At 72.2% G+C, this 57,246-nt stretch carries 50 protein-coding genes and 1 pseudogene (2 of these 51 cut by a window edge); 22 read left to right on the forward strand and 29 right to left on the reverse strand.

The window, feature by feature from the left end; translation table 11 throughout:
- Nucleotides 1-952 carry the 3' portion of an ABC transporter substrate-binding protein gene (locus tag N912_RS56235; RefSeq protein ID WP_051581147.1) on the forward strand. Its footprint begins 47 nt before the window's first position, so the window shows 952 of its 999 coding nt (coding positions 48-999); the start codon falls outside the window, past its left edge; its stop codon occupies nt 950-952.
- Nucleotides 953-1,035: 83 nt separating this feature from the next.
- On the opposite strand, the gene N912_RS0133150 is transcribed toward N912_RS56235, so the two are convergent.
- From N912_RS0133150 to N912_RS0133160, 3 genes are read right to left on the reverse strand one after another with little or no spacing between them, the layout of a single operon-like run.
- Nucleotides 1,036-1,713, reverse strand: a complete 678-nt coding sequence (locus tag N912_RS0133150; protein ID WP_028925787.1) for a GntR family transcriptional regulator — start codon at nt 1,711-1,713, stop codon at nt 1,036-1,038.
- 45 nt (nt 1,714-1,758) lie between these two features.
- The gene (locus N912_RS0133155) at nt 1,759-2,451 is read right to left on the reverse strand and encodes a 4-carboxy-4-hydroxy-2-oxoadipate aldolase/oxaloacetate decarboxylase (protein ID WP_028925788.1); all 693 of its coding nucleotides are present in this window, start codon (nt 2,449-2,451) and stop codon (nt 1,759-1,761) included.
- Nucleotides 2,448-3,182: a PIG-L deacetylase family protein gene (locus tag N912_RS0133160; protein WP_028925789.1), complete on the reverse strand. Its 735-nt coding sequence runs from the start codon at nt 3,180-3,182 to the stop codon at nt 2,448-2,450. The genes N912_RS0133155 and N912_RS0133160 overlap by 4 nt, the downstream gene beginning before the upstream one ends.
- Nucleotides 3,183-3,320: 138 nt before the next feature.
- Between N912_RS0133160 and pyk the strand changes: the two genes are divergently transcribed.
- From pyk to N912_RS56245, 14 genes are all read left to right on the forward strand, one after another.
- On the forward strand, nt 3,321-4,745 hold the full coding sequence (pyk, locus tag N912_RS0133165) for a pyruvate kinase (protein ID WP_028925790.1): 1,425 nt from the start codon (nt 3,321-3,323) through the stop codon (nt 4,743-4,745).
- A gap of 32 nt (nt 4,746-4,777) precedes the next feature.
- Entirely contained in the window at nt 4,778-5,734 is a 957-nt protein-coding gene (locus N912_RS0133170) for an acyl-CoA thioesterase (RefSeq protein WP_084211430.1), read from the forward strand.
- Between the two features lie 78 nt (nt 5,735-5,812).
- Nucleotides 5,813-6,865 carry a rhomboid family intramembrane serine protease gene (locus N912_RS60950; protein WP_051581148.1) on the forward strand — a complete coding sequence of 351 codons (1,053 nt, stop codon included), beginning with the start codon at nt 5,813-5,815 and terminating at the stop codon, nt 6,863-6,865.
- A 19-nt stretch (nt 6,866-6,884) separates the two neighbouring features.
- Nucleotides 6,885-7,607: a dienelactone hydrolase family protein gene (locus N912_RS0133180; RefSeq protein ID WP_028925792.1), complete on the forward strand. Its 723-nt coding sequence runs from the start codon at nt 6,885-6,887 to the stop codon at nt 7,605-7,607.
- Nucleotides 7,600-8,586 (forward strand): cation diffusion facilitator family transporter, encoded by a 987-nt coding sequence (locus N912_RS0133185; protein WP_028925793.1) that lies wholly within the window; start codon nt 7,600-7,602, stop codon nt 8,584-8,586. The genes N912_RS0133180 and N912_RS0133185 overlap by 8 nt, the downstream gene beginning before the upstream one ends.
- Nucleotides 8,587-8,661: 75 nt before the next feature.
- Nucleotides 8,662-9,969 (forward strand): O-acetylhomoserine aminocarboxypropyltransferase/cysteine synthase family protein, encoded by a 1,308-nt coding sequence (locus tag N912_RS0133190; protein WP_028925794.1) that lies wholly within the window; start codon nt 8,662-8,664, stop codon nt 9,967-9,969.
- Nucleotides 9,966-10,460 carry a CoA-binding protein gene (locus N912_RS0133195; RefSeq protein ID WP_028925795.1) on the forward strand — a complete coding sequence of 165 codons (495 nt, stop codon included), beginning with the start codon at nt 9,966-9,968 and terminating at the stop codon, nt 10,458-10,460. Before N912_RS0133190 ends, N912_RS0133195 begins: the two co-directional genes overlap by 4 nt.
- A 69-nt stretch (nt 10,461-10,529) precedes the next feature.
- Nucleotides 10,530-11,648, forward strand: coding sequence for a homoserine O-acetyltransferase MetX (metX, locus tag N912_RS0133200; protein ID WP_028925796.1), 1,119 nt, complete (start codon nt 10,530-10,532; stop codon nt 11,646-11,648).
- 116 nt (nt 11,649-11,764) lie between these two features.
- On the forward strand, nt 11,765-12,781 hold the full coding sequence (locus N912_RS0133205) for a sugar ABC transporter substrate-binding protein (protein WP_245645588.1): 1,017 nt from the start codon (nt 11,765-11,767) through the stop codon (nt 12,779-12,781).
- Nucleotides 12,781-14,292 carry a sugar ABC transporter ATP-binding protein gene (locus N912_RS0133210; RefSeq protein ID WP_028925798.1) on the forward strand — a complete coding sequence of 504 codons (1,512 nt, stop codon included), beginning with the start codon at nt 12,781-12,783 and terminating at the stop codon, nt 14,290-14,292. The genes N912_RS0133205 and N912_RS0133210 overlap by 1 nt, the downstream gene beginning before the upstream one ends.
- Entirely contained in the window at nt 14,289-15,269 is a 981-nt protein-coding gene (locus N912_RS0133215; protein WP_245645590.1) for an ABC transporter permease, read from the forward strand. The genes N912_RS0133210 and N912_RS0133215 overlap by 4 nt, the downstream gene beginning before the upstream one ends.
- Nucleotides 15,270-15,372: 103 nt before the next feature.
- Nucleotides 15,373-16,632: a hydantoinase/oxoprolinase N-terminal domain-containing protein gene (locus N912_RS0133220; protein ID WP_028925800.1), complete on the forward strand. Its 1,260-nt coding sequence runs from the start codon at nt 15,373-15,375 to the stop codon at nt 16,630-16,632.
- A complete protein-coding gene (locus N912_RS0133225; protein WP_028925801.1) occupies nt 16,629-17,765 on the forward strand; it encodes a DUF917 domain-containing protein in 1,137 nt (378 codons plus the stop codon). Before N912_RS0133220 ends, N912_RS0133225 begins: the two co-directional genes overlap by 4 nt.
- Before the next feature lie 2 nt (nt 17,766-17,767).
- On the forward strand, nt 17,768-19,267 hold the full coding sequence (locus N912_RS56245; RefSeq protein WP_051581149.1) for a PucR family transcriptional regulator: 1,500 nt from the start codon (nt 17,768-17,770) through the stop codon (nt 19,265-19,267).
- 45 nt (nt 19,268-19,312) lie between these two features.
- On the opposite strand, the gene N912_RS0133235 is transcribed toward N912_RS56245, so the two are convergent.
- The 13 genes from N912_RS0133235 to N912_RS0133295 all read right to left on the reverse strand — a co-directional run bounded on the left by N912_RS0133235 (nt 19,313) and on the right by N912_RS0133295 (nt 31,863).
- Complete coding sequence (locus tag N912_RS0133235) at nt 19,313-20,176, reverse strand: prenyltransferase/squalene oxidase repeat-containing protein (RefSeq protein WP_028925802.1); 864 nt, start codon at nt 20,174-20,176, stop codon at nt 19,313-19,315.
- 11 nt (nt 20,177-20,187) lie between these two features.
- Nucleotides 20,188-20,895, reverse strand: a complete 708-nt coding sequence (locus N912_RS0133240) for a DUF6597 domain-containing transcriptional factor (RefSeq protein ID WP_028925803.1) — start codon at nt 20,893-20,895, stop codon at nt 20,188-20,190.
- Between the two features lie 28 nt (nt 20,896-20,923).
- Nucleotides 20,924-22,606 (reverse strand): hydantoinase B/oxoprolinase family protein, encoded by a 1,683-nt coding sequence (locus tag N912_RS0133245; RefSeq protein WP_028925804.1) that lies wholly within the window; start codon nt 22,604-22,606, stop codon nt 20,924-20,926.
- Nucleotides 22,603-24,645, reverse strand: coding sequence for a hydantoinase/oxoprolinase family protein (locus N912_RS0133250; protein ID WP_028925805.1), 2,043 nt, complete (start codon nt 24,643-24,645; stop codon nt 22,603-22,605). The genes N912_RS0133245 and N912_RS0133250 overlap by 4 nt, the downstream gene beginning before the upstream one ends.
- Nucleotides 24,646-24,725: 80 nt before the next feature.
- Nucleotides 24,726-26,138 (reverse strand): DUF2252 domain-containing protein, encoded by a 1,413-nt coding sequence (locus N912_RS0133255; RefSeq protein ID WP_028925806.1) that lies wholly within the window; start codon nt 26,136-26,138, stop codon nt 24,726-24,728.
- 52 nt (nt 26,139-26,190) lie between these two features.
- Nucleotides 26,191-26,673, reverse strand: a complete 483-nt coding sequence (locus N912_RS0133260; RefSeq protein ID WP_028925807.1) for a VOC family protein — start codon at nt 26,671-26,673, stop codon at nt 26,191-26,193.
- 57 nt (nt 26,674-26,730) lie between these two features.
- Complete coding sequence (locus N912_RS0133265; protein ID WP_051581150.1) at nt 26,731-27,621, reverse strand: 5-oxoprolinase subunit C family protein; 891 nt, start codon at nt 27,619-27,621, stop codon at nt 26,731-26,733.
- Nucleotides 27,618-28,268: a 5-oxoprolinase subunit B family protein gene (locus tag N912_RS0133270; RefSeq protein ID WP_051581151.1), complete on the reverse strand. Its 651-nt coding sequence runs from the start codon at nt 28,266-28,268 to the stop codon at nt 27,618-27,620. The genes N912_RS0133265 and N912_RS0133270 overlap by 4 nt, the downstream gene beginning before the upstream one ends.
- A 7-nt stretch (nt 28,269-28,275) precedes the next feature.
- Entirely contained in the window at nt 28,276-28,923 is a 648-nt protein-coding gene (locus N912_RS0133275; protein ID WP_028925810.1) for an RraA family protein, read from the reverse strand.
- On the reverse strand, nt 28,920-29,591 hold the full coding sequence (locus N912_RS0133280) for an RraA family protein (RefSeq protein ID WP_028925811.1): 672 nt from the start codon (nt 29,589-29,591) through the stop codon (nt 28,920-28,922). Before N912_RS0133280 ends, N912_RS0133275 begins: the two co-directional genes overlap by 4 nt.
- Complete coding sequence (locus N912_RS0133285) at nt 29,588-30,337, reverse strand: LamB/YcsF family protein (RefSeq protein WP_028925812.1); 750 nt, start codon at nt 30,335-30,337, stop codon at nt 29,588-29,590. Before N912_RS0133285 ends, N912_RS0133280 begins: the two co-directional genes overlap by 4 nt.
- Nucleotides 30,334-31,179: an urea carboxylase-associated family protein gene (locus tag N912_RS0133290; RefSeq protein ID WP_028925813.1), complete on the reverse strand. Its 846-nt coding sequence runs from the start codon at nt 31,177-31,179 to the stop codon at nt 30,334-30,336. Before N912_RS0133290 ends, N912_RS0133285 begins: the two co-directional genes overlap by 4 nt.
- 3 nt (nt 31,180-31,182) lie before the next feature.
- Entirely contained in the window at nt 31,183-31,863 is a 681-nt protein-coding gene (locus N912_RS0133295) for a GntR family transcriptional regulator (RefSeq protein ID WP_028925814.1), read from the reverse strand.
- A gap of 203 nt (nt 31,864-32,066) precedes the next feature.
- Here N912_RS0133295 and N912_RS56250 point away from each other — a divergent pair, with 203 nt between their 5' ends.
- Entirely contained in the window at nt 32,067-33,401 is a 1,335-nt protein-coding gene (locus N912_RS56250) for an MFS transporter (RefSeq protein WP_169747999.1), read from the forward strand.
- 7 nt (nt 33,402-33,408) lie between these two features.
- On the opposite strand, the gene N912_RS0133305 is transcribed toward N912_RS56250, so the two are convergent.
- From N912_RS0133305 to N912_RS56255, 3 genes are read right to left on the reverse strand one after another with little or no spacing between them, the layout of a single operon-like run.
- Nucleotides 33,409-34,428, reverse strand: coding sequence for a M48 family metallopeptidase (locus N912_RS0133305; RefSeq protein ID WP_245645593.1), 1,020 nt, complete (start codon nt 34,426-34,428; stop codon nt 33,409-33,411).
- A 36-nt stretch (nt 34,429-34,464) separates the two neighbouring features.
- Nucleotides 34,465-35,478 carry a M48 family metallopeptidase gene (locus N912_RS0133310; RefSeq protein WP_028925816.1) on the reverse strand — a complete coding sequence of 338 codons (1,014 nt, stop codon included), beginning with the start codon at nt 35,476-35,478 and terminating at the stop codon, nt 34,465-34,467.
- A gap of 57 nt (nt 35,479-35,535) precedes the next feature.
- Nucleotides 35,536-36,291 (reverse strand): DUF899 domain-containing protein, encoded by a 756-nt coding sequence (locus N912_RS56255; RefSeq protein WP_037067871.1) that lies wholly within the window; start codon nt 36,289-36,291, stop codon nt 35,536-35,538.
- A 32-nt stretch (nt 36,292-36,323) separates the two neighbouring features.
- Between N912_RS56255 and N912_RS61625 the strand changes: the two genes are divergently transcribed.
- Nucleotides 36,324-37,214: a LysR family transcriptional regulator gene (locus tag N912_RS61625; protein ID WP_084211432.1), complete on the forward strand. Its 891-nt coding sequence runs from the start codon at nt 36,324-36,326 to the stop codon at nt 37,212-37,214.
- Between the two features lie 62 nt (nt 37,215-37,276).
- Here N912_RS61625 and N912_RS66000 read toward each other — a convergent pair.
- From N912_RS66000 to N912_RS0133345, 6 genes and pseudogenes are all read right to left on the reverse strand, one after another.
- Nucleotides 37,277-38,533 (reverse strand): annotated as a pseudogene (locus tag N912_RS66000) (amidohydrolase family protein); the annotation flags it as partial.
- A 56-nt stretch (nt 38,534-38,589) separates the two neighbouring features.
- Entirely contained in the window at nt 38,590-39,186 is a 597-nt protein-coding gene (locus N912_RS62580; protein ID WP_084211434.1) for a YdcF family protein, read from the reverse strand.
- Between the two features lie 2 nt (nt 39,187-39,188).
- Nucleotides 39,189-40,553, reverse strand: coding sequence for a helix-turn-helix domain-containing protein (locus N912_RS62585; protein ID WP_169748000.1), 1,365 nt, complete (start codon nt 40,551-40,553; stop codon nt 39,189-39,191).
- 624 nt (nt 40,554-41,177) lie between these two features.
- Complete coding sequence (gene meaB / locus N912_RS0133335) at nt 41,178-42,146, reverse strand: methylmalonyl Co-A mutase-associated GTPase MeaB (protein WP_028925818.1); 969 nt, start codon at nt 42,144-42,146, stop codon at nt 41,178-41,180.
- Nucleotides 42,139-44,310: a methylmalonyl-CoA mutase gene (gene scpA / locus N912_RS0133340; protein WP_028925819.1), complete on the reverse strand. Its 2,172-nt coding sequence runs from the start codon at nt 44,308-44,310 to the stop codon at nt 42,139-42,141. Before scpA ends, meaB begins: the two co-directional genes overlap by 8 nt.
- The gene (locus tag N912_RS0133345) at nt 44,307-46,268 is read right to left on the reverse strand and encodes a methylmalonyl-CoA mutase family protein (RefSeq protein WP_084211436.1); all 1,962 of its coding nucleotides are present in this window, start codon (nt 46,266-46,268) and stop codon (nt 44,307-44,309) included. The genes scpA and N912_RS0133345 overlap by 4 nt, the downstream gene beginning before the upstream one ends.
- Nucleotides 46,269-46,366: 98 nt before the next feature.
- Here N912_RS0133345 and N912_RS0133350 point away from each other — a divergent pair, with 98 nt between their 5' ends.
- Together N912_RS0133350 and N912_RS0133355 are read left to right on the forward strand one after the other, a co-directional pair.
- Entirely contained in the window at nt 46,367-46,927 is a 561-nt protein-coding gene (locus N912_RS0133350) for a suppressor of fused domain protein (RefSeq protein WP_028925821.1), read from the forward strand.
- 105 nt (nt 46,928-47,032) lie between these two features.
- Nucleotides 47,033-48,202, forward strand: coding sequence for a hypothetical protein (locus N912_RS0133355; RefSeq protein WP_028925822.1), 1,170 nt, complete (start codon nt 47,033-47,035; stop codon nt 48,200-48,202).
- On the opposite strand, the gene treZ is transcribed toward N912_RS0133355, so the two are convergent.
- Nucleotides 48,199-49,944: a malto-oligosyltrehalose trehalohydrolase gene (gene treZ / locus N912_RS0133360; RefSeq protein ID WP_028925823.1), complete on the reverse strand. Its 1,746-nt coding sequence runs from the start codon at nt 49,942-49,944 to the stop codon at nt 48,199-48,201. The genes N912_RS0133355 and treZ overlap by 4 nt on opposite strands.
- Before the next feature lie 74 nt (nt 49,945-50,018).
- Between treZ and N912_RS56270 the strand changes: the two genes are divergently transcribed.
- A complete protein-coding gene (locus tag N912_RS56270; protein WP_084211437.1) occupies nt 50,019-51,605 on the forward strand; it encodes a DHA2 family efflux MFS transporter permease subunit in 1,587 nt (528 codons plus the stop codon).
- Nucleotides 51,606-51,679: 74 nt separating this feature from the next.
- Here the strand turns inward: N912_RS56270 and N912_RS0133370 are convergent, their stop codons facing one another.
- Nucleotides 51,680-52,255: a TetR/AcrR family transcriptional regulator gene (locus tag N912_RS0133370; protein ID WP_425415340.1), complete on the reverse strand. Its 576-nt coding sequence runs from the start codon at nt 52,253-52,255 to the stop codon at nt 51,680-51,682.
- Nucleotides 52,256-52,432: 177 nt separating this feature from the next.
- On the opposite strand from N912_RS0133370, the gene N912_RS56275 reads away from it, so the two are divergent.
- A complete protein-coding gene (locus N912_RS56275) occupies nt 52,433-54,028 on the forward strand; it encodes a DHA2 family efflux MFS transporter permease subunit (RefSeq protein WP_156994208.1) in 1,596 nt (531 codons plus the stop codon).
- A gap of 13 nt (nt 54,029-54,041) precedes the next feature.
- Here N912_RS56275 and N912_RS0133380 read toward each other — a convergent pair whose 3' ends face one another.
- Together N912_RS0133380 and N912_RS0133385 are read right to left on the reverse strand one after the other, a co-directional pair.
- On the reverse strand, nt 54,042-55,544 hold the full coding sequence (locus N912_RS0133380; protein ID WP_028925825.1) for an FGGY-family carbohydrate kinase: 1,503 nt from the start codon (nt 55,542-55,544) through the stop codon (nt 54,042-54,044).
- Nucleotides 55,537-56,964 (reverse strand): L-fucose/L-arabinose isomerase family protein, encoded by a 1,428-nt coding sequence (locus tag N912_RS0133385; protein WP_028925826.1) that lies wholly within the window; start codon nt 56,962-56,964, stop codon nt 55,537-55,539. The genes N912_RS0133380 and N912_RS0133385 overlap by 8 nt, the downstream gene beginning before the upstream one ends.
- A 160-nt stretch (nt 56,965-57,124) precedes the next feature.
- Between N912_RS0133385 and N912_RS0133390 the strand changes: the two genes are divergently transcribed.
- A protein-coding gene (locus N912_RS0133390; protein WP_028925827.1) for a LacI family DNA-binding transcriptional regulator crosses the window boundary here: on the forward strand, nt 57,125-57,246 show its start. 868 nt of this gene lie beyond the right edge of the window; 122 of the gene's 990 nt are visible here — the first part of the coding sequence; it begins with the start codon at nt 57,125-57,127; the stop codon falls past the right edge of the window.

Genomic DNA, 57,246 nt, shown 5'->3' on the forward strand with positions numbered 1-57,246 from the left:
GGTGCTGGCCGGCTGCGCGACCCGCTACTCGACGACCCCGCCCGGCGTGCTCAACGTCGGCCAGATCAGCGACTCGGTGGCGTTCTTCCCGCTGTTCATCGCCGAGGCGCGCGGCTACTTCGCCGCCGAGGGGCTGCGGCTCGGGGAGCGGCCGAGGCTGGGTACGGGCGCGAAGGTGGCCGCCGCGCTCAAGTCGGGCAGCATCGACCTCGGGGCCGGCGTCATCACCGACGCGTTCAACCTCGCCAAGATCGACGACGGTACGCGGGTGGTGACCAGCCTGGTCACCGAGTACTACGTGGACATCGTGGTGCCGCCGTCGTTCGTGGAGCCGGCCACGCTGGCGGAGAAGGTCGGCGCCCTGGTAGGCAGGCGGATCGGCATCACCGGCCCGGCCAGTGGCACCGAGGCGCTGGTCAACTATTTGTTCGCCAGCATCGGCCGCAACGCCGCGACCGACTCGGTGCTGGTGAACCTGGGCGGCGTCGCGACGGCCGCGATCGGGGCGCTCAAGGCCGGCCGGGTGGACGCGCTGGCGTTCTTCCAGCCGATCGCCCAGCAGGCCGCCGCCGCGAACGCCGGCACCACGTTCATCTCGCCAGCGCGCGGCGACGTGCCGGCGCTGCGGGGCGCGCTGCACGGGGTCGTGTTCAGCACCCAGAAGCTGTTGAACCGCAAGCGGGCCGAGGTCGCCGCGTTCAACCGCGCGATGACCAGGGCGCTGGCCGACATCCACGGCGACCCCGCCCAGGCGCGGACCCTGCTCGGCCAGTACCTCAAGGGCAGCGACCCGAAGGCGCTCGACGCGCTGATACCCATCCTGCGCCGCGAGGTCCCTGGCACGCCCGCGGTGCGCCGCGAGCCCTACGACGTCGCCCGCGCCTTCCACCTCGACAGCGGCCTGGCCCGCCGGCCACCCACCTACGACGAGGTGGTGGCCGACCGTGCTTAAGGGGAGCCCGCACACCCACTCCGTACGCCGCGCACCTGCTGCAACGCGTGTGCGGCGTCAAGAGGGGGTGTGCGGGCGGCCGGTCAGAGTGCGTTGAAGCGGCGGCGGGTGGGTTCGATCGCCGGCAGTGTGTCGATGACGCTGCGGAGGTGGCGGCGCATGGCCGCCTCGGCCGCGTCGGGGTCGCCGGCGCAGAGCGCCTCGATGATGTCCAGGTGTTGGGGTAGGGAGACGGCGGGGCGGCCGGGGTGCATGGCCAGTTGGAACTGGTGGCGGACGTTCTGCGCGCGCAGCCGCTCCAGGATCGTGCGCGCGGTGTCCTGCCCGGCCAGGTCGCGGATCAGGGAGTGCAGGCGGCGGTTCAGGTCCGAGTAGCCGAGCAGGTCGCTGGCGGCGACGGCGTCGCGCATGGCCGCGCCGATGGCCCGGAGCTGCTCGCGGTCGGCGTCGGTGAGCCGGGTCGCCGCCTTGGCCGCGCACAGCCCCTCCAGGGCCATCCGCACCTCGGTGATCTCGACGGCCTCGGTGAGCGAGACCGCCCGCACCCGGGCGCCCCTGTTCTGCACCCGCTCGACCAGGCCCTCGCTGGTCAGCTCGACCAGGGCGGTGCGGATGCTGGTGCGGCTGGCGCCGAACCGTTCGGACAGGTCGGCCTCCACCAGCCGCTGGTTCGGCGCGAACTCGCCCTCGGTGATGGCCGCGCGGATGGCGTCGACAACGGGGACCGCCGGATCGGCGTCGGCCCCCTCTGTCCCGGTCATGGTCGCCGAACCTCCACGCGCACATTGGCTACGAAAATGTTGTCATCAGGGTAGCGGCGGCGCGCTGACGTACTCGACGCCGAGCCGGGCGAGCGTGTCGCGCAGCCCGTAGCGGTCCAGGCCCAGCTCGCCGGCCCGGAAGGCGCGGCGGGTGGCGTCCTCCTTCTCCAGCCGGGCCTGGCCGGCGGCGCGCGCCTCGGCGACCCGCTCGCGCGGCACGCACACCACGCCGTCGTCGTCCGCCAGCACCGCGTCGCCGGGGCGCACGAGCTGCCCGCCGACGACGACCGGGACGTTGACCGACCCGGCGGTGGCCTTGACGCTGCCCTGGGCGCTGACCGCCGCCGACCAGACCGGGAAGCCCATCGCCCGCAGCTCGGCGACGTCGCGCACGCCCGTGGTCGTGACCAGGCCCCGGACCCCCCGGTGTGCCAGCGCGGTGGCCAACAGCTCGCCGAACAGTCCGTCCGTGCACGGCGAGGCGGTGGTCACGACCAGCAGGTCGCCGGGCCGGCACTGCTCCACGGCGGCGTGGATCATGAGGTTGTCCCCGGGCCAGCACAGCACGGTGACGGCGGTGCCGCCGGTGCGCGCGCCCTGTTGGATCGGCCGCAGGGTGTGGCCGAGGTAGCCGGTGCGGCCCAGCGCCTCGTGCACGGTCGCCACCCCGAAGCTCACCAGGGCGTCGACCTCGCCGAGCGCCGCGCGCGGCGGATCGGTGACGATCACATTGCTCATGCCAGCTCCCCCGTGACCTGCGGATACAGCCGGACGTAGGCCTCGGCCATGGTCGAGTGCGGCAGCCCGAGGTTGGGGCTGGCGTTGCGCTTGAGCTGCACGCCCCGGCGTTTGGCCAGGTCGGTGTAGTACTCCCACATGTGTTGCTGCGCGGGCAGGCACTCCATCGCCTTGCGCTTGGCGTCGAACACCGGGGTGATGTCCAGCAGCACGTCGGGCCGGAAGTCGCACTGCTCGGGCTGGTGCGGTTCGAAGAAGAACACCGGCGGGGCGCCCAGCGGCTCGCCTGGGGCGTCGTAGCCGATCGCCTGCGCGAGCACCCGGGCCTGCAGCGCCATCCGGGCCGCCGCCGGGTGGTCGCCGTTGTAGGGGTCGGCCAGCGTGTGGGTGAGCACCACGGTGGGGGCCAGCTCGCGGAACACGTGCACCAGCCGGTCGGTGAGCTCCGGCGACTCCACCAGCGGGTAGTCGCCCGCGTCCAGGAAGCGGATGTCCGCGCCCAGCGCCGCCGCCGCGGCCTCGGCCTCCGCGCGGCGCAGCGCCTTGATCTCCGCCAGGCCGCGGCCCTCCCGCCAGGCGCGCGCGGACTCGCCGCGCTCGCCGAAGCTCAGGCACACCACCGTGGCCCGCTCGCCGCGCCGCGCGGCGAGCGCGATCGCCCCACCGGCCCGCCAGACGAAGTCGCCCGCGTGCGCGCTGACCACCAGCAGGCTGCCGTTGCTCGGTTCCATACGGCCAGCCTGGTCAGCGGACGCAAAATTGTCAACAATTTGCGTGACTATCTTGTGGCCGGCGCGGATGGGGGCCGTAGGGTCGCTGTTCACGTTGCGGTCGTCGTTCTGCATCGAGTCAGCGCTAGGCTCTGGTGTGTGAGCCGCCGCGCAAAGATCGTCTGTACCCTCGGCCCCGCCACCGCGAGCCCGGAGCGAATCCGGGAGCTGGTGAGGGCCGGCATGGACGTGGCCCGGCTGAACTTCAGCCACGGCAACCGAGAGGACCACAAGCAGGTCTACCAGCTCGTACGGGAGGCCGCCGACGAGCAGGGGCGGGCCGTCGGGATCCTCGCCGACCTGCAGGGGCCGAAGATCCGCCTCGGCCGGTTCGCCGCCGGGCCGGTGGAGTGGCGCACCGGGGAGGAGGTGCGGATCACCGTCGAGGACGTGGCCGGCACCCACGACCGGGTGTCCACCACCTATGGCGGGCTGGCCAACGACGCGCGCCCGGACGACCGGCTGCTGGTGGACGACGGCAAGGTCGGCCTGCGGGTGCTCAAGGTCGACGGCCTCGACGTGGTGTGCAAGGTGGTCGAGGGCGGCCAGGTCAGCGACAACAAGGGCATCTCGCTGCCCGGCATGAACGTCTCGGTGCCGGCCATGAGCGAGAAGGACGTGGCGGACCTGGAGTTCGCGCTCGGCCTGCGGGTGGACTTCGTGGCGCTGTCCTTCGTGCGCAGCCCGGCGGACATCGACGCGGTGCACCAGGTGATGGACCGGGTCGGCGGCGGCCGGCTGCCGGTGATCGCCAAGCTGGAGAAGCCGGAGGCGGTGGACAACCTGGAGGCCATCGTGCTGGCCTTCGACGGGATCATGGTGGCCCGGGGCGACCTCGGCGTGGAGCTGCCGCTGGAGAACGTCCCGCTGGTGCAGAAGCGCGCCATCCAGATCGCGCGGGAGAACGCCAAGCCCGTGATCGTGGCCACCCAGATGCTGGAGTCCATGATCACCAGCCCCAGGCCCACCCGCGCCGAGACCTCCGACGTGGCCAACGCGGTGCTGGACGGCACCGACGCGGTGATGCTCTCCGGCGAGACCAGCGTCGGCCGCTACCCGATCAAGACCGTGCAGACCATGGCGCAGATCGTGGAGGCGGTGGAGGCCGGCTCGCCCGGGGTGCCGCCGCTGAACCACGTGCCCCGCACCAAGCGCGGGGTGCTCTCCTACGCGGCCCGCGACATCGGCGAGCGGCTCAACGCCCGCGCGCTGGTGGCCTTCACCCAGTCCGGGGACACGGTGCGCCGGCTGGCCCGGCTGCACAGCAAGCTGCCGCTGCTGGCGTTCACGCCGGTCCAGGCGGTGCGCAGCCAGCTCGCGCTGACCTGGGGCACCGAGACGTTCCTGGTCGACGAGGTGGAGTCCACCGACGCCATGGTCCGGCAGGTGGACGCCGCGATGCTGAGCATCGGCCGGTCCGAGCCCGGTGACCTGATGGTCGTGGTGGCCGGCTCGCCCCCGGGCACGGTGGGCTCGACCAACCTGATCCGGGTGCACCGGCTGGGCGAGGAGGATCACGGCTGAGCGGCTCCCCGGGTAGGGCAGACTGCGAGCCCATGACGCAACACGGTTCCGAGCCGGCCGATCTCGCCCCGGGCACCGCCGAGGACGTCGACGGCGAGGAGCTGGGCGTCGACGGCGTGCCGCGCGGGCAGCTCGTGCTGGACAAGCTGGTGGCGCGGCTGGACCTGGAGCGCATCGAGGTCAACCTGTTCCGGGGGGTCAGCCCGGCGCGGTCCACGCCCCGGGTGTTCGGCGGCCAGGTGGCGGGGCAGGCGCTGGTCGCGGCCGGCCGCACGGTGCCGGAGGACCGGGGCGTGCACTCGCTGCACGCCTACTTCATCCGCCCCGGCGACCCGAAGATCCCGATCGTCTACGAGGTGGAGCGGGTGCGCGACGGCCGCTCGTTCACCACCCGGCGGGTGCTGGCCATCCAGCACGGCGAGGCGATCTTCTCGCTGTCCGCGTCGTTCCAGCTCCCGCAGCCCGGCCTGGAGCACACCGAGCCGATGCCCGAAGGCGTGCCCGACCCGGAGACCCTGCCCGACATGGGCACCCGGATCACGAACATGAACCTGCCGGTCAGCCCGTTCCAACTGCTGCCGAGGCCGCTGGACATCAGGTTCGTCGGCGAGCCGGTGTTCTCCCCGGACTTCGAGCCGACCCGGGAGCCGATGCGGGTGTGGATGCGCGCGGACGGCACCCTGCCGGACGACAAGCTGCTGCACGTCTGCCTGCTCACCTACGCCTCCGACCTCACGCTGCTCAACTCGGTGCTGGCCCGCCACCGGGTCTCGCCGGACGACGAGGGCGCCGCGCGGGCCAGCCTGGACCACGCCATGTGGTTCCACCACGGCTTCCGGGCCGACGAGTGGCTGCTCTACGAGTGCTACTCGCCCGTCGCGTCCGGCGCGCGCGGGCTGGCCACCGGCCGGTTCTTCACCCGCAAGGGCCGGCTGATCGCCACCACCGTGCAGGAGGGCCTGGTCCGGGTGGCCAGAAAGCGCTCCTAGTTTCGGGAGGGGTCCCCCCGGGCGGACGGCATCCTTGTGGCCTGCGAGCTCTCCGGTGCCGTGCGAGGGTGAGAGTCCATGACCATGACTCCGATCCGGGACAAGCCGCGCGTCGAGGTCGTCACGTTCATCCTGATCGGGATCAACGTCGCCGTGTACGTGGGCGAGGTCGCCTACCCGCCGCTGGTGGGCGCGCTGGGTGGGATCGCCGAGCGGGCCGCGGCCGGGCAGTACTACCGGCTGGTCACGTCCGCGTTCCTGCACGAGCCACTGCCGCACCTCACGCACCTCATGTTCAACATGCTGGCGCTGTGGAGGTTCGGCCGGCAGGTCGAGCGGGTGCTGGGCCGTGGCCGGTATCTGGTGGTGTACGCGCTGTCCGCGGCGGGCGGCTCGGCGGTGTCGTATGCCTTCCTTCCGCCCCAGGCCAACGGGATCGGGGCGTCCGGCGCCATCTTCGGGCTGTTCGGCGCGCTGATCGTGCTCGTGCGCCGGGCCGGGCTACCGCTCGGCGAGATGCTGACCATGCTGGCGATCAACCTGGTCTTCTCGTTCCTGGCGCCGCACATCGACTGGTACGCCCACCTGGGTGGCCTGGTCGCGGGTGCGGTGGTCACCTCGGCCATGGTGCTGCCGGCCAGGGCCCGGCGCGGGACGGTCGGCGCGGTGGCGTGCCTGGCCGTCGCGTGCGCCGCCGCCGGGACGGCGGTCTACCGGTCCGCCGTGCTCGCGGGGCGGCTGCGGAACCTGCCCGGGAGCTACACGGTCACCGGAACGCTCACCGGCTGCACCGGGTTCACCCCGGCCGACTGTGCGAAGTCCGCCGCGCTCGGCTCGGCCTGGACGATCGACGACTGCGGCGAGCAACGGTGCACGATCAGCGGGCGGGAGTGGGAGGGCGCGGCGCCGCTGACGTCGGCGGACGGGCACTGGAGGGCAGCGGGGCTGACGCGCACCTTCGAACGCTCCAGCACGTGCGGGGGCGCGCCGGCCCCCACCGCCGACGCCGTCGACCTCACCCCTCGGGTCGTCGACGGCGTCGAGACCCTCTACGGCACGGTCCGCATGACGTCGACCCCGTGGGGGTGCCGACCCTCCACGCTCACGTGGCAGATCACCGGAACCCGGTGACGACGCTAAGGTCACCGGCATGCAGACCGACGTGACGTTCAGCTGCGATGACGGATTCGTCATGCCCGGCGTGCTGACCACGCCGGACGACGACGGTGGCGAGGCGGCCGGCCCGAGGCCGGGGCTGCTGCTGGTCTACGAGGCGCTCGGGATGAACCAGGAGATGGCCAGGGTGGCCAGGGACCTGGCGGCCGAGGGGTGGACGGTGCTCATCCCGGACCTGTTCGCCAGGGCGGCCAAGCCGATCTGCATCGCGCGCTGCCTGCGCACCGTCGCCACCGGCCAGGGCGAACCGCTGGACGACCTGGAGGCCGCCCGCCGCTACCTGGCCGGGCTGGACGGCGTGGACGGTGAGCGGCTGGGCGCGATCGGGTTCTGCATGGGCGGCGGGTTCGCGCTGCTGCTGGCCATGACCGGGAACTACAAGGCCAGCGCCCCGTTCTACGGCATGGCGCCCAAGCGGATGCCGAAGTCCTGCCCGGTGGTGGCCAGCTACGGCGGCAAGGACAAGATGCTGACCAAGGACCCGGCCCGGCTGACCGCCAACCTGACCGAGCTCGGCGTGGCGCACGACGTCAAGACGTACCCCGAGGCCGGGCACTCGTTCTACACGAAGGCGCCGACCCGGCCGATCCAGCTGATCGGCCCGTACACCCCGCTGCACGTCGCCTACCACGAGCCGAGCGCCAGCGACGCGCACCGGCGGGTGGTCGCGTTCTTCCGCGAACACCTGGATGCCTGAGCAACAGCAACCGGCCGGCGAGAGCCTGTTCACGGTTCTGGTCGCGCTCGGGGCCAACACCGCGATCGCGGTGGCCAAGGCCGTCGCCGGGCTGCTCACCGGCAGCGCCGCCCTGCTCTCCGAGGCGGCGCACTCGGTCGCGGACTGCGGCACCGAGGTGTTCCTGCTCACCGCCGTGCGCCGGTCGGCCCGCCCCGCCGACCGCCGCCACCCGTTCGGCTACGGCAAGGAGCGGTACTTCTGGTCGCTGCTGGCGGCGATCTCCATCTTCACCGCGGGCGCGCTGTTCTCGCTGTACCAGGGGGTGCACTCGCTCACCGGGCACCCGGAGGAGCACAAGGACGTGCTGGTCGGCTACCTGGTGCTGGCGGTGTCCGCCGTGCTGGAGTCGATCTCGCTGAGCCAGGCGATCCGGCAGGTCCGCGCCGAGCGGGCCGAGGGCGGGCTGACGCTGCGCCAGTACCTGCGCACCAGCGACGACCCGACGGTGAAGACCGTGCTCTACGAGGACAGCGCGGCGCTGGTCGGGCTGACGATCGCGTTCGCCGGGCTCGGCCTGACCCAGCTCACCGGCTCGCTGGTCTGGGACGGGATCGCCTCGCTGCTCATCGGCCTGCTGCTGGTCGTGGTGGCCTACCAACTGGGCCGCACCAACATGAACCTGCTGATCGGGCGCCAGGCCGACCTGCGGCTGGTCCGCGCGGTCCGCCAGCGGCTGGCCGACGCGCCCGAGGTCGACGCCGTGGTGGACCTGCTCACCATGCTCACCGGGACCGACCGGGTGCTGGTGTGCGCCCGGCTGGACTTCGTGGACACGGTCACCACCGCGGACCTGGAGCGCGCCTGCGTGCGGATCGACTCCGAGCTGCGCGCCGAGTTCGGCGACCTGGACGAGATCTTCCTGGAGCCGGTGCCGCGCAACGACCCGGAGATGCGGGCTCGCGTCCGAGAGCGCTACGGGCAACGAGGGAGCGAGTGATCTCACGAGACCGGCCGGAATCCGCCCCGTGTGATAGGAAAAATGAGTGACCAGCCGCCGCGGTGAGGAGAGCTGATGGCCGACCGCCAGTGGGGGTTCCGCACCCGGGCGGTGCACGCCGGGGCGGCCCCCGACCCGACCACCGGCGCCCGCGCGGTGCCGATCTACCAGTCGACGAGCTTCGTGTTCGAGGACACCACCGACGCGGCCAGCCTGTTCGCGCTGCAGAAGTACGGCACGATCTACAGCCGCATCTCCAACCCGACGGTGGCGGCGCTGGAGGAACGGCTGGCCAGCCTGGACGGCGGGCTCGGGGCGGTGGCCACCGCGAGTGGCCAGGCCGCCGAGTTCGTCACCTTCTCCACCCTGGCCGGCGCCGGTGACGAGATCGTGGCCGCCGCCGGCCTCTACGGCGGCACGGTGACGCAGATGGACGTCACGCTGCGCCGGTTCGGGGTGAACACGGTGTTCGTCGGCGGCGACACACCCGAGGACTTCGCGGCCGCGATCACGGACCGGACCAAGCTGGTGTTCGCCGAGGTGATCGCCAACCCGTCCGGGGAGATCGCGGACATCGCCGGCCTCGCCGAGGTGGCGCACGCCGCCGGCCTCCCGCTGGTCATCGACGCGACCATGGCCACCCCGTACCTGTGCCGGCCGATCGAGCACGGCGCCGACATCGTGATCCACTCGCTGACGAAGTTCCTCGGCGGGCACGGCACCACGCTGGGCGGGGTGGTGATCGAGTCCGGCCGGTTCGACTGGGGCAACGGGCGGTTCCCACAGATGACCGAGCCGATCCCGGCCTACGGCGGGCTGAGCTGGTGGGGCAACTTCCAGGAGTTCGGCTTCCTCACCAAGGTGCGTTCCGAGCAGCTGCGCGACATGGGGCCTGCGATGTCCCCGCACAGTGCGTTCCTGCTGATCCAGGGCGTGGAGACGCTGCCGCAGCGGATGGAGGCGCACGTGGCGAACGCCCGGGTGGTGGCCGAGTGGCTGGCCGCCGACCCGCGGGTGTCCTACGTCCGCTGGGCCGGCCTGCCGGACCACCCGCACCACGACCGGGCGGCGAAGTACACCCCGCTCGGGCCGGGCGCGGTGTTCTCCTTCGGGGTGCGCGGCGGCCGCGCGGCCGGGCAGAAGTTCATCGAGTCCGTCGAGCTGTGCAGCCACCTGGCGAACATCGGCGACGTCCGCACGCTGGTCATCCACCCGGGTTCGACCACCCACCAGCAGCTCTCCGACGAGCAGCTGCGCGCCGGCGGGGTGCCGCCGGACCTGGTGCGGATCAGCGTCGGGCTGGAGGACCCTGACGACATCCTCTGGGACCTGGACCAGGCGCTGGCCGCCGCCACCAAGGACGCCGCTGTGGAGGCCCGATGAGCACGAACGGCTCCGGCGAGTGGATCAACCCGTCGCCGACCGCCCGGCTGGCGCTGCTGCGGCGGACTCGGTCGGTGGCCATGGTGGGCGCGTCCGCGAACCCGGCGCGGCCCAGCAACTTCGTCGCCACCTACCTGCTGGCCAGCACGAACTACGACGTCTACTTCGTGAACCCGAACGCCACCGAGATCCTGGGCCGCCAGGTGTACCCCTCGCTGGCGGCGCTGCCGGTCGTCCCCGACCTGGTCGACGTCTTCCGCCGCCCCGCCGACCTGCCGTCCGTCCTCGACGACGCCCTCGCCGTCGGCACCAAGGCCCTCTGGCTGCAGTTCGGCCTGTGGGCACCCGAGGTGGCCCGCCGCGCCGAGTCCGCCGGCCTGACCGTCGTCATGGACCGCTGCCTGAAGATCGAGCACGCCCGGTTCCACGGCGGCCTCCACCTCGCCGGCTTCAACACGGGCGTGATCTCGTCCAGGCGAGCGACCAGGTGACCGGGCCAAGAGTCCGCGAGTCGGGGATTTTGTCAGGGTGAGTCGCGGATTTTGTCAGGTGACCTGGCGATGAGCAGTTCGGTACGGCGGGTGACCGGGGCCTGGCTGGAGGGCGACCCGGTGGGGGAGCGGCGGTTCGTCGACGCGCCCGGGATCCAGCTCGAACTGGGCGGCGCGCTGCCCGGCATCCGGTTCGCCTACGAGACCTGGGGGCGGTTGTCCCCGGCCAGGGACAACGCCGTGCTGGTGCTGCACGCGCTGACCGGCGACAGCCACGCGATCGGCGAGCCGGGCCCCGGGCACCCGACGGGCGGCTGGTGGCAGGGCGTGATCGGGCCAGGGCTGGGCCTGGACACCGACAGGTGGTTCGTGGTCTGCCCGAACGTGATCGGCGGCTGCCAGGGCAGCACCGGTCCGTCCTCGCCGGCCCCGGACGGCGCGCCGTGGGGCAGCCGGTGGCCGGCCACCACGATCCGCGACCAGGTGGTGGCCGAGTTCGGGTTCGCCGACGCGCTCGGGATCTCCCAGTGGGCCTCGGTGGTCGGCGGCTCGATGGGCGGCCAGCGGGCGCTGGAGTGGGCCCTCTGCGCCCCGGAACGGGTCCGCCGGATGATCCTGCTGGCGGCCAACGCGGAGGCCAGCGCCGACCAGATCGGCACCTGCTCGATCCAGCTGGACGCCATCCGCGCCGACCCGCGCTGGCACGGCGGCGACTACTACGACGACCCGGTCGGCCCGCACGTCGGGATGGGCATCGCCCGGCGCATCGCGCACCTGACCTACCGCACGGCCGACGAGGTGGACACCCGCTTCGGCCGCTCCTGGCAGGACGGGACGGACCCGCTGCGCGGCGGCCGGTACGCCGTGCAGTCCTACCTTGACCACGCCGAGGACGGGCTGCGCGACCGGTTCGACGCCGGCACCTACGTGGCGCTGACCTCGGCCATGAACAGCCACGAGATCGGCAGGGGGCGCGGCGGGACGGTGGCCGCGCTGCGCCGGCTGCGCGCCACGCCGACCATCGTCGGGGTGGACTCCGACCGGCTCTACCCGCTGCGCCAGCAGCTCGAGCTGGCCTCGCTGCTCGGCGTCGAACCGCGCGTGATCCACTCCGAACGCGGGCACGACGGGTTCCTGGTGGAAACCGAACAGGTCAACGCCGTCCTCACGGAGGCCATGGCGGGCTGACCGGCCGCGCGCACACCCCCGGGCCGCCCGCCTGTGCCGCCAGCACACCGCGCGAGCCCGGGGCAACGGCACCATGCCTGCCACCGCCGACCGCATCCCCCGGAGGTCAGGCCGCCGTGAACCGTTCGCTTCGGCTGCTGGCGTCCGCCGCCGTGGCCGCCCTTCTCGTACTGTCGTCGCTGGCCTGCAGCCGGCCGGAGACCGGCGCGGGCGGCGCGACCCCCGCCAAGAGCCCGGACCAGAAGCTGAACATCGGCTTCTTCGGGTTCGCCAAGGCCAACTCGTTCGCCCAGGCCACCTGGGCCGGCGTGCAGGAGTACGCGGCCGCGCACAACGCCACCGCCACCTTCCTCGACCCCAACTTCGACGCCACCACCCAGGTCAACCAGCTCCAGGACGCGGTGGCGTCCAAGCGCTACGACGTGATGATCGTGCAGGCCAACGACGGCACGGCGGTGGTCGCCGCGGTCAAGCAGGCGGTGGCGGCCGGGATCACGGTGGTCACCGAGTTCACCCCGGTGGGCGGGCGGTACGACACCACCGACGCGCAGGTCCCCGGCACGGTGAGCATCGTGGACGCGCCCACCTTCAACGGCGAGGGGCTGGCGACGCTCGGGCTCGGCGCGTGCAAGGAGCTGGCCGCGCGGCCGTGCAAGGTGGCCTACCTGCAGGGGTTCGCCAACTACCCGCTGGACACCGCGCGCACCAACGCGGCCGAGGCGGCGCTGCGGGCCGGCGGGGCCGACGTGGTGGCCAGCGTGGTCGGCGGCTACACCCAGGACGCCGGCCGCGCCGCCTTCCAGAACGTGCTGCAGGCCCACCCGGACGTGCAGGTGGTGATCGGCTCCTCGCAGGCCATCCAGGGCGCGGCCCCGCTGGCCGCCGGGAAGAACATCAAGTTCATCGGCAACGGGGGCTCGGCGCAGGCGTTCGCGGCGGTGCAGTCCGGGGCGTGGTACGGCGCGTACGTGGTGCCGGAGAAGGCGGAGGGCGCCAGGGCGGCCGAGCTCGGGCTGGCCAAGGCGCGCGGCCAGTCGGTGCCCACCGCCACCGACGCGCGCACGCTCACCCCGTACCGGGGGCTCGGGACCAGGGACACGCTGCGCGGGCAGAACGCGGACTACTCGGACTGATGGTGCTCGGCCGGACACCGGCGCCGAGGATCGAGATCCGGGGCGTGGGCAAGAGCTACAGCGGGGTGTCCGTGCTGCGCGGCATCGAGCTGGACATCGCGCCCGGCGAGATCCACTGCCTGGTCGGCGAGAACGGGGCCGGCAAGAGCACGCTGTTGAAGATCCTGGCCGGGGTGATCAGGGCGGACCGGGGCGGTGTGAGCTTCGACGGCGAGCGGACGGCCATGCACCACCCCCGGGACGCGATCCGGCACGGCGTCGGGCTGATCTCGCAGGAGGGCGCGCTGGTGCCGGCGCGCACGGTGCTGGAGAACGTGTTCCTTGCCCGCTGGTCGCACCGGTTCGGGGTGCCGAGGCGGGGCGAGGACCTGCGGCGGTTCGAGGTGCTGCGCCGCGAGGCCGGGTTCGACGTGGACCCCGGCGCGCGGGTCGGGGAGCTGTCGATCGGGCGCCAGCAGCAGGTGGAGGTGTTGCGCGCGCTGGCCCGCGACACCAGGGTGCTGGCCATGGACGAGCCCACCGCGGTGCTGTCCGAACACGAGACGGAGAACCTGCTCGGGCTGATCCGCCGCCTGGCCGCCGCCGGCACCACGGTGATCCTGGTGTCGCACTTCCTGGACCAGGTGCTCCGCGTCGCCGACCGGGTCACCGTGCTGCGCGACGGCGAGCTGGTGATCACCGACGCGCCGGAGGGGCACACGCCGGCGACGCTGGTCCGGCACATGGTCGGGCGGGAGCTGGACGTGCCGCGCCCGGAGCCGGCGCCGGTGCCGGCGGACGCGCCGGTGCGGCTGGCCGCGCGCGGGCTGAGCCGGGGGCCGGTGGACGGGGTGGACCTGTCGGTGCGCGCCGGCGAGATCGTCGGGCTGGCCGGGCTGGTCGGCAGCGGGCGCACCGAGACGCTGCGGCTGTTGTTCGGCGCGGACCGGCTGGCGGCCGGCGTGGTGGAGGTCGACGGGGTGGCGCATCCGAGGCTCACGCCGCGCCGGGCGATGGCCGCCGGTGTCGCGCTGGTGCCGGAGTCGCGCAAGGAGCAGGGCCTGGTGATGATCCGCTCGGTGCGGGAGAACGTCGCGCTGGCCACGCTGGCGGCGCGCCGGGTCGGGCCGTTCTTCCGCGCCGGGGCGGAGCGCGCCGCGGTGGCCGAGGTGTCCGGCGCGGTGGACATCCGGGCCGCCGCGCCGGAGGCCGCCGTCCAGACGCTTTCCGGTGGCAACCAGCAGAAGGCCGTGTTCGCGAAGTGGCTGCTGCGCCGGCCGAGGGTGCTCCTGGTCGACGAGCCGACCCGGGGGGTGGACGTGGCCGCCAAGACGCAGATCCACCGGTTTCTGGTGCGGATGGCCGCCGAAAGAGCGGCCATCGTGGTGGTCTCCTCGGACATCGAGGAGCTGCTCGCGCTGGCGCACCGGGTGCTGGTGCTGCACCGGGGGCGGGTGGCCGGGGAGTTCGAGCGGGGCGCGTCCAGCGAGGCCGTGATGGCGGTGGCTTTCGGGCATCAGGAGCCGGCGTGAAGGCCGTCGCGCTGGCCCCCTTGACGCGGGGGAACGGCCGGCGGGGTGCCCGGGTGCGCGACTACGGCATCCTGGTCGCGCTGTTGGCCATGGTGCTGGCGCTGTCGCTGAGCACCAGCACGTTCCTGAGCGTGGCGAACCTGGTGAACCTGCTCGACCAGTGCTCGATCGTCGGGCTGCTGGCGGCCGGGGCCACCGTGTGCATCCTGTGCGGCGTGTTCGACCTGACCGCGAGCGCGACGCTGGCGCTGTCCGCGATCGTGGGCGTCCAGCTCACGCGGATGGCCGGAATCGGCGTCGGGTTCGTCTCGGCGGTGCTGGCCGGCGCGCTGTTGGGCCTGGTCACCGGCGTGATCGTGGTGCGCAGCGGGGTGCACTCGTTCATCGCAACCTTGGCCACCAGCATCATCTACCGGGGCGTCGCGGTGGTCGCCACGGCGGGCGTGATCGTCTATCCGCTGGCCGGGCAGGCCGACGACTTCGGCATGCTCACCTGGCCCTCGGTGTTCGGCCTGACCTCGGCGACGGTGCTGTTCGTGGTGGTGGTCGTCGCGCTCGGGCTGCTGGTTTCGGCGACCACGTTCGGCCGGCGGGTCTACGCCGTGGGCGGCAACATCGAGGCCGCCCGGCTGTCCGGCATCCGGGTCGGCCAGGTGCAGGTCGCGGCCTACGTGCTCAGCGGCATCTGCTCGGCGCTGGCCGGGTTGATCCTGGCCTCGCGCGCGGGCTCCGCCCAGTCCAGCATGGCCACCGGCATGGAGCTGTCCGCGATCGCGGCCGCCGTCATCGGCGGCACCAGCATCCTGGGCGGCTCCGGGGCCATCTGGCGCGGCGTGGTCGGCGCGCTGCTGCTGACCCTGATCGGCAACGGCTTCAACCTGCTCGGCTGGGACACCATCTACCAACAGGTCGTCCAGGGCTGCCTGATCCTGCTCGCCGTCGCCGTCGACCGCTACCTCCGCACCCGGGCGACATGACATCGGCGGCACACACCGTCCGGGCGCGGCACACGGGTTGCGACAGGTGTGCGGCGCCGCGACGGTGTGTGCCGTCCGCGTGCACGGTGGCTAGGGTGATCGGATGCCCGTGCGGACGCACGTCGGGGTGAGTCTGGGGCCGGAGTCGTCGCGCGCCGTGGTCGTACGGGGCGGCGGGGTGCTGGCCACGCCGGCGGCGTCCGGCGACGATCCGGGGGAGCTGTTCGCGCGCGCGGCGGCGGCGTGTCCGGGGCCGCCGGCGGGCGTGGTCGTGGACCTGTCCGGGGTGTTGGTGGAGCTGGTGCTGCGGCGGCCGGCCGAGCTGGCGCGGGTGGCGATGATCAGGGTGGTGCCCAGGGCGGCGTCGGATCCGGCGTTGGGGCGGCACCCGGACGACGTGATCGAGCGGCTGATCGGGCGGCGGTACACCGTGCCGGGCGGTCACGACCTGTGCGGGCGCGAGCTGCGCCCGCTGGACCGGGCGGCGCTGCGGCGGGTGGTCGCCGAGATCGAGGGCGGGGCGGCGCGGTGTGTGGCGGTGGTCGCGGCCGGGTCGCCGGCGCAGCCTCGGCACGAGCGCGAGGTGGCCGACACCGTGCAGTCCGCGATCCCGGACGCGCGGATCTCGGCGGCCCACGAGTTCGGCGGGCAGGGGCTGGTGCACCGGGAGGCGACGGTGGTGCTGAACGCCGCGCTGGACGCCGCCGCCGAGCGGGTGCTCGACGGGTGCGAGCGGGCGGCGGCTCGGGCGTTCCCGGGCGTGCCGTTCCACGTGGCCCGGGGCGACGGGGGACGGGCCAGCGCGTCGCGGATGCGGGCGCTGCCGGTGACCGGGCTGGGCGCGGCCGACGCGTTGCGGCTGGTCGGCGCGGCCACGCTGGCCGGGGAGGCGGACTGCCGGGTGGTGTTCGCCCGGGACGAACCCCCGGTGTTCGGTGACGTGCGGGGCGGGCTCGCGGTGGTCCGCCCGCAGGCCCCGCCCGAGCTCGGCACCGTGCTCGTCACCCCGACCGCCGCCCTCACCAGGGCCGACCCGGCGCGCCTGAGGTCCGGGCAAGCGTCCGGCCTGCCCGTGATCGAGCCGGACACCGATCCCGACGTGCTCGGCTGCGTCGGCGCCACCGCCAGCCTGCCGACCGCGTGGCTGGACGAGGTGGCGTTCCTCGAGTCGGCCGCCGAGCTGGAGCGGATCAGGCGCGACGCGCTGGCCAGGGCCACCGTGCTGGCCACCGCCAACGGCGCCGCGCCCGGCTCGACCTCCGTGGTCGAGGTGGCCACCGTCGCGGTGCCGTACAGCCCGTCCGGCATGGTCCGCATCCGGGTGCGGGTGGCCGGCTCGCCGGAACCGGGTCGTGCCCCATGAGCACCTCGTACCTGGGTGGCGGGGCGGCGATCGCGGCCGAGGACGTGCCCGCGCTCTACGCCGGGGCGAACTTCTACACCCCGGCCATCGCGGACCTGGGCTGGACCTCGCTGCTGGCCTGGACGGTCAGCCTGCTGGAGCGCAACGGCCCGGTGCCGCTGGTGCGTCCCACCGCAATCGCGCCGGACACCCGGTGCGCGGCGGTGTGCGTGATCGGCTCCGGCGCCGCCATGGCCGACCTGCCGCCCACCGGCGACGAGTTCGCCATGGCCGTGCGCGAGCTGGCCGCCATGACCGGTGCCTCCGACTTCGATGCGGTGTACCCGCTGGCGGCCGCCACGGTGAGCGCGGTGGTGCCGGTCGCGGTGGCCAGCCAGCTCGGCGTCCCGCTGCTGGACGCGGACGGCGAGGGCCGCACGTTCGCGCTGATCCACCACACCGCCATGCACCTGGCCGGGGTGGCGGCCACGCCGCTGGTGGTGCGCGGGGTGACCGGCGAGTCGGTGGGGATCAGGGTGCTCGCCTCGGCGCGGGTGGACACCTTGCTGCGCTCCAACGTCGAGGTGCTCGGCGGCTGGGCGGCGCTGGCCGGCTACCCGAGCACGGCGGGGGAGCTGTGCCGCGCGGCGCTGCCCGGCACGGTGTCGCGGCTGCTCAACGTGGGCCGGCTGCTGCGGGAGTCGACGGGCGCGGACGAGCTGGTGGCCAGGCTCGCGGCGGTCACCGGCTGCCGGCGGCTCGGCCGGGGCCGCATCGTCGAGCTGGAGCACCTGAGCCGTCCCACCGACCTGATGAACCCGGCGCACCCGTCCACCGTGGTGATCGACGAGGTGGGCGGTGGTGGTGGGGGAGGTGGCGGAAAATGTGACAGCGGTCGGATGTACCGGCTGGAGCTGCGCAGCGAGATCGTCGCGGTGTTCGCCGACGGCGCGCTGGTCGCGGCCGCCCCGGACCTGATCTCGCTGGTCAACGTCCAGTACGGGGAGGTGGCGACGCTGGACAACCTGGAGCCGGGCGACCTGGTCGACATCCTGGTCATGCCCGCCGACGCGGTCTGGTACTCCGCCGAGGGGCTGGCCATGGTGGGCCCGGCCTCGCACGGCATCCCGCTGGACCACCCCCGGCGGCGGTGACCATGCGGCCCCAGGAGTCCACGGCACCGCTGCACCTCGGCGAGCTGCTGCGGGTCGCCCCGCTGGCCGACGCCGAGGCCGTGCACCTGCCGGACCCGGACCGGCCGGTGCACGAGGTGGTGCTCGCGCAGACGTTCGACAGGCTGCACCGGATCCCGCCGCACGCGCTGGTCGTGCTGCACGACGAGGCGGCGGCGGGCGGCTGGTCGCTGGCCGCCGCGCTGCACGTCGGCTGGGAGCGCAACGCCGTCGCGGTGGTGGTCCCGCCCGCCGCGGTGTCGTCCTCCAGCGCGGTGCTGGCGCAGCGGCTGGGCGTGGCCGTGCTGGTGGTCGACGACGACCCGGTGGACCTGGCGCTCACCCTGGCCGGGCAGCTCAGCGCCCCGGCCGCGACCAGGGCGCTGCGGGTGGCGCGGTGCGCGGAGCGGCTGGCCGAGCAGTCCAGCGTGCGCGGCGTGCTCGGGCTGCTCAACCGCGAGCTGCGGCCGGTCACGGTGGCGCTGCTGGTCGGCGAGGCGGTCGCGGCCGGGCGGGCGTCCGCGGTGTCCGACCATCCCGGCGCCGAGCGGATCAGGGTGGAGGTCACCGACCCGTCCGGCCGGCGGTGGGGCGAGCTGGTCGCGTCCGTGCCGGCGGGCGGCGCGGCGGCGGCCGGCCCGGTGGAGCCGGTGCTGCGGCTGGCCCGCCCGCCGCTGGTGGCGGCGTGGGCGCACGCCCGGGTGCACTCCGCCGCCCGCGCCGACCAGGAGCGGGCCACGTTCCGGCTGTTTCGCCGTATGTCCAGCTCGGGCGGCGTCCACCTCGAACCGGACGGGGAGGTCGACGCGCCGTCCTGGACCGACGAGCTGGGCTGGCACGTGGACGGCGCCAACCGGGCGGTCTGGATCTCGCCGGCGCGCCCGGAGGACGTCGAGACCACCCCCGAGCTGACCGAGCTGGTCCGGGTGGCCTGGCAGCGCCACCTCGGCGACTGGCCGGTGGTGGCCGACGGCGACGGCTGGGTCTCCTGGCACAGCGGCGCCGACGCGGACGACCTGGCGTCGACCCGGCAGGCGGTACGGGCGGCCACCGTGGCGGCGCGTCGACACGGCCTGGTGCTCGGGGTCGGCGGCGCGCACCGGGGCATTCCCGGCCTGATGCGGTCGGTCACCGAGGCGCGCCTGGCCGCGCACGCGGCGCTGGACGCCGGCCCCGGCTCGGTGCAGTGGTTCGACCAGGTCGGCGCCCGCGCCGCGCTGGCCTGGCTGCCGCGCGCCCAGATCGCGCACGTGGCCGACCTGTGCCTCACCGACCTGATGGCCGCCCGCGACCGCGACGTCCTGGTCCGCACCGTGCTTGCCGTGCTGGACTGCGGCGGCTCGCTCAGCCAGGCGTCCGCCCGGCTGGGCGTGCACCGCAACACCGTCCTGTCCCGGGTGGCCAGGGCCCGCGAACTGGGCCTCACCCTGGACGACCCCACCCAACGCCTGGCCCTACACGTGCTCTGTTACGCGCTCGCCTAAGACCGGCCGCCGCACACATCGCACCCTGTGCGACACCCCAACGAGCTATGCGACACCAGGCCGGCCGTGCGCGCGCAGGGTGCGGAGGGCGGCCAGGGTGACGACGCCGCGCCACTCCACGGTCTGGCCGGGGGAGAAGTGCAGGAAGTGGAAGTCCCAGCCGCCGTCGTCCAGTTGCTCGCGCTCCAGGCGGTCCAGGTCGGCCGCGATCGTCTCGTCGGTGAACAACGCCCGGCTCGGTGTGCCGGGGCGGGGGGACAGGTCGAGCGGCTTGACGTGCTCGTTCTCGATCCCGCCCTCGACGGCGACCGTGCCGTCGTCGCGGATGGCGGAGCGGAAGCGGTCGACGGCGGCCGCGGCGCGGGCGGGGTCGGGGACGGCGTCGAGGAACTGCAGGGCGAACTCGACGGTGTAGCCGCCGGGGTCCTCGATCGCGTCGATCTGGTTCCAGCACCAGGCGGTGGCCTTGTCCAGCCACGGGTGCCGCACGCCGAGCCGCCACAGCCTGGCCGCGAGCGCGTAGGTGAGGAAGCCGGCCTCGGGTTTGGGCTCCATCCACGGTGCGCGCGGGTGGCCGTGCGCCGAGGGCAGCACCGTCGGCACGCCGCCGTCCGGGTGGGCGATCGCGGCGATCCAGTCCGCCACCTCGGTGACCATGGGGTCGTGGGCGGCGTCCAGGTCGGCGAGCACGTCGAGCGCGGACAGCGCCGCCGACGGCTGGCTGCCGGGGCAGCGCACGTCGGGCTCCAGCGCGTGGCCGAACCCGCCGTCGGTGTTCTGGTACGCCTTGAGCGCGGTCAGGATGGGCTCGACGGGCCCGTCGTCGAGGAGCCGCGCGAGCTGGTGCCGTTCCAGGACGCGGGCGGTGGATTCGATGAACTGTCGGGCGGCTTTCAGGTCAATGCTCATGCATTGAGACGCTAGGCAGCCGTGAGCGTGGCATCTTCCAGGAATCGGACAGGCGTGAGGCCGGTCAGGCGCCTGACCTCGTCGGTCATATGCGCCTGGCTGGCGTAGCCGGCCGAGTACGCGCGATCAGCCAGCGCGCCCTCGCCGGTAGCGACCAGCCGGCGCAGCCGTGCCACCCGTGCCAGGAGCTTCGGGCCGTAGCCCACGGCCGCGGTGACCCGCCGGTTGAGGTGGCGCTCGCTGATCCCGAGGTCGTACGCCACCGCCGACACCCGAGCGCCGGCGACCGCCAACCGGCGCACCGCGGCGCCGACGAGCGGGTCCGGTTCGGCCTTCCGGTGCAGTACGGCCTCGGTCAACAGCCGAAGCCGTGCCGACGGGTCCTCGGCCTCGGGGCGGTCGGTCAGGTCCGCCGCCGCCGGCCAGAGCAGCGACAGCGGGACCCGCTGATCGCGCACCTCGTCGGCGGGCACGCCCAGGACGGCGCCGGCCATCCCCGGCCGCAGCCGGATCCCGCTGGCCGGCGCACCGACCGCCTGCCACACCATCGGCCGGGTGTCCGCGCCGACGACGAGGAGCCGGTCACCGAGCCAGACCAGGTCGACGCACCCGTCCGGGACGACCCGCTGCACGCCGTCGACGAGGGCATCGCTCTCCCACACGCACGCCACCACCGGCTCCAGCCCGGCCGGCGGCCGGTACTCGCGGTACGCGCCCACACAGGCACTGTAACCCCGACCTACGACATCATCCGCCGGTGTCGACCCCGTAGTGGCGCAGCGCGGTGGCCGCCGTGATGTGCCGGTCGGCCACGTCCGTCCGCACCTCGTCGACGCCGCGCTCGGTCGGGTCGCCGTAGCCGCCGCCCCCGCCGGTGTGGCACCGGACGATGTCGCCCTTGCGTACCGGCGTGCCGTTCACCTTGAGCATCCGCCGCTCGTCCGGCCGCCCCGGGTTGATCACGATCTCCGGGCCGACCGCGTCCTCGCCGCCGAACAGCCCCCACGCCGGCTGGCGGGACCGCTCGAACCACAGCGACAGCGAACAGTCGCACTGCGCCTCGTACTCGCGGGTCACCCCGTTGCCGCCGCGCCACTTGCCGGCCCCGCCGGAGTCGGAGCGGATCCCGTACTCCGTGATCCGCCACGGGTACCGGGTCTCCAGCACCTCGATCGGCAGGTCCTTGAGCGAGCCGTTCACATTGTTGATCAGCGCGCTCTCCCCGTCCGAGCCGTCCCAGGCGCCCCAGCCGCCGAGGGTGGCCTCCAGGCTGACGAACTCGCGGCCGAACCGGGGGTCCACACCGGAGGTGAGCACGATCATCGAGTCGCCGTGGCTGGCGCCGGCCACCCGGTCCGGCATGGCGGGGGCCAGCGCGCGGGCCACCATGTCGATGAGCAGCCCCAGGTGGGAGAAGTACCACTGGCAGGCGGCCGGCGGCAGGGCGCCGAGCACCGAGCCCTCCCGGACCTGGGTGGTCATCGTCCGGAACGAGCCGCCGTTGCCCGGCAGGTCCGGGCTGACCAGCAGCTTGTAGCCGACCCGCAGCGCGGAGATGGCCTGGGCGACGCCGCAGTTCACCGGGCCGACCGTCTGGTCGCCGGACTCGGTGACGTCGAAATCGATGTCCTGCCCGGTCACCGTGATCCTCAGCCGGATCGGCACCGGCGTGTCCAGGTCGACGCCGTCGTTGTCCAGCACGCCCTCGGCGGTGTACACGCCGTCCGGGATGGCCGCGATGACCTCGCGCTCCAGCAGCTCGGTCTGCCGGAAGATCTCGTCGCGGGCCGCCTCCAGGGTGTCCAGGCCGTAGCGCTTGACCAGCTCGCGCAGCCGCCGGCTGCCCATCTTGATGCAGGCGATCATCGCGTTCATGTCGCCGGTGGTGGGGTAGGGGAAGCGGACGTTGCGGCCGATGGTGTCGATCAGCGCGCGGTCGTCCTCGCAGCCGGAGACCAGCTTCTGCGGGCCCAGCCGCAGGCCCTCCTGGAAGATGTTCACCGAGTCCATCGAGCCGCCGGGGTCCTTGGAGCCCACGTCGATCCAGTGCGCCCGGGACGCGGTGAACCCGACCAGGGTCTTGCCGACGAACACCGGGCCGAAGATCGTCACGTCGTTGAGGTGGGTGCCGGCCAGGTAGCTGTCGTTGAGGATCCACACGTCGCCGGGCTGCCAGACGTCCCTGCCGAACATCTCCTCGGTGGCCTTCGTGCAGGTCTCCAGGTTGCCCAGGAAGATCGGCAGCCCGGCGGACTGGCCGAGCACCTGGTGCTCGGCGTCCAGCAGCGCGACCACGCAGTCGCCGCACTCGTAGATGATCGGCGTGTACGCCGAGCGGATCAGGGTGGCGTTCATGTCGTCGGCCGCCGAGTTCAGCGCGTTGCGGATGATCTCGACGGTCACCGGGTCGATCGGGGTCACGATGGTCATGGCTGGGTCCCTCGGATGATCAGCGAGCCGTACTCGTCCACGGTCACCTCGTGTTCGGGGGGGACCACGGTGGTGGCGGTGTCCTCCACGATCACGGCCGGGCCTTCCAGCCGGTGACCGCCGAGGAGGTTGTCGCGCCGAACCACCGTGGTCCGCCGGGGAGCGCCGTCGAACACCACCTCGCGGACCTCGTGCACGAACTCCGGCGACGAAGCACGAGGCCAGGCGGAGGGTTCCGGGCGGCCCAGGTCGCCGAACGAGGTGGTGCGCAGGGTGACGAACTCGATGGCCGCGCCCAGGTTGGAGTGGCCGTAGCGGGCATGGTGCAGCCGGGCGAACCGGTCGGCCACGGCGCCCAGGAACTCCGGGCGGGACGGCTCGGCCGCGTCGGTCAGCGGCACGGTGAGGGTGTACTCCTGCGCGGCGTAGCGGATGTCCACCGCGTGCGAGACGGTGCCGCGCTCGGGCGGCATGCCCTCGTCGGCGAGCGCGGCCAGCGCCCCGGACTCCATCCGGGCCAGCACCGAGGACATGTGCTCGCCGTCCAGGTCGGCGTCCAGGTGGAAGTACGGCTCGGTCAGGTCGCGGCGGATGCGGGTCTGCAGCATGCCCCAGGCGGAGAACGCGCCGGGGAACCTCGGCACGATCGTCTCCGCGATGCCCAGCTCCTTGGCCAGGAACACCGCGTGCATCGGCCCGGCCCCGCCGAACGCGACCAGGCTGGAGTCCCGGGGCTCGATGCCGCGGGAGACGGTGATGGTGCGGATCGCCTGCGCCATGGTGGCGTTCGCGACGTCGCAGATGCCCTCCGCCATGGCCGAGGTGTCCAGCCCGAACCGGGTGCCCAGCTTCTCCACGACCGAGGCGGCCAGCGCGGGGTCCAGGCTCATCTGGCCGCCCGCGAAGTCCTCCGGGTCGATCCGGCCGAGCACCAGGTTGGCGTCGGTCACGGTGGGCTCGGTGCCGCCGCGCCGGTAGCAGGCCGGCCCGGGCCGCGCCCCCGCCGACCGGGGCCCGACCCGCAGCCCGCCGGCCTCCATCCAGGCCACCGAGCCGCCGCCGGCGCCGACCGTGTGGATGTTGACCACGCTCATCAGCAGCGGCAGGCCCTCCAGCTTGGCCTCCGCCGCCACGTCCGGCTCACCGTCCACGATCATGGACACGTCGAACGAGGTGCCGCCCATGTCGACGCCGATCAACTGCCGCCGCTCGCCGCGCCGGCCCATCTCGGCGCTGCCGATCGCGCCGCCGACCGGCCCGGACAGCAGCGTCTGCAGCGGCCGCTCGCGGGCCGAGGAGGCGGTGAGGATGCCGCCGGAGGACTGCATGACGTGCAGCGGCGCGCGCAGCCCGTCCTCGCGCAGCCGCCGCTCCAGCTCACGCAGGTAGCGCCGGACCACCGGCCCGATGTAGCTCTCCATCACCGTCGAGGAGGTGCGCTCGTACTCCCGCCACTCCTTGGCCGACTCGTGCGACAGCGAGACGGTGAAGTCCTCGCTCAGCTCGCCGTAGAGGATCTCCCGCGCGCGCAGCTCGTGCCGGGGGTTCTTGTAGCTGAACAGGAACGCCACCGCGACCGCGCCGTACCCCCGCTCGCGCGCGAGCACCGCCGCCGCCCGCACCGCGTCCTCGTCCAGGGGCGTGAGCTCCGACCCGTCCGGCGCGATCCGGCCGCCGATGCCGAGCACGTCCCGGCGGGCGATCAGCGGCTCGGGCTTGCGGTAGTGCAGGTCGTAGAGCCTGGTCCGGGGGCCGCGCGCGATGTGGTACCCGTCCTGCACCCCGGCGGTGGCCAGCAGCAGCACCGGCACCCCCCGGCGCTCGATGAACGCGTTGATGCCCTGGGTGGTGCCGTGCACCAGGAAGCCGATCTCGGCGGCCGAGTCGACCACCGAGCGCAGCCCGGACATCACGCCCTCGCTCAGGTCGTCCGGGGTGGTGGAGGCCTTGGTCGCCGCGATGGCGCCGGACTCCTCGTCGTAGGTGACCACGTCGGTGAACGTGCCGCCGATGTCCATGGCTACCCGATACCGCGCCATGCCCGTGGACCCTAGGAATCGCGGCGGTCACCGGCGTGTGCGCGGCGCCCAGCCCTCGCGGCCGGCCGGGTGCGCGCGGCCTACTCGGACGGCAGCCGCCCGGTCTTCACGGCCCGCACCAGCTCCGAGTGGTCGGCCTCGGTCTGGTCGGCGTAGGCGCGCGCGAACGCGCACAGCGCCTCGGCCAGCGCGTCCGACTTGCCGATGTAGCCGGCGATCATGGACGCGCCGCTGGTCCGGGAGTGGCCCTTGGCCAGCAGGTGGCCCACCACGCCCGCGTAGTCGTCCAGCGCGTCGGCGTCCATGTTGTCCAGCGCCACCGAGCCCTTCATGTCCCGGAACTGGCGCACGTAGTACTGCCGCCCGCCGGCCGAGGTCCAGCCCAGCAGCGGGTCGCTGACCGTCTGCAGCGCCTGCTGGTACTCCACCACCCGCTGCCCCTGGTGCGCGTGCCACGCCGAGTCGCCGTGCACATAGCGCGCCAGCACCGACCTGCGGGCCTGCTTGAGCTGCAGGAACACCACGTCCTCCGGGCTGCTGCCCTCCAGCAGCGCCACGTAGGCGCGCAGCCCCACGCTGCCCACCCCGACCACCTTGTGCGCGATGTCGACCAGCGTGTAGCCGCCCAGCACGCGGCGCCAGTGCGGTGCCAGCGTCTCCAGGTAGTCGTCCAGCGCCTCGGCCAGCTCGTCGGCCTCCTCCGGCGGCACCCGGGTGATCAGCGGCGGCTCCTCGACGATCCGCCGGCACCCGTCACGTTCCTCGGTGAACCGGGGCAGCGCGCGGTCGCTGGTGCGCTTGCGAGCCCGGTCGGCGGCGCGTTTGATCTCCGCGCGCAGCCGCTTGTCGGTGGCGTCCTCGGCCAGCCGGTCCACGTCCAGCCGCTGGTAGGAGCGGGACAGCAGCGGCTGGTCGGCGAGGTGGCGGACCTCGTCGCGGTACGCCGCCACGCAGGCCGCCACCGCCTGTTCGCAGTCGTCCTCGCCGGCGCCGACCTGCCGCCCGGCCACCCAGATGCTGGCCACCAGCCGCCGCAGGTCCCACTCCCAGCCGCCGGGGTGCGCCTCGTCGAAGTCGTTCAGGTCGATGACCAGGTCGCGCTCCGGCGAGGCGTAGAACCCGAAGTTGCCCAGGTGCGCGTCGCCGCACACGATCGGCGTGATCCCGGTGCTGGGCAGGTGCGCCACGTCCTCGGCCACCACCACCGCGGAACCGCGCAGGTAGCCGTAGGGCGACGCGGCCATCCTGGCCACCCGCACCGGGACCAGCCACTCCAGCCGGCCCCGGTGCGACTCGATGATCAGCTCCACCGGGTCGGGCCGGCCCACCGCGGGCGGGTGCCATTCCGCCAGCGCCGAACGCGGCACCCGGTGGCGCAGGTCCTTGCCGAGCTGGTACCGCTCGGCCCTGGACACCGGGCGGCGGCGCAGCGAGGAGTAGGCGGCGCCGTCCTCGCCGGCGATCACGACGTGGTCGCGCGACCCTTCGTTCACCTGGCACCACCCACCGCGGCTCAGACCGTCGCGGCTGATCTTACGACGGCACCTACGCTCCGGAATGAGCCTTCCGCAGCGCGGCCAGGTCGATCTTCTTCATGGCGTACATCGCCTCGGTGGCGCGCTTGGCCTTCACCGGGTCCGGGTCTGTGACCAGGTCGATCAGCTCGGGCGAACCGACCTGCCAGGACAGCCCGTACCTGTCCTTGAGCCAGCCGCACGGCCCTTCCTCGCCGCCGCCCTCGGTCAGCTTCGCCCAGTAGTAGTCGATCTCGTCCTGGTCCGCGCACGGGACCTGGATCGAGACGGCCTCGTTGAACGTGAACATCGGCCCGCCGTTGAGCGCGACGAACTTCTGGCCGTTGAGCTCGAACTCGACGGTCATCACCGAGCCGGCCGGGTGCGGGCCGGCCTCGCCGTGGTGGGTCACCCTGCCGAGCTTCGAGTCCTTGAAGACGCTCGTGTAGAAGCTCGCCGCCGCCTCCGCCTCGGTGTCGAACCACAGGCAGGTGGTGAACGTCTTGTCGAACATGGGGGACCTCCTCGGTCGTCGGGGTTTCACATGCACCCGTACCGACCAGGCTCACGGTCAGAACTCATCGGCCCCGCGTGCGAACCGGAACGAGACGGTGTCGCCGGGGGCCAGCTGTCCCGCCAAAGGCAGGCAGCGCGTGGTGACGACGGCGATGACGGGGTAGCCGCCGGTCGCCGGGTGGTCGGTGAGGAACAGGATGGGCTGGCCGGAGGGGGGCACCTGCAGGGCTCCGGTCGGCATGCCCTCGGGCCCAAGCTCGGCGGTGACGCGGCGGGTCAGGGCGGGCCCGTCGAGCCGGACCCCGACCCGGTTGGCGTCGGCGGTGACCGTGTAGGGGTTGCCGGTGAGGGTGGCCAGGCCGTCCGGGGTGAACCAGTCGTCGCGCGGGCCGGGGACGACGTCGAGCACCGGCCTGGCGGGCAGGGCCGGGGACGGCGCGAGGTCGACCATCGTTCGGGGGCTGGGCTGGTCGCCGAGGGGGAGCCGGTGGCCGGGGCGCAGGGGCGGCGGGCCGAGGCCGGCCAGGAGGTCGGTGGATCGGCTGCCCAGGGTGGGGTCCACGGCGATGCCGCCGGAGACGGCGAGGTAGGTGCGCAGGCCGCCGCCGAGGGGACGGCCGAGGCGGAGCACGTCGCCGGGGCGGGCGTAGTACGGGGTGTTGGCGGCGACGGGCCTGCCGGCCAGGTCGGCGGCGGTGTGGGCACCGGTGAGTGCGATGTGGCGGGCGGCGGTGAGCTCGACGGTGAGGCCGCCGAGGCTCGCCTCGACGCAGGCCGCGTGCTCGGGGTTGCCGACCAGGCGGTTGGCCAGCGTGAGCGAGCGGCTGTCCGAGGCGCCCGAGGGCGGGACGCCCAGCGCGGCCCAGCCGGCGCGGCCCAGGTCCTGCACGGTGCTGAGCGGGCCGGGGTGGTGGACCACGAGGTAGCTGCCTCCCGGCGCGCTCATCCGCCGGTGGGTTCGAAGCGGACCCGGGTTCCGGGGGTGAGCAGGGCGGGGCGTGGCCGGTCGAGGTCCCACAGCGGCGCGGTGGTGGTGCCGAGCAGGTGCCAGCCGCCGGGGGAGCGACGGGGGTAGACGCCGGTGTACTCGCTGCCGATGGCGACGGTTCCGGCCGGGACCGCGGTGCGAGGGCTGCCGCGCCTGGGCAGGTGCAGCGCCGGGTCCAGGCCGGTGAGGTAGGCGAAGCCGGGGGCGAACCCGAAGAAGCCGGCGGTGTAGGTGCGGGCGGTGTGCATCCGGACGACCTCCTCGGTGCTCACCCCTCGCAGGCGCGCGACCTCGGCGAGGTCCTGGCCGTCGTAGCGCACCGGGATGGTGACGGTGCCCGCCGGATCCCCGCCGGCCGCCGGGCGGGCCTGCCCGACGGGGATCCGGCGGACGCGGGCGGTGGCCCGGCACAGCGCGGTGCCGCGCGGGTGCTCGGCGATCAGGAGCAGGGTGGCGGCGCCGGCGACGACGTCGGTGATGCCGTCGACGGGTTCGGCGGTCAGGGCCTGGTGCGCCTGGTGCACGGTGGCGGCGTCGTGGAGCTCGAGCAGGACCGCGCGGTCACCGGCCCTTCGGATCGCGCGGATCGGGTTCGTGGGGGTCATCCGTGCTCTAGCGGTGGGTCTGGAGCTGGTGGTAGCCGACGGCGGCGCGGGCGTCCCGCACCGTCTGGCCCGCTTCGATGCCGGCACGGATGGCGTCCTCGGCGGCGGCGATGGCGCGGGCGTGGTCGAGGACCTCGCCGGCGCGCGCGGCGGGGACGACGAGCACGCCGTCCCGGTCGCCGAGCAGGAGGTCGCCCGGCTCGACGCGGACGCCGCCGAGCGTGACCGGCCCGTTGACCTCCTCGACGCGGACGCGGTCCTTGCCGGTGCGCATCCACCTGTCCCTGGCGTAGATCGGGTAGCCCAGGGCGATGCTGCGTTGGGTGTCCCGGCAGGTGCCGTCGATGACGGTGCCGGCCAGCCGCCGGCGGTGGGCGGCCAGGGTGAGCAGGTCGCCCCACACGGTGACGTCGGTGCGGCCCTGGTTGTCCAGCACGACGACCGCGCCGGGCGGGACGTCGTCGAGGTAGTCGCCCACGGTGCCGCCGCCCTGGCCCACCGGCCCGTAGCGGACGGTGAAGGCGCGGCCGAGCAGGCGGAACGAGCCGTCGAGGGGCTTGACGCCGCCGACCTGGCCGGGGATCGCGGCGCGGTCGAGGGCGTCGGAGACCTCGCTGGTGCCGAACCCGCGCCACTGGTCGAGGTCGACGGTCATGCCGGGCTCCCTTCGGGGTCGAGGGCACGTTCGTACGCGGCGCCCATGACCTGGCCCAGGGGCGCGCCGGCGCGCACCGCCGCGGTCATGTCCCGCTCGCGGGCGTGCAGGTCCTCGGCGGTGGCCAGGACCTGGTCGAGGCGCGCGGCCGGGATGACGACGATGCCGGAGCCGTCGCCGCGCAGGTAATCGCCGGGGGCGACGGTGACGGACCCGAGCGCGACCGGGCGGTTCCAGGCGCGCTCGACGACCCGCCCGCGCGCCGACCGGGGGGTGACGGCGGTGGCGTACACGGCCAGGCCGAGCTCGCGGATCTCGTCGGCGTCCCGGACGGCGCCGTCGACCACGACGGCGGCGACGCCCCGCCGGGCCGCCCCCTGGCTGAGCACGCCGCCCCAGCCGGCGACGGCCGTCTCGCCGTGGTGGGCGACGACGATCACGTGGTCCGGGCCGGCGGCGTCCACGGCGGCGGTGCCGAGGTGACGCCCGCCGCCGCCGGCCGGTGTGGCGGGGGCGAGGTCGACGGTGAGCGCCCGGCCCACGAACGGCCGCGCGCCCGCGACCGGGCTCGGGCCGGCGAGGACGCCGTCGATGCCGTGCACGTCCAGGGCGTCGCTGAGCACGCAGGTGTCCAATCGGGAGAGCCGGTCCGGTGCGGCGTCGGTCATGCGGCGAGCGCCCCGTCCTCCCGCAGGGCGGTGCGCACCGCGCGCAGCAGCGCCACCGAGCCGGCGGTGTCGCCGTGCAGGCACAGCGTGTCGGGATCCGCGCGCAGCACGGTGCCGTCGATCGCGGTCACCGTGCCCTCGGAGACCAGCCGCCGCGCCCGCCGCACGATCTCCTCCCGGTCGTGCAGCACGGCCCCCTGCTCGCCCCGGGGCACCAGCCCGCCGTCGGGGCGGTAGGCGCGGTCCAGGTACGCCTCGCGCGCCACCGCGAGCCCGGCGGCGCGGGCCTGCCGCTCCAGGACGCACCCGCTGAGGGCGACGATCACGAGGCCGGGGTCCAGCGCGGTGACGGCGTCGATCACCGCGGCGGCCACCTCCGGCTCGTGCCAGGCCTGGTGGCCCAGGGCGCCGTGCGGCTTGACGTGGTGCAGCCGCAGGCCGTGCCGCCGGCAGAACCCGTCCACGGCGGCGATCTGGTAGGTCAGGTCCGAGGTGATCTCCTGGGCCGTCAGCCGCATCGGCCGGCGCCCGAACCCCACCAGGTCGGGGAACCCGGGGTGCGCGCCGACCCGGACGCCGTGCTCGCGCGCGGCGGCCACCGCCGCGTCGATGGTGCGGGGGTCGCCGGCGTGGAACCCGCAGGCGACGTTCGCGGAGGTGATCAGCGGCATCACCTCCAGGTCCCCGTCCAGGCCGTAGCGGCCGAACCCCTCACCCAGGTCGGCGTTGAGGTCGATGCCGGTCATGACGGGAACCCCAGTCCGTGCACGCCCCGGTAGGGCGCGGTGGCGGGAGGCGTCCACCCCCGCGTCAGCTCCTCGGCGGGGCGGTAGACCTCGACGGCCAGGGGCCGGCAGACCTCGATGGGGTCGCGGGCGTCCGGCCCCCACATCGGCACCGACAGGTCGCCCGCCGGGCAGGTGGACAGCGCGCAGAGCAGGTCCTGCTCGGCGAAGAACTCGAAGAAGTCACCCGGCGTGGCGGGGGAGGGCTTCATGAAGTAGTTGCCGTCCGCATTGATCCCGGTGACGGTGAAGATGTTCAACACGTCGTGCACGTCGAGCTCGGTCAACCCCCACGGCAGCACCGCCCGGGTGAGGTTGGAATGGCAGTGGAAGTCGAAGTCCCGCTCGCTGAACAACCGATTCACGTAGGGGTCGCAGCGCGCGCCCAGCAAATCGTGGATCCGACCGCCGTCCTCGTCCACCCCGTACCACTCGAGGGTGTCCTTGGTGATCGTCAGCAATGGCCGCAGGTACGGCAGCGTCGACCACAGCCGGTCGTAGCGGGTGACGTGCGTGCCCTGCAATTGGCGGGTGCGTGAGGTCCACATCCGCTCCCTGGGATTGTGCCGGTTCCACACGTTGAAGTCCCCGCACTGCGGTCCTTCCGGTGTGATCAGGATTCGACACAGATGCCCGGCCGGGACCTCCCACGCCTTCCCGGAGCGGATCGGGATCACGAACCGTTCGACCATCTCCCGGCGGTCGGTTGTCTCGGCCGCCTCGGCCAGCCGGTCATAGAAGTCGCGGTCCACGTCCAGGACGCTGCCGGGCGGCGCCTGGTAGTACGCCGACGTCATGCTCATTCGTCACCTTTCGTGTGCGGTTTTCTCGCGCAGGGCGTCGAGAACCTGTCGTTCGGAATCCTCCAGATAGACGAGCAGCACGCCGACGCTCTGAGTGCGGCGACCCCTGCGCAGCAGCTCGTACAACTCGCGGTCGCGTGCCGCCCAGCCGCGCTGGAACTGCTCCTCGTCACACGACGCCGCCCATGCCAGGCGCTGTTGCGCCATCAATGTCCGGAAGAACTCGTTGATCCGGTCACTGCCGAGCACCGCGATCAACGACTGGTGGAAACGCAGGCTGGCAGTGCCGGTCTCGCGCCAGCGCCGAGCCTGTTCGGCGCGCTCCTTGGCCACCACCGCCGACTCCATCGCCGAGAACTGCTCGTCGGTGGCCACCGCGGTTTCGGTGGCCGCCTGCGTCTCGAGCACCCGGCGAGTTCGATAGATGTCGCGCACCTCCGAGGCGGAAAAGCTCTTCACCGCGGCGCCCCTGTTCGGCGACTGGGCGACCAGTCCCTCGGAGGCCAACAGCCGCAACGCCTCGCGCAACGTGTTCCGCGAGACCTCCAGCTCGGCGGCAACCGACACCTCGCGCAACGCCGCACCCGGCGGCAGCGCCCCTTCCAGCATGCGTGTCCGCAGCACGTCCACCACTCGATCCGTGGTGCTCACCGACCCGCCGGGGTCGGGCTCGTCGATCGCCATGCGGCCAAGCTAGACCAATGTTGCTCAACAATCAAGAGCTCGCATATGAGCAGGTGACGATGCCTATAGCTAGTTGATCTAGGTTGCTACGAGGGCCGGTTGACCGTCGAGTGTTGAACAACTTACGCTCCTCCCCGCGCGACGTACCGGCGCACCAGTTCCGCATTCAATGAGGAGTTCGGACACTCATAAGGAGGCCAGACGTGCCTACCTCGAACGAATGCCCGCCAACCGAGGCTCGAACCACCCGGGCCAACCACGCAGTCGTCGCCGCCGCGATCGGCAACGTCGTGGAATGGTTCGACTTCGCGCTCTACTCCTACCTCGCCACCACCATCGGCAAGGTCTTCTTTCCGAGGGAGAGCTCCACGGCCCAACTGCTGTCGACCTTTGCCGTGCTGGCCGCGTCCTTCGTCTTCCGCCCGCTCGGCGGCATTGTTCTCGGCTCGCTGGGGGACAGGATCGGGCGGCGCGCCGTGCTCAGCACCACAATTCTGCTGATGACCGGCTCCACGTTCTGCGTCGGGCTCATTCCGAGCTACAGCAGCATCGGCATCGGGGCGCCGCTGCTTCTGGTCCTCCTGCGCATGGTGCAGGGGTTTTCGACGGGCGGGGAGTACGGCAGCGCGGCGACGTTCATCGCCGAGTACGCGCCCGCCAGGCGGCGAGGAATGCTGAGCAGCCTGCTGGAGGTCGGCAGCCTCTGTGCCTTCGGGGCCGGCGCCGCGGCCGCCACCCTGATCACCCTGCTCGTCGAGCCGCACCAACTGGTCGACTGGGCCTGGCGCCTGCCGTTCTTCGTCGCGGCACCGCTCGGGATCGTCGCGGTCTACCTGCGGCTGCGGCTCGACGACACGCCGGTGTTCAAGCAGGCCCAGGAATCCGGCGCCACCAGCGGGACGCCGCTGCGCGACGCGGTGCGCCGGGACTGGCGGGCAATGCTGGACCTCGTCGGCATCGTCATTCTCTACAACGGCGCCTTCTACACGATCCTGACCTACCTGCCCACCTACCTGTCCAACCGTCTCGGAATCTCCGAAAGCACCGCGCTGTCGCTGTCCGCGCTCGGCATGCTGGGCATGGCGGTCGTCGTTCCCTTTCTCGGCGCGCTCTCGGATCGCATAGGCCGCAAACCGGTGATGATTGCGTCCTGCGCGCTGTTCATCACCTCCAGCTACCTCGCCTTCCGATTACTGGAGCGGGCCACGCCGCTCTCGATCGCCGGTGGCATCGTCCTGCTCGCCCTCCCGCTGGCCGCGCTGCAAGGAATCGTGGCCGCGACGCTGCCGGCCCTGTTCCCCACCCAGGTCCGCTGCGGTGCCTTCTCGCTCGGATACAACGTCTCGACCGCCCTGTTCGGCGGTACGGCGCCGCTGGTCATGCAGTTCCTGATCACCACGACCGGCAGCAACTCCGTGCCGGCCTACTACCTGATGGCCGCGGCGGCGATCGCGCTGGTGCCCATCCTCCGCATCCCCGAGACGGCGGGGGCGTCCATGCACACGGTCGCCCAGCCCCAGCTCGGCCGCCACGAGTGACGGCGGGTCAGTCCAGGCCGAACTTGGTGCGCATGGTGCGGGCCGCGTCGGACATCGTGGAGCCGATGTCGTTGAAGACCTTGGCGAGCGGGTCGGTGGAGTTGCCGAAGCTGTCCCGGTAGGACTTCGCGGCCGAGGCGACGTCGTCGGTGAACGTGGCAGCGGCGTCGCCGTCGCGCCTGGTGTAGTCGCCGCCGAGGATGGCGCGGTATTCCTCGGACGCGGCCCAGCGCTGCAGCTGCGCGGCGCGGACCACCGCGAACGGGTGGGTCATCCCCTCCACCATCAGCAGCTTGTGCACGCTGTCGCGGATGTCGTCGATCCGTTCGTACTCCCTGGCCTGCTCCAGGAAGGACGGGATGTCGATCTCCGAGACGTCGGTGCCGCCGGCGAGGTAGATGTGGGCGCGCAGGGCCGCCGCCGGATCCTGGGTGCACAGCAGCCCGGCCCGGTCGCAGGTCAGCTCCGCCTTGCGGAACCACTCGCGCAGCGCCGCGATCACCGCGCGCAGCCCGAGCGAACCCGCCGGCATCCAGGACATCGTGACCTGCAGGCTGAGCAGCCTGATCAGGATGGTGCGCAGCACCGCGTGCCCGGACAGCGCGTGGCCCATCTCGTGGCCGAGCACGAACCGCAGGCCCTCGGTGTCCAGCGCCTCGACCAGCCCGGTGGTCATCACGATGAACGGCTCGTCGATGCCGATGGTGTAGGCGTTGGCCTCGGTGGACCGGGCGACGAACACGTTCGGCACCGCCGGGAGGTCCAGGATCTCGGCGCACTCGTGGCGCATCTGGTCGAGCCCGGCGTACTGCGAGGGGCCCGTCCTGATCGCCGAGGCCAGCGCGAAGAGGCGCTCACCGCGCTCGGTGAACATGCCGGACACCGCCTTGAGCCCCTCGGCCACCCCGGGGACGGCGCGCAGGGTGGCCATCGCGGCCCGGTCGGCGGGGTGCTCGTAGGCCCTCGGGCTGATCCGGGGAAACCGGACGCGGGCCAGCGGCGGGACGTTCATCTCCGTGGTCGACATGCCCGTGACGACCCACCACCGCGCCCCTCGGTTGGGTCAGTCCAGCCCGAACCTGCCGCGTATGTTCCGCGCCGCGCCGGACACGGCGGAGCCGACGTCGTTGAAGACCTTGGCCAGCGGGTCGGTGGAGTTGCCGAAGTCGTCCCGGTAGGACCTCGCGGCCGAGGCGACGTCGTCGGTGAACGTGGATCCCGCGTTGTCGTCGCGCCGGGGGTAGTCGCCGCTGAGGATGGCGCGGTACTCCTCGGACGCCGACCAGCGTTGCAGCTGCGCGGCGCGGACCACCGCGAACGGGTGGCTCATGCCCTCCACCATCAGCAGCTTCTGGATGCTGTCGCGGACATCCTCGGTCTGCTCGTACTCCCTGGCCTGCTCCAGGAACGACGGGATGTCGATCTCCGAGCTGTCGCTGCCGCCGGCCAGGTACAGGTGGGTGCGCAACGCCGCTGTCGGGTCCTGCCCGCACAGCAGCCCGGCCCGGTCGCAGGTCAGCTCCGCCTTGCGGAACCACTCGTGCAGCGCCGCGATCATCGCCCGCAGGCCCAGCGCCCCCACCGGCAGCCAGGACACCGTGCCCTGCAGGCTGACCAGCCTGATCAGGATGGTCCGCAGCACCGCGTGCCCGGACAGCACGTGGCCCATCTCGTGTCCGATGCTGAACCGCAGGCTCTCGGTGTCCAGCGCCTCGACCAGCCCGGTGGTCATCACGATGAACGGCTCGTCGATGCCGATCGTGTACGCGTTGGCCTGCGCGGACCTGGCGATGAACAGGTTCGGCACCGCCGGCAGGTCCAGCACCTCGGCGCACTCGCGGCGCAGCCGGTCGATCCTCGGGTACTGCTTCGGCCCGACCCTGATCGCCGAGGCCAGCGCGAGCAGCCGCTCACCCCGCTCCGCGAACAGCCCCGACACCGCCTTGAGCCCCTCCGCCACGCCCGGCATCGCGCGCAGCGTGGCCATCGCGGCCCGGTCGGCCGGGTGCTCGTAGGCCCGTGGGCTGATCCCGGGGAAGCGCATGCGCGCGAACGGCTGGATGTCCGACTCGGTCACCGTCGCCAGCGTGCTCGCTATAACACTCGGGGAACAGCTCTGGCTCGACTCTCGGGGTCAGTCCGTCTTGCGCAGGGCGATCCGGGGGTCGCCGGCAGTGGGTGCGCCGGTCGCGCGGCCTTTCGGTTCCTCCCAGCCCTCCTGCCGTCCCAGCGCGGTGAGATCGAGGTAGTAGTGCATGCCGCCGACGGACTCGGTGCCACGCCCATAGGCGGAGTAGGTGTGGAAGACACGGTCGCCGTCGCGGAGGAAGACGCTCAGGCCGTGCAGCTCGTAGGGTTGCTCGCCGGCGACCAGCGCGGCGGTGCCAGCGGCCTCGTGCTCGGCCCGGGTGCGGTAGTTGTAGCCGATGGGCGCCACGGACTCGTCGATGGTCACGTGGAAGTCGTGGTTGAACGTGCTGGCGTGGGAGGAGTACCAGGGCAGTTCCCAGCCCATCCGGCGACGCAACGGCTCGATCTTGGAGTACGGGGCGCGGGCGACGGCGACCAGCGTGGTGTCCCTCTCGTGGAGGTGGTCGAGCCTGCCGATGCCGTCGAGGCCTCCCGCGCAGCTCGGGCAGACCTCGTCCCAGCGCGGGTCGAACATCACGTGCTCGACGATGAGCTGGCGACGCCCTTCGAAAAGGTCGACCAGCCGGGCCGGGCCGTGCGCGCCCTCGAACTCGTACGGCTTGTCGATCTCGACCATCGGCAGCATCCGGCGCTCGGTGTTGACCCGGTCGCGGGTCCGGGTCAGCTCTTTCTCGTGGACGAGCAGCTTCTTGCGCGCGGCCAGCCACTCGTCGCGGGACACTGTCTCGGGGAGGTTCATGATTTCCTCTCGGTGACATCGGTGGTGAGGGTGTGGAGCTGAGGGAGATCGAGGTCTTCCTGGTGCTGGCGGACGAGCTGCACTTCGGGCGGACGGCGCGGCGGCTGTACGTGTCCCAGTCCCGGGTCAGCCAGACGGTGCGCGCGCTGGAGACGCGGGTCGGCGGGCGGCTGTTCGAGCGGACCAGCCGCCGGGTGCGGCTCACGGCGCTCGGCGAGCAGCTGCGCGATCGGCTCCGGCCCGGCTATGACCAGCTGAACCGGGCGTTCGCCGAGGTCCGCGCCCTCGCCACCGGGATCACCGGCGAGCTGCGGATCAGCCTGCTCAGCCTCGCGGCCGGCGGGCCCCGGTTCGCCGAGATCGTCCGGTCCTTCTCGGCCGAGCACCCGGGCTGCGCGGTCAGCGTCTACGAGGCCTTCCCGGGTGAGGCGCTGGCGCGGCTGTGCCGGGGCGAGCTGGACGTGATGGCGCACTGGCTGCCGCTGTCCGGGCCGGAGCTGACCATAGGGCCGACCCTGGTCCGTGAGCCGCGCGCGCTGGCCGTGCCCGTCGGCCATCCGCTGGCCGTGCGGGGTTCGGCGAGCCTGGAGGACCTCGGCGACTACGAGGTCGTCGACTCCACGGGCGTGGTGCCGGCGGAGACCCTCGACGAGCTGTGTCCCGCCCGGACGCCGAGCGGCCGGCCGGTTCGCCGGCGTCATCGGGAAGGGCGGATGGCCGAGGTGCTGGCCCTGGTGGCCAGGGGTGAGGTGGTGCATCCGACGGTGGCCTCCCTGCCCGACTACTACGCGCATCCGGGCGTCACGACGGTGCCGCTCACCGGCCTGGCGCCGTTGTGCGCCGCGCTGGTGTGGGTCACCGGGCGCGAGTCGGCGGCGGTCCGCGCGCTGGCGGAGATCGCGGCGCGTGTCGAGCCGACCTGACCGGGTCCGAGCGCGGTGCCGGCGACCGGGGCGCCGAGCTGGAGCACCAGCCAGGTTCGCTCCGGGTCGCCGACAGCGGCCGGATCGGTCAGCGGGTCGGCGTCGAGGACGACCAGGTCGGCGAGCGTGCCGACCCGCACGGTGCCCAGCCGGTCGGCGAGGCCGAGGGCACGGGCACCGGTGGCGGTCGCCGCGAGCAGGGCCTCGTGTGCGGACAGCCCGTGATGCACCATGCGGCGCAGCTCGATGCCGGCATCCGAGAAGGGCTGCCAGTCGTGTCCGAGCGCGATCGGCACCCCGGCGGCCCGGGCGGCGGTCAGCGTCCGGCCGGCCTCCTCCAGGTTGCGCAGGGCCAGCTCGACCAGCGGGGGCGTCCACGATGCCGCCTCCCCGCCCGCGCGGGAGTCGATACCGGCGACGCCGTAGTAGCACGACAGCGTCGGCACCAGGACCTGGCCGGACTCGGCCATCGCGTCCAGCAGGTCCGGGCGCCGTGCGAGGTACATGCCGTGCTCGATGGTGTCCACGCCGAGCCGGATGGCCAGCTCGGTGCCGTCGATCCCCTCGGCGTGCGCGGCGACCCGGTAGCCCAGCCGGTGCGCCTCGTCGACCAGCGCGGCGATCTCCGCACGCGTGAGCTGCGCCGGGGCCGGATCCTCCAGCTCGACCGACCGGGCGCCGGTGGTCATCACCTTGACGAAGTCCGCGCCCCGCCGGACCTGCTCGCGCACCGCCTTGCGCACCTCGTCCGGCCCGTCCGCCTCCCGGTACATCCCGTCGAAGAACCGCCCGCCCGGCGCGCTCGCCGACACGATCCGCCCGCAGGTCAGCACCCTCGGCCCGCGAAACGCCCCGTACCGCATGGCCTGCCGGGCCGTGACCACCTCATCGCCGTACGAGCCCACGTCCCGAACGGTGGTGAACCCCCGGCGCAGCGTCTCCCGCAGGCCGGCGGCGAGAAGGTGCGCGCCCACCCCGGGCCACAGCGGCTCCGCGCCCTCAGCCGGGGACGGCGGCTCGGCGAACAGGTGGGCGTGCGCGTCGATCAGACCGGGCAGCAGCGTCCGCCCGGCCAGGTCGACCACCGCCGCCCCCTCCGGCGCGGGCTCGGCGGCGTCGCCGATGCGGGCGATCCGGCCGTCCTCCACCAGCACCGCCGCGTTCGGCCGCACCGGCGCCCCGGTTCCGTCGAACAGGCGCGCGTTGGTCAACCACATCCGACCGGGCGCGGGATCGGGATCGGCGAGCAGGCAGGGCATCCGGGTCATGACGTCGATGTTGCGGGCGCCCGCCGCCGCGAACAACGACCGTCCACTCATCGCATCGATGCGCCAGGCTCATCGATCCTGGCCCGAGGAAGCGGTGGCCAGAACGTTCACCGCCAGGTGCCGTTGACCAGATTGACCTCCTTGAGCGATCCGGTAGCCAGCCTCGCTGGGATGGTGCGCCACTCACGCAGCACCCGCTGAGCCCCGACCGAGGACCGTGTCCACCAATCATTTCTGGTGACCGCGTGCCCGCCATAATGCGGTTCCCAGGTGACCGCATAAAAACAGGGTGCTTCTGGTAAGGCTGCTCGGAGTTGCTGAATGGCGCGTCGGTGGTACCACTTGCACACGGCTGTCAGGCTCATGTTCGATGCTAGGATTTCTCGGAGCAGTGGGAGTGCTTGTTCGACGTTTCCCTGGGTTGTGGTGGATCGAGCCTCGTAGCGGATCACCGGCTCGGGCACGTCGCGTTCGAGAAGAATGCGGCGGTGCTCCTCGGCCTCGATTACACCGGTGTGGCGGTTCACTCCGCCGGTGAGGATGATCAGCGAGGCGAGACCCCGGTGGTACTGGCGTGCGGCTACCTCGGCCGGTATGAGCTGGTTGGTGCCGAAGATGATGTGTGCGGTGGGCTGGCTCGGCGGGGCGTGCACGTCAAGGTACGCAGTGATCTTTGCCGCTTCCTCTGCGCTAACTGGTTCCATGATCAGCTGCCTGAATGAGCGTCTTGCATCACGGTAAGGTACAGGTCGTGGTATTCGCGGGCCTCGGTTGTTCCTGGAAAGTCGTGGGTGAGCTGATGGTCGATCTTTTTTGCCAGTACTGCTACCGGCTGCACTATCCGTGGAGTGTTGAGCGCGGCGCTGGCGACGGCATAGGCCTCGCCGAGTTCGCCGAGACCGGCGAGGGCCAGGCCAAGAATTAGTTGGGTGCGTGCGAACCCTGACGGATTTTGATGTACGCCGTCGCCGGTTCTGTAGTAGGTCTTCATGACCCGTTTGGTTGCTGCTGCTGCCTCCCGATACTGTCCGAGGAGAAGTAGAGACGTCGCGGTGTACGGGGGATCGTCCGCGAGATTGATGGAGAATGCGCCCCGTGCCGGTAGGTCGGACGGGAGTTTGGAGATCGCTTTCTCGGCGCTTCTTCTTGTCTGCGCCACCATGCGGGAGTCACGCAGTAGCGCCCAGGCGCGCATCTCTTGCGCGACGAGTTTTGCGTGCGCGACAGTGCCGAGTGGAGCGCACGACTGCCCCCGTTGCGCGTGAGCGACGGCCTGCCGGGCATGGCCGTCGTAAAACGACATCAACACCCGGGTTTGAGCCGCCCAACCAGATAGCTCGGGGTGCTCGGCTCGTCGGCCGCACCGGTCGGCATCAGTGCACCACACCAAGGAGGCGCCACGATCAGCAAGGTCATGTGTTAGCAATGCGAGCAGGTTTGACAACCACCCGGCAATGACGGCCACGTCTCGACTGCGGGAAGCGGGGGTCGCTTCGAGCAGCGAGCCGACATATTCTCGAACCCCGAGGACCTCTTCGTAAAGCTCTTCCGGCAGCGTGTGGCGAAAAGTCCGTCGGTAATGCGCGACAAGCTCGTCAAGGTTCTCCAGGTCGTTGCGGCCCGGATCAGATGGCCCAACCGCGCAGGTTGTTTCCAGAGCCGCGACCACTCGGGGAAGCGCCCCGCGCCCAGCCGTACGTTCAAGCCCCAGCGCAGTGAATCCCGCCCCGAGGTAGCCAACGACCTGGCGACGCGTTGGCACAGGACTCACCTCCCACGAGCCCGAAGGGTCTCCGACGACGTCTGCGATGTGGTCGCTCTCGCCACGGTGTGCCACGTCGACGTCGTCAACTGTGGTGAGATCTGTCTGAGCGGGGTCGAGGCCCAGAACCTGGGCGATATGAGGGAGCCAGAAGTAGCCGGGCTTGCGCACCCCTCGCTCCCAGCGGGACACGTAAGCCCTGGTCAGCGAGTCGTGGTCGGCCGTCTGGTTGAGCACACGGGCCAACCGGGCCTGGGACCACCCCAGGGCTTGCCGTGCTTGGCTGATCGTCTCACCAATGCTGGTCACAGTGCCGCCTCTGTACCGCAGTGGATCTTTGGCCCCTCAGTATGGCCCCCTCTGGCCCTGGCCGGTGGCTCTCCCCCCAATCCACGACCAGCAGATGGACTAGGGACGTGAGCGAGACAGCGATGGGCCGCGACGACGACCCCGACCGTTCGGCGCGTGTGGTAGCGCGCCGCAGCGAAGATCCGAACCTGGATGGCGCATTGGCTGGCGTGGAGGGATGCCACTGCGGATGCAGCCTGAAACCACCGGTGAACGGTGAGTGGTGGTGGCCCCACACGGACCCTGAGCCGGACCAAGACGTACGGGCCGTGGTTCGCTTCGGCGATCACCCATACATGCGGCGCATCATACGAACAAAGAGCGGATGGATTGAACGTCACGGCAACATGCAGCCCCTTCCATGGAGAGAAGTCGGGCTGTGCTCGGTGGGCAACTGTCATCCCGTGGTTCGCGCCAAAGTGCTCTAGCGAAGTCTCCGTATGTTCAATTCAGCAAGGGTGGAAACGTGATGGAGAAGAAGTCGATGAGTAGGACGCGAATACGGCTGTGGTGGTGTAAGGAATGGTTCCTTGGTGTGTGGGAGATGACCATGGCGGTGCTCAGGCCGCGCTAGCTTTTAATGCCTCACCTCAGGCCGAATGCTTTCAGGATGCGGTCGGCGCCGAGCGCGGGGGTCAGTTCGCCGTCCAGGACCGCGCGCTCCAGCTCGGGGGACAGGGCGCGGACTTCGGGGTGGTCGCGCAGCGCCGCGCGCAGCCGGTCGTCGACCATGGTCCACATCCAGCGGACCTGCTGGCGTCGGCGGCGGTCGGTCAGTTCGCCGGTGGCCTCCAGCCGGTCCTGGTGGTCGACGACCTTGCGCCAGACCTCCTCGATGCCGGCGCCGGTGGCTCCGCTGCAGGTCAGTACGGGCACCTCCGAAGGGCCGCGCAGCAGGCGCAGCGCGCCGGCCAGTTCGCGAGCCGCGCGGCGGGCGTCGCGCTCGGCGGGGCCGTCGGCCTTGTTCACGGCGATCACGTCGGCGAGCTCCAGGATGCCGCGCTTGATGCCCTGCAGGGAGTCGCCGGTGCGGGCAAGGGTGAGGAACAGGAAGGTGTCGACCATGTCGGCGACCGCGTACTCGGACTGGCCGACGCCGACGGTCTCCACGATCAGCACGTCGTAGCCGGCGGCCTCCAGGACGACCATGCTCTCCCTGGTCGCGGTGGCCACCCCGCCGAGGGTGCCGGCGGTGGGGGAGGGACGGATGAACGCCGCCTCGTCGGTGGCGAGCCGGGCCATCCGGGTCTTGTCGCCCAGGATGCTGCCGCCGCTGCGCGAGGAGGACGGGTCCACCGCGAGCACCCCCACCCGGTGGCCGGCGGCGGTCAGCCGGGTGCCCAGCGCGTCGATGACCGTCGACTTGCCCACGCCCGGGACGCCGGTGATGCCGACCCGGCGGGCCTTGCCGGTGGCCGGCAGCAGCTCCACGAGCATTCGCTGGGCCAGCTCGCGGTGGTCCGGGCGGCGGGACTCCACGAGCGTGATGGCCCGCGCCACCCAGCGCCGCGCGCCCTGGCGCACACCTTCCAGGTAGGCGTCCAGCTCACCCATCGGACTCGGACCGCAGCGCGGACAGCAGCTCGCCGGCGGCGTCCGCGATCACCGTGCCGGGCGGGAAGATGGCGGCGGCGCCGGCCTCGCGGAGCGCGTCGAAGTCGCCGGGCGGAATCACGCCGCCGACCACGATCAGCACGTCCTGGGCGCCCAGCGCGGCCAGCTCGTCGCGCAGCGCCGGCACCAGGGTCAGGTGCCCGGCGGCCAGCGAGGACACCCCGACGATGTGCACGTCGGCCTCCACGGCCTGGCGCGCGACCTCGGCGGGGGTCTGGAACAGCGGGCCGACGTCCACGTCGAAGCCCAGGTCGGCGAACGCGGTGGCGATCACCTTCTGGCCGCGGTCGTGGCCGTCCTGGCCCATCTTGGCCACCAGGATCCGGGGCCGGCGCCCGGTGGCCGCCTCGAACTCCGTGCAGGCGCGGCGCGCCGACTCGATGGCGTCCACCCGCCCGGCCTCCTCCCGGTACACCCCGGACAGCGTGCGCAGCGACGCGGTGTGCCGCCCGTAGACCTTCTCCAGCGCGTCGGAGATCTCCCCGACGGTGGCCTTCGCGCGGGCCGCGTCCACCGCGCGGGCCAGCAGGTTGTGCTCAGGACCCGTGCCCGAAGCGGCGGCGGTCAGCGCACCGAGCGCATCTGCGCAGGCGGTTTCGTCGCGTTCCGAACGGAGCTGGCGCAGGCGGGCAACCTGCTGGGCGAGCACCTCGGCGTTGTCGATCTTCAGGACGTCGATGGACTCGTCGGTGTCCACCCGGTAGGTGTTCACGCCGATCACCGGCTGGCGGCCGGAGTCGATGCGGGCCTGGGTGCGGGCGGCGGCCTCTTCGACGCGGAGTTTGGGGATGCCCTCGCCGATGGCGGTGGCCATCCCGCCGGCGGCCTCCACCTCCTCGATGTGCTCCCAGGCGCGCCGCGCCAGGTCGTAGGTCAGCCGCTCCACGTAGTGGCTGCCGCCCCACGGGTCGATCACCCGGGTGGTGCCGGACTCCTGCTGCAGCAGCAGCTGGGTGTTGCGGGCGATCCGGGCGGAGAAGTCGGTGGGCAGCGCCAGCGCCTCGTCCAGCGCGTTGGTGTGCAGCGACTGGGTGTGGCCCTGGGTGGCGGCCATCGCCTCCACGCAGGTGCGTACCACGTTGTTGTAGACGTCCTGGGCGGTCAGCGACCAGCCGGAGGTCTGGCAGTGGGTGCGCAGGGACAGCGACTTGTCGCTCGTCGGCTCGAACCGGCGGACCAGCTTGGCCCACAGCAGCCGGGCCGCGCGCAGCTTCGCGACCTCCATGAAGAAGTTCATCCCGATGCCGAAGAAGAACGACAGCCGGGGCGCGAACGCGTCGATGTCCAGGCCCGCGCCGACGCCGGCGCGCAGGTACTCGACGCCGTCGGCCAGCGTGTAGGCCAGCTCCAGGTCGGCGGTCGCGCCGGCCTCCTGGATGTGGTAGCCGGAGATGGAGATCGAGTTGAACTTCGGCATCTTCGCCGAGGTGAACGCGAAGATGTCGGAGATGATCCGCATCGACGGCCCGGGCGGGTAGATGTAGGTGTTGCGGACCATGAACTCCTTGAGGATGTCGTTCTGGATGGTCCCGGCCAGCTTCTCCGGCGGCACGCCCTGCTCCTCGGCGGCCACGATGTAGAGCGCCAGCACCGGCAGCACGGCGCCGTTCATGGTCATGGAGACGCTCATCCGGTCCAGCGGGATGCCGTCGAAGAGCTGGCGCATGTCGTAGATCGAGTCGATGGCCACGCCGGCCATGCCCACGTCGCCGGGCACCCGGGGGTGGTCGGAGTCGTAGCCGCGGTGGGTGGGCAGGTCGAACGCGACGGACAGGCCCTTCTGGCCGGCGGCCAGGTTGCGGCGGTAGAACGCGTTGGACTCGGCGGCGGTGGAGAAACCGGCGTACTGGCGGACGGTCCAGGGCTGGGTCAGGTACATCGTCGGGTAGGGGCCGCGCAGGTACGGGGCGATGCCGGGGTAGGTGTCGAGGAAGTCCAGGCCCTCGGTGTCCTCGGCGGTGTAGACCGGGGGGACTGTGATGCCCTCCGGGGTGGTCCAGGCCAGGTCGGCGGTCTCGTCCACCAGCTCGGCCCACTGCTTGGCCGCTTCCGGGTGTGCGGAGGGTGGCTCGAAGGGCAGTTCGCCGAAGTTCGGGATCGTCATGCCGGCACCCCCAGTTCGTCCAGCGTGCGGGTCAGGATCTCTACGGCGTCGCAGCCGGTGTGGATGTAGCCGTCGACCCCGTTGTCGGCGGTCCCGGGGCGGCCGGCGAGCAGGACGGTGGTGGCGCCGGCCTGGCGGAGGGCGGTGGTCACTTCGGGGGCGGACTCGTCGTAGTCGCGGTCGGCGCCGCACAGGCAGGCCACGGTGGTCCCGGCCTTGGCGAACGCGTCGGCGAGCTCGGACGTTGTGCCCGTGCCGGTCGGGGTGGCGAGCCCGCCGGCCTGGAACAGGTTGGACGCGAAGCCCACCCGGGCGGTGTGGCGGGCGGCCGGGCCGAGGGCGGCCAGGAACACGTGGGCGTCGTGTCCTTGAGCGCGGTCCCGCAGTGCCTCGAACGCGGCGGCACGGCGCACCCGGGGGAGCAGGCCGTGCGGGGCCGGGCGCGGGTCGGGCGGGCGGACCGGGGCGCGTTCGTCCAGGTTGGGGAACTCGCTGACCCCGGTGACCGGTTCCTTGCGGGTGGCCAGGTTCCGCTCGCGGGCCCGCCAGGTGGTGGCCAGCCGCTCGGCCAGCGAGCCGTCGCGCAGCACGGCGGCCAGCCCGCCGGCCCGCTCGATCTCGGTGAACAGCTCCCAGGCCCGCCGCGCCAGCGCCGTGGTGAGCGACTCGACGTACCAGGAGCCGCCGGCCGGGTCGACCACCCTGGCCAGGTGCGACTCGGCGACCAGCAGCGACTGGGTGTTGCGGGCCATCCGCCGGGAGAACGCGTCCGGCAGGCCGAGGGCGGCGTCGAAGGGCAGGACGGTGACCGCGTCCGCGCCGCCGACGCCGGCGCCGAACGCGGCCAACGTGGTGCGCAGCATGTTCACCCAGGGGTCACGGGCGGTCACCATGACCTCGGAGCTCACCGCGTGCTGGCGCTGCGCGGCCTCGGGGCCGGTCGCGTCGCACTCGGCGGCCACCCGCGACCACAGCGCCCGCGCGGCGCGCAGCTTGGCGATCGTGGCGAACTGGTCGGCGGTCGCGGCGTAGCGGAACTCGATCTGGGCCAGGGCGTCGGGGACGGTCAGGCCGGCCGTGTCGCTCGCGGTGAGCGCGCGCAGGTACGCCACCCCGGCCGCCAGCGAGCAGGCCAGCTCCTGGGCGTCGTCGGCGCCCGCGCCGTGGTAGGCGGTGGCGTCCACGGTGACCGCGCGCAGGTTCGGCCGTTCCCGGGCGCAGCGCGCGGCCAGCGCGCCGGCGGTGTCTAGTCCGGCGTCCAGGTCCGTGTCGGCGGCCACCGCCGCGAGCCGGCCCAGTGGGTCCGCGCCCAGCGTGCCGGCCAGCGCCGCCCTGGGCACCTCGCGCTCGTCGGCCAGCCCGAGCAGTTCGGCGGCGGCCGCCTCGATGTGCGCCCCGGCGTCCAGCGCGATCGGCGCCATGTCCAGGTACACCCCGGCGAGCACCGTCCGCAGCGACTCCACCGGGATCGCGCCCTCGCCGAGCACCAGCCACAGCGAGCCGACGCCGTTCTCCAGGTCGGCGAGCACCGCCTCCGAGGTGGCCGTCACGTCCGGGTCGGCGTGCCGGGCGCGCACGTCCCAGCCGTCCGGCGACGACCCCAGCGCCCGCCCGCCCCGGGTGAACGGCGCCAGCCCCGGCATCCCCGCGCTCGCGCCCTCGGCATCGTCGGCGGTGTACAGCGGCGCCACCGACACCCCGTCGGCGAGCGCGCTGGCCAGCAGCCGCTCCACCTCGTCCGGGGCGCCACCGTCGAGCTCGCGCCCGGCCTTGCGCAGCACCCCCGCGACCAGCTCGCGCCACCGCTCCCGCGACGCCGGCGGGAAGTCCCCGGCCAGCGACAGCTCCGACCGCTCCGATCGCCCTGACCGCTGTGTTTTCGCCTCATTCGCCGGCGGGGCTGGTACAGCGCTCTGTGCTGGGTTGCGTCCGCGTCGGTGCGGGTCGCGCTGTGTCATTCCAGCACCTTAGGTGTCGAATCGCCGCCGGTGGCCGCTGTGTGGCGAGGTCAACGCCCGATCGTGCCCGCCGCGCCGAGCCGGAGCATGATGCGGACGTGACGAGCACGCGCGCCGCCCGTTTCCTCGCTCACCTCGACCGCCTGTCCGGCGGCGTCGAGCCCACCTTCCACCCGATCGAGCCGAGCACGCCCGGCGGGGAGAAGACCTGGGTCATCGCCTACCGGAACCTGGCGGACGGACTGCTCACCGGCATCACCTACGGCCTGTCCAGCACCGACCACCCCGACTGGCGGTTCGGCCGGCCCGAGCTGATCATCAACGTCGCGTCCACGGACATCTCCTGGGCGTTAGCGATCGGTCACCTGGTCGACCGGCTGCGCGGGGACTGCCCGTTCAGCTACGGCAACACGATCGACTTCGGCGTCCCCATCGCCCCGGACTCCACGATGTCGGCCTTCATGATCTTCGCCCCGTCGACGCTGGACCCGGAGGACAGCGGCATCGACGTCGGCGACGAGAAGCCGATCAACCTCAGCGAGTGCTACCCGATCCACGACTCCGAGCTCCGCTACATCGCCGAACACGGTCTCGAGGCCTTCTGGAAGCTCGACTGGGAGCTCTACGACGTCACCCGCCCACCGGCGGACGGAGCGTGACCACCCCTGATCACCGCGCGCCGACATGTCCTCAGCACGGACTCCCGAACGAGACCTCCGTGACGCGGCGCTGGGTTAGGCTCGCATTCGCGGCACAACAAGACCATGTGGGCGGGCCTGATGGGCGCACGGGGCAAGGCGCTAAAGGCGGTCGTAGGGTACTGGCCGCTGTTGGCGATTCCACCGATCGCGGCGGTCCTGCACCTCATCCTCGTGCTCATCGGCACTCCGTGGACGGCCAGCGAGTGGGCGAGCAACATCGTCTTTGCCTACGTCGTCACGGTGGCCACCGTGCTGCTGTCGCGTCGACAGGCACAGTTGCAGGAGTCCGTGGCCAGCTCGGAACTCGTGGAGAAGATCGCCGCCGTAACCGGAGCCTTGGATGCCCTCCGGGCGCACTGCGAGGCGAGTGTCGGGCAACAAATACTCATTGACGCGCGTGCCGGGCTTCATCTCCTCCGATACGCCGACCCGGTTTCACGGCGAGAGTATCTCGAAACGCTCAGGCTTGCCGCGCGGCGCTTGTTCGATCTCGTGACCGGGTCGGTGCGACCGTATACCTACTGGAGCCGCGACGAATGGGTCGCGCTTGCGCGGGCGACAGAGAAGCTGGCGGGGGAGCTCGACGCTCAGGTGCGCGACCGCGCCGATCGCGAGTCGACGGAGTTCCTGGAGCTGCGGCTGTTCCTGCGGGACCTGCGGCGGGCCAGCGGGCCGGGCGACGCGGTCCCGTTCGAGCCGTTCGAGAGGAGCTTCCGCCGGGGCGAGATCGGCCAGCGGATCCGAGCACACCTGAACTGGGAGCTGCTGCGCAAGCACGTCGAATCGGGCACCGGGCGGATCACCGTGCATCGCGAGTGGTCCATAGCCTGGCTCGAAGAACACGAGGTCTTCTCCGTCTGGTACACGACGCCCGAGAAGGTTCTGGCCGCGTACGATTCCGCCGGCGCTCGCCCGATACGGTTCTCCGAGATCGACGATTACTACGACGGCCTGCCGGAGCATTCACGTGCCACGATCGACTCGATGGCGGACGCGCTGCAACTGCGTCCACACGCCACACTTCCACAGGTCGAGATCGTGACCCTCCAGTTGTCGAGAAAGCAGCTGCTCGTCATCGACGGAAACCACCGGATGTCTGCCATCCGCCGAAACCGGCCACATCGGAGCGGCCCTGTCCCGGCGACCATCGTGGAGTACCGAATCGATGCGCCGCTGGATCCGGATCTGTTGCCGGACCTGCGTCATCACCAACAGGTCGAAACGCCGGCCTAAAGCTTGGTCACCAGCTCGACCACCGCGAACGCCTCCGGTGGGAGCCGCAGCGAGGCGTCGGTCGCCTTGGCCTCCGCGTTGGTGAGCAGCACCTCCCCGACCGGCGCGTCCAACCCGACATCGGCGGCGCTCGCGCCCAGGTTGACCACCACCCGCAGCGCTCCCCGGACCAGCACCACCGTCCGCGCGGCCTCGTCGACCTGGACGCCGAGCCGGTCCAGCCACGGGTCGGACAGCTCCGGCCGGGCCCGGCGCAGCGCGATCAGCTCGCGGTAGGTGCGCAGCAGCGTGGCGTGCGGCTCGGCGGCCGGCTCGGACCAGTCGAGCGTGGAGCCGGTGAAGGTGCCCTCGGCGTTCGGGTCCGGGACGGTCACGCCCGCGTCCCAGCCGTGCTCGGCGAACTCCTCGAACCGGCCCCGGCGGACGTTCTCGCGCAGCTCGGCGTCCGGGAAGTGGGAGAAGAACTGCCACGGGGTCCGCGCGCCCCACTCCTCGCCCATGAACAGCATCGGGGTGTACGGCGAGCACAGCACCAGCGCCGCGCCGCAGGCCAGCAGCCCGGGGGACAGGCTCGCGGAGATCCGGTCGCCGGCGGCACGGTTGCCGACCTGGTCGTGGTTCTGCAGGTAGGCCAGGAAGCGGTGGCCGGGGATGAGCCGGGTGTCCACGGGTCGACCGTGCCGGCGGCCGCGGAAGCTGGACGGCGTGTCGGCGTGGAAGAACGCCCGGCGCAGGGTTTGCGCAAGCCCGGGCAGCGTGCCGAAGTCGGCGTAGTAGCCCTGGCGCTCGCCGGTCAGGGCGGCGTGCAGCTGGTGGTGCACGTCGTCGTTCCACTGCGCGGCCAGCCCGTAGCCGCCGCCCTCGCGGGCGGTGACCAGCCGGGGGTCGTTCAGGTCCGACTCCGCGATCAGGCTCAGCGGCCGGCGGACGTGCGCGGCCAGCCCGTCCACCTCGACAGCGAGCTCCTCCAGCAGGTGCACGGCCCTGGTGTCGAGCAGCGCGTGCACCGCGTCCAGCCGCAGCCCGTCGAGGTGGAAGTCGCGCAGCCACATCAGCGCGTTCTCGATCACGTACCGGCGCACCTGGTCCGAGCCCGGGCCGTCCAGGTTCAGTGACGGGCCCCAGATGTTGCTGCCCCGGAAGTACGGGCCGAAGCGGTCCAGGTACGCCCCGGACGGGCCGAGGTGGTTGTACACCACGTCCAGCACCACGCCCAGGCCCCGGGCGTGGCAGGCGTCCACGAACCGCTGGAACGCCTCGGGCCCGCCGTAGTTCTCCGTCACCGCGTACCAGAGCACGCCGTCGTAGCCCCAGTTGCGCGGCCCGTCCACCGCGTTCACCGGCAGCACCTCGACCAGGTCCACGCCCAGCTGAACCAGGTGGTCGAGCCGCTCGATGGCCGCGTCGAAGGTGCCCGCCGAGGTGAAGGTGCCGATGTGCAGCTCGTAGAGCACGCTGCCGGGCAGCGCCCGGCCGGTCCAGGCGTGGTCGGTCCAGGCGAACGTGTCCGGTCGGTACACGGCCGACGGGGCGTGCACGCCCTCGGGCTGGCGCGGCGAGCGCGGGTCGGGCAGCGGGGTCGGGTCGTCGTCGAGCAGGTAGGCGTAGCGGCTGCCCGGGCCGGCCGCCGGCACCTCCACCCGCCACCAGCCGTCCCCGGCGGGCGCCAGCTCGTGCCGCTCGCCGTCCACCTCAACCCGCACCCGCGCCTTGCCGGGCGCCCACACACCGAACTCGGTCACGTGGCGCGATCCTACGGGCACACGATCGGGGACATGGCCGGCGAACATCACGTCACTGACTACTGTAATCAAATATGTCAGAGGCGACAGCTCGGTCGGGCCGTTCCTCGGGCTGGGTGCTGCCGCTGGTCGTGCTGATCGTCGGCATGTTCATGTCCGTACTGGACACCAGCATCGTGAACGTCGCGATCCCTCGGATGCAGACCTCGCTGAGCGCGAGCACCGAGGACATCAGGTGGGTGGTCACCGGCTACACGCTGGCGCTGGGCGTGATCGTGCCGCTGAGCAGCTGGCTGGGCGACCGGTTCGGGGCCACCCGGGTTTACCTGGGCTCGCTGCTGGGGTTCACCGTCGCGTCCGCGCTGTGCGGCATGGCCTGGGACCTGTCCAGCATGATCACCTTCCGGGTCATCCAGGCCATCCCCGGCGGGGTGCTGCCGGTGATCACCATGACGATGCTCTACCGGATCGTGCCGATGGAGAGCATCGGCGCCGCGATGGGCCTCTACGGCTTCGGCGTGGTGTTCGCGCCGGCGGTGGGGCCGACCCTGGGCGGGTACCTGGTCGAGTACGTGGACTGGCGGCTGATCTTCTACATCAACGTGCCGATCGGGATCCTGGGCGCGGTGGCCGCGCTCGCGGTGTTCCCCCGGATCCAGCCGACGAGCTGGCCCAGGTTCGACCTGTGGGGCTTCGTCACCAGTGCCTACGGCCTGTTCGCGCTGTTGCTGGCCACGGACAAGGGGGAGGACTGGGGCTGGACCAGCTACCGGGTGCTGATCCTGCTCGTCTCCAGCGCGCTCAGCCTGGCCCTGTTCGTGGTCATCGAGCTGGAGGTGGACGCACCGCTGCTGGACGTGCGGGTGTTCAAGGTCTGGCCGTACACGAACTCGCTGCTGCTGATCTCGGTGATCTCGATCGGGCTGTTCACCTCGCTGTACTACATCCCGCAGTTCCTGCAGGTGATCCAGGGCCTGCAGGCGCTCAACTCCGGCCTGGTGCTGATGCCCTCGGCGCTGGTGATGGTGGTGCTGATGCCCATCGCCGGGAAGCTCTACGACCGGTTCGGGCCCCGGTGGCCGGCCGTGATCGGGCTGTCGCTGACCGCGTACGGCTCGTTCCTGCTCGCCCAGATCACCCCGGACGTGCCGCGCGCGCAGATCATCCTGTGGACCACCATCCGCAACATCGGCATCGGGCTGTCCATGATGCCGATCATGACGGCCGGCGTGGCGGCGCTGGCGGCCGCGCAGGTCAGCGTGGGCAGCGCGCTGAACAACGTGGTCCAGCGGGTGTCCGCCAGCCTCGGGCTCGCGGTGTTCGGCGGGCTGATCACCGCCCAGCAGGCCCAGTTCATGGCCGACCGAGGCTCGATGATGTCCTCCGGCCCGAACGCCCTGCCCGAGATCGCCGAGGCCGAGCAGCGGGGCCCGGAAGGCCTGCTCCCGTACTACATGCAACTACAGAAGGACGCCACGACGACCGCCTACGCCAACATGTTCATCATGGTGACCGGCCTGTGCGTGGTGGGCGTAGTCCTCGCCTTCCTGCTACGCCACGGCAAGGCCACCCGCGCCGCCGCCCCACCCCCACCCGAGCCCAAACGCCCCACTCCCACCGTCCCCGCCCCACCCCCCGACCGCACCGAAGTGCACGTCTGACCGCCCCGCACAACCACTCCGTACCCGGCACACCTGCTTCAGCGCGTGTGCCGGGTACGAACTGGGTGTACGGGCTAGTCCATGGCGGCGCGCGCGAGCTGGGACATGGAGTGGCCGGCGACCAGGAGGGGGTCGGGGGCGCGGGCGGCGCGGGCGAGGATGAAGGCGCCTTCCAGGACCATGATCATGGTGTATGCCAGGGAGCGGGCCGACTCCGCGTCGGGGACCCACCGGCCGAACCAGTCGGTCCCGGCCTGGACCCACTCGTCGAACACGCGGGCCGTCGCCAGGCGGAGGGGGTCGTTGGTGCTGGCGACCTCCAGCGCGACGGTGGCGATCGGGCAGGCGTCGGCGTAGTCGGTGGCGGCCAGGTTCTCCGCGGCGGTGGCGAACGCGTGCTCGATGGACTCCAGCGGGTCCGGCACGGACTCCAGCAGTGCGAGTACCAGCCGCCCGTACTCCCGACCGGCCGTCCGGATCGTCTCCTCGGCCAGTTGCTGCTTGCCGCCGGGGAAGAAGTGGTAGATCGACCCGAACGGCGCCGAGGACTCGGCGGCGATCCGCTTCAGGCCGGTGCTCGCGTAGCCGTTGCGGCGGAACAGCGTCGCGGCGGTGTCCTGGATCCTGGTCCGAGTGTCCGGCAGTGTCACGTCAATCGCCCCGCTCGTTCGCGCCCGCTAGCCCCGTCGCCACCCTACATTAGAACGATCTATCAAGTGGGTGGACGGCGCGCCCGACCAGCGGGGTCAAGGTGATTTCGGACATACTTAGAGAACGCTCAGCAATTAATTTGAGTACCTAACGTTCTCTATGTAACTGTGGAGACCATGGCTCGTGAATCCGAGGGGGAGGCACGCTCCGGCGGCTGGGTGCTTCCGCTGATCGTGCTCATCACCGGCATGTTCATGTCGGTGCTGGACACCAGCATCGTCAACGTCGCGATCCCGCGCATGCAGAGCGCGCTCGGCGCCAGCACCGAGGACATCACCTGGGTGGTCACCGGCTACACGCTGGCGCTCGGTGTGGTGGTGCCGCTGTCCGCGTGGCTGGGCAGCCGGATCGGCGTGACCCGGCTCTACCTGGCCTCGCTGCTCGGCTTCACGGTCGCCTCGGCGCTGTGCGGCATGGCGTGGGACCTGGACAGCATGGTCTTCTTCCGGATCCTGCAGGCCATCCCGGGCGGCATCCTGCCGGTGGTCAGCATGACCATGCTGTACCGCATCGTGCCGCCGCAGAAGATCGGCACCGCGATGGGCATGTACGGGCTCGGGGTGGTCTTCGCGCCCGGTGTCGGCCCGACGCTGGGCGGCTACCTGGTGGAGTACGTGGACTGGCGGCTGATCTTCTACATCAACGTGCCGGTCGGCATCATCGGCGCGATCGCCGCCGCCGTCGTGCTGCCCCGGGTGCGGCCCACCACCTGGCCCAAGTTCGACTTCTGGGGCTTCCTGTTCATCGCATACGGGCTGTTCGCGCTGCTGCTGGCCACCGACAAGGGCCAGGACTGGGGCTGGACCAGCTACCCGATCCTGATCCTGATCGTGTCCAGCCTGTTCAGCCTGGCGCTGTTCGTGGTCATCGAGCTGGAGGTGGATGCGCCGCTGCTGGACCTGCGGGTGTTCAAGGTCTGGCCGTACGTCAACTCGCTGCTGCTGATCGGCGTTCTCATGATCGGCATGTTCAGCACGCTGTACTACGTCCCGCAGTTCCTGCAGATCACCCAGGGCATGGAGGCGCTGGACGCCGGCCTGGTGATGATGCCCTCCGCGCTGGTCATGACCGTGATGATGCCGATCGCGGGCAAGCTCTACGACAAGATCGGACCGCGCTGGCCGGCGGTGATCGGGCTGATCATCACCGGCGTGGGTTCGTACCTGACCGCGCAGATCACCCCCGACCTGCCGCGCGCGGACCTCATCTGGTGGACGGTGATCCGCAACATCGGGGTCGGCCTGTGCATGATGCCGATCATGACCGGCGGCCTCTCCGCGCTGCCGCCCGTGCTGACCAGCGCCGGCAGCGCGATGAACAACGTGATGCAGCGGGTGTCCTCCAGCGTCGGGCTGGCCGTGTTCGGCGGGCTGATCACCGCCCAGCAGGCCCAGCTGCTCGGCGACTGGGGCTCGCAGATGGACCCGGCCCAGTCGGAGCGCCTCGGCAAGGCCGCCGAGCAGGGCTCGAAGGGCCTGCTGCCGATCTACCAGGAGCTGCAGAAGCACATCGTGACCACCACCTACGCCAACGTGTTCCTGGCGGTGACCGGGCTGTGCCTGCTCGGCCTGGTGCTGGCGTTCATGCTCCGCTCCGGCCCGGCCAGGCCCGCCGCCGGCCCGCCACCCGCCCCGGCCCGCCCGGCCCAGCCCGCCCGGGAAGCCAGCCGCACCACCGCACCCGAGCAGGAGCCCGTCCCAGCCCGCACCTAACCGCGGTCAGCCCTCAGCGCTGGCGGGAGGCCAGGAAGTGGGCGATGTCGGCGGTGGCGGGGTAGAGGTTGCGGTAGTGGTGGTAGTAGTGGGCGTACTCGTCGGTGGCCGAGGGGGTTGGGCGGACGGTTGTCGACGGCGGGTTCCAGGCGGCGGCGTCGGGGCGTGAGCCCGTCGCGACGGCGGCCAGCAGGGCGTCGCCGAGGGCCGCGCCGATGGTCTCGGTGGGTACGAGCTGCTCCTGGCCGGTGACGTCGCTGACGATCTGGGTCCACAGCCCGCCCTGGGTGCCGCCGCCGACGGCCACCAGCCTGCGGGCGCCATCGGACGGCATGGTCTCCAGGTTGTGCCGCACGCCGTAGGCGATGCCCTCCAGGGTGGCGCGGTAGATCTCGCCGACGCCGTGGCGGGTGGTCAGCCCGGCGAGCACGCCGCGCGCGTCCGGGTCGAACAGGGGGGTGCGCTCGCCGGCGAAGTACGGCAGCAACAGCAGCCCGTTCCCGCCGACCGGGGCCTTCGCCGCCTCCGCGACCAGGTCCGCGAACTCACCACCGACCAGCCCGCGCAGCCAGTCCGTGATCAGCCCGGAGGTGGCCATCCCGGCGGCCATCGAGTAGCTGCCCGGCCACACGCCCCGGGTGGTCCACAGCGCGGGGTGTGGCGCCGGCTCGGCCAGCACCTGGATCAGGAACATCGTGCTGCCGTACATGACCATGGTGTCGCCGGGCTCGGTGACGCCCACGCTGGTCGCCTCGGCCCAGGCGTCCACCGTGCCCGCCGTGACCGGCAGCCCCGCCGGCAGCCCCGTCTCGGCGGCCGCCGTGCCCGTGACCGTCCCGACCACCTCGGTCGGCCAGGCCAGCCTCGGCAGCTCGATGCCGGGCGCCACTCGCGCCGCCCAGTCATACGCCCAGCCGGCCGCGCGCAGGTCGTACATCGGGTCGCACTGGCTGGCGGAGTGGTGGTCCAGCACGTACTCGCCGGTCAGTTTGTGCACGAGGTAGGAGCTGGCCATCAGGAACAGCCTGGTCTTCTCGTACACCTCCGGCTCGTGGCGGGCCAGCCAGCGCCACTTCGGCCCGACCGCCTGCGAGGACAGCGGCGTCCCGGCCCTGGCCAGGATGGCGTCCGCGCCCAGCTCCTCGGTCAGCTCGTCGATCTCCCGGGTGGCGCGGGTGTCCACGCCGTAGAGGATCGCCGGGCGCAGCGGCCGGCCGTCGGCGTCGGCGGGCAGCAGCACCGGCCCGATGCCGCTGACCGCCAGCCCGGCCAGCGAGCGCCCGTCGGCGGCGGCCACCAGCTCGCGGCTCAGCGCCAGGAAGTCCGCCCACCAGACGCTCTCCGCGTCGTGCTCCACCCAGCCGGGGTGGGGGTACGACGTCCGGTGGGGTGGGCGGGGCTCCTGGGGTAAACACGGCCGCGACGCCCTGGCCAGCACCTCACCGCTGGGCGAGACCAGTACGCCCTTGGAGCTGGCCGTGCCGATGTCGATGCCGACCAGCAGGCTGTCAGCCACGTGACCACTCGTCGAGCCGCACGCCGAGCAGGTCGGCCACCGCGCGCATCTCGGCGCGGCGGTCGCCGGGCACGGCGTGGATGTGGTTGGCGCCGAACCGGGACAGGAACCGCTCGGCCGGCACGTCCAGCCGGGCGAACGCGTGCGGCCACTCCGGCGTGGACTGGTTGACCAGCTCCCGGGTCGTCGCGTCGTCGTAGGTCTCGAACTCGCCGAGCATCAGCTGCAGCCGGTACTCGCCGTTCTCCCTGGTTAACCGGCCCAACGTCATCTGTCCCGGCGCCGCGATGTGCTGCACGGACGCGCCACCGGCCGGGAAGAAGAACACCTCGGGGTAGAAGTTCACCCTGGCCAGGTTGGCGGCGGGGTCGTCGCTGCGCGCGGCGTACCAGGTGGCGTGCTGGCCGGAGTTGCACAGGTCCCAGATGTCGCGGTCGGCGTGGTAGTGCCGGACGTCGGCGAACAGCGCCGGGTCGCCGGAGACCTTGTGCATGAGCTGCATGGTCAGCGCGCCGTCCATGTCCGCCTCGGTGGCGGTGATGTGTACGGGCTTGGGGCCGTTCCAGTCGTACGGGTCGTTCAGGAACGCCTCGGTGACGTCCATCGTCGCGAAGTGCTCGGTCAGCTCGGGCTGGCCCTTGATCCCGGAGAAGTCCAGCTTGCGCTCGGCGATGATCTCGCGGATGGCCAGGTAGCTGCGGATCTGCCGTTCCAGCAGCTCCGGGGTGAGCTTGTTGCCGTCGTAGTGCACCCCGGCGGCGTGCTGCTCGATCCACTCGCGGGCCTTGGCCGCCTCGCCGGCGTCCGCCTTCTCCGCGCGCAGCACCAGCTCGTACTGGTCGATCTCCTCCACGTCGATGCCGAAGCGGCGCATCCACTCGTCGGTGTTCGCCACCGTGGTGTTCATGCCCATCGGCCGCCCACCGAACCGCCCGAACGTGGACCCGCGCAGCGACGCCACGGCGGCAGCCGCCCGCGCGTGCGCCCCGGCCGCCTCGACCAGCCCGGCGCCGCCATCAGCACTGTCGGGCGCGCCCCACAGCCGGGTGTGTTTCCGCCCGATCTGGTCCAGCGCCCCGCCGGCGGCCAGCATGCCGACCAGGCCGGGCTCGGTGGGGTCGGTGCTGGCCACCAGGATCAGCGGGCTCCGGGTGGCGTCGGCGGCCAGCATGGTGAAGTGCGGGAACGCCCACACCGCGTAGTAGAAGATCGTGACGTCCACGCCGGCGGCGGCCACCTCGCGGGCCACCGAGCCGGCCAGGTCGTTGCGGGAGACCAGGTCGGAGCCGACCACCACCTCGTGCCCGGCGGCCCGCAGCGACTCGACCAGGCCGGCCTGCTTGGCGGCGATGAACTCGGCGTTGCGGGCGTGCACGTGATCGCGGCCGTCGGAGATACTGATCACGCCAATGCGGGCCACGGCCCCTCCTTAGCATCCGGTCCGGTTCCGGTCGGCGAGGCAACAGCAACCTCGACCGGCCGCGGCGCCGCGCTCTCAGAGCCACCCTGCGAGTAATCGATTACTCAAGACGTTATTGTTCCTACTGAACAGTGTCAATAGGCGGTCAAGGGGTGTCGAGATGGCGACCATCAGCGACGTGGCCGCGCTGGCCAGGGTCTCGGTGGCCACCGTGTCCCGGGCGCTGAACGGCAAGGAGTCGGTGGACCCGCAGCTGGTCGCGCGGGTGCGCAAGGCGGCGGC

Origin of the sequence: Actinospineispora acaciae DSM 45401, assembly GCF_000620785.1 — a bacterium.
Classification (GTDB): Bacteria; Actinomycetota; Actinomycetes; order Mycobacteriales; family Pseudonocardiaceae; genus Pseudonocardia; species Pseudonocardia acaciae.

Excerpts from the sequence above, each read along its gene's own strand:
- N912_RS0133265 (WP_051581150.1), bottom strand. The coding sequence starts at position 27,621 with ATGAGCGCGCCGGGAGGCAGCTACCTCGTGGTCCACCACCCCGGCCCG.
- N912_RS56255 (WP_037067871.1), bottom strand. The coding sequence starts at position 36,291 with ATGAACCTCCCCGAGACAGTGTCCCGCGACGAGTGGCTGGCCGCGCGC.
- N912_RS0133195 (WP_028925795.1), top strand. The coding sequence starts at position 9,966 with ATGAGCACGAACGGCTCCGGCGAGTGGATCAACCCGTCGCCGACCGCC.
- metX (WP_028925796.1), top strand. The coding sequence starts at position 10,530 with ATGAGCAGTTCGGTACGGCGGGTGACCGGGGCCTGGCTGGAGGGCGAC.
- N912_RS0133170 (WP_084211430.1), top strand. The coding sequence starts at position 4,778 with ATGACGCAACACGGTTCCGAGCCGGCCGATCTCGCCCCGGGCACCGCC.
- N912_RS0133150 (WP_028925787.1), bottom strand. The coding sequence starts at position 1,713 with ATGACCGGGACAGAGGGGGCCGACGCCGATCCGGCGGTCCCCGTTGTC.
- N912_RS0133270 (WP_051581151.1), bottom strand. The coding sequence starts at position 28,268 with ATGACCCCCACGAACCCGATCCGCGCGATCCGAAGGGCCGGTGACCGC.
- N912_RS0133260 (WP_028925807.1), bottom strand. The coding sequence starts at position 26,673 with ATGTTCGACAAGACGTTCACCACCTGCCTGTGGTTCGACACCGAGGCG.
- N912_RS0133280 (WP_028925811.1), bottom strand. The coding sequence starts at position 29,591 with ATGACCGACGCCGCACCGGACCGGCTCTCCCGATTGGACACCTGCGTG.
- N912_RS0133225 (WP_028925801.1), top strand. The coding sequence starts at position 16,629 with ATGAGCACCTCGTACCTGGGTGGCGGGGCGGCGATCGCGGCCGAGGAC.
- N912_RS0133345 (WP_084211436.1), bottom strand. The coding sequence starts at position 46,268 with ATGACACAGCGCGACCCGCACCGACGCGGACGCAACCCAGCACAGAGC.
- N912_RS56245 (WP_051581149.1), top strand. The coding sequence starts at position 17,768 with ATGCGGCCCCAGGAGTCCACGGCACCGCTGCACCTCGGCGAGCTGCTG.
- N912_RS0133295 (WP_028925814.1), bottom strand. The coding sequence starts at position 31,863 with ATGGCGATCGACGAGCCCGACCCCGGCGGGTCGGTGAGCACCACGGAT.
- N912_RS0133290 (WP_028925813.1), bottom strand. The coding sequence starts at position 31,179 with ATGAGCATGACGTCGGCGTACTACCAGGCGCCGCCCGGCAGCGTCCTG.
- scpA (WP_028925819.1), bottom strand. The coding sequence starts at position 44,310 with ATGACGATCCCGAACTTCGGCGAACTGCCCTTCGAGCCACCCTCCGCA.
- N912_RS0133210 (WP_028925798.1), top strand. The coding sequence starts at position 12,781 with ATGGTGCTCGGCCGGACACCGGCGCCGAGGATCGAGATCCGGGGCGTG.
- N912_RS62580 (WP_084211434.1), bottom strand. The coding sequence starts at position 39,186 with ATGGAACCAGTTAGCGCAGAGGAAGCGGCAAAGATCACTGCGTACCTT.
- N912_RS0133275 (WP_028925810.1), bottom strand. The coding sequence starts at position 28,923 with ATGACCGTCGACCTCGACCAGTGGCGCGGGTTCGGCACCAGCGAGGTC.
- N912_RS0133190 (WP_028925794.1), top strand. The coding sequence starts at position 8,662 with ATGGCCGACCGCCAGTGGGGGTTCCGCACCCGGGCGGTGCACGCCGGG.
- N912_RS56275 (WP_156994208.1), top strand. The coding sequence starts at position 52,433 with ATGGCTCGTGAATCCGAGGGGGAGGCACGCTCCGGCGGCTGGGTGCTT.
- N912_RS0133250 (WP_028925805.1), bottom strand. The coding sequence starts at position 24,645 with ATGGCGCGGTATCGGGTAGCCATGGACATCGGCGGCACGTTCACCGAC.
- N912_RS0133220 (WP_028925800.1), top strand. The coding sequence starts at position 15,373 with ATGCCCGTGCGGACGCACGTCGGGGTGAGTCTGGGGCCGGAGTCGTCG.
- N912_RS56270 (WP_084211437.1), top strand. The coding sequence starts at position 50,019 with ATGTCAGAGGCGACAGCTCGGTCGGGCCGTTCCTCGGGCTGGGTGCTG.
- N912_RS0133160 (WP_028925789.1), bottom strand. The coding sequence starts at position 3,182 with ATGGAACCGAGCAACGGCAGCCTGCTGGTGGTCAGCGCGCACGCGGGC.
- N912_RS0133305 (WP_245645593.1), bottom strand. The coding sequence starts at position 34,428 with ATGTCGACCACGGAGATGAACGTCCCGCCGCTGGCCCGCGTCCGGTTT.
- N912_RS0133185 (WP_028925793.1), top strand. The coding sequence starts at position 7,600 with ATGCCTGAGCAACAGCAACCGGCCGGCGAGAGCCTGTTCACGGTTCTG.
- N912_RS0133155 (WP_028925788.1), bottom strand. The coding sequence starts at position 2,451 with ATGAGCAATGTGATCGTCACCGATCCGCCGCGCGCGGCGCTCGGCGAG.
- N912_RS0133235 (WP_028925802.1), bottom strand. The coding sequence starts at position 20,176 with ATGAGCATTGACCTGAAAGCCGCCCGACAGTTCATCGAATCCACCGCC.
- N912_RS0133355 (WP_028925822.1), top strand. The coding sequence starts at position 47,033 with ATGTGGGCGGGCCTGATGGGCGCACGGGGCAAGGCGCTAAAGGCGGTC.
- N912_RS0133285 (WP_028925812.1), bottom strand. The coding sequence starts at position 30,337 with ATGACCGGCATCGACCTCAACGCCGACCTGGGTGAGGGGTTCGGCCGC.
- N912_RS0133245 (WP_028925804.1), bottom strand. The coding sequence starts at position 22,606 with ATGACCATCGTGACCCCGATCGACCCGGTGACCGTCGAGATCATCCGC.
- meaB (WP_028925818.1), bottom strand. The coding sequence starts at position 42,146 with ATGGGTGAGCTGGACGCCTACCTGGAAGGTGTGCGCCAGGGCGCGCGG.
- N912_RS0133180 (WP_028925792.1), top strand. The coding sequence starts at position 6,885 with ATGCAGACCGACGTGACGTTCAGCTGCGATGACGGATTCGTCATGCCC.
- N912_RS60950 (WP_051581148.1), top strand. The coding sequence starts at position 5,813 with ATGACCATGACTCCGATCCGGGACAAGCCGCGCGTCGAGGTCGTCACG.